The 56,541-nt window shown below is 66.3% G+C and carries 53 protein-coding genes, 1 other RNA gene and 1 pseudogene (2 of these 55 running past the window's edge); 29 read left to right on the top strand and 26 right to left on the bottom strand.

The genetic code is table 11. The annotated features are described in order from the left end of the window. From ACAM55_RS17050 to ACAM55_RS17025, 6 genes are all read left to right on the top strand, one after another. Window positions 1-16: the final stretch of a Zn-dependent hydrolase gene (locus tag ACAM55_RS17050; protein ID WP_369652677.1), read on the top strand. 1,241 nt of this gene lie to the left of the window's left edge; the window shows 16 of its 1,257 coding nt (coding positions 1,242-1,257); its start codon lies off the left edge, out of view; the stop codon is at window positions 14-16. Further along, complete coding sequence (locus ACAM55_RS17045; protein WP_369652676.1) at window positions 13-1,485, top strand: M81 family metallopeptidase; 1,473 nt, start codon at window positions 13-15, stop codon at window positions 1,483-1,485. Before ACAM55_RS17050 ends, ACAM55_RS17045 begins: the two co-directional genes overlap by 4 nt. A 95-nt stretch (window positions 1,486-1,580) precedes the next feature. After that, window positions 1,581-2,339, top strand: a complete 759-nt coding sequence (locus tag ACAM55_RS17040) for an ABC transporter permease (RefSeq protein ID WP_369652675.1) — start codon at window positions 1,581-1,583, stop codon at window positions 2,337-2,339. Then, on the top strand, window positions 2,336-3,055 hold the full coding sequence (locus ACAM55_RS17035) for a phosphate ABC transporter ATP-binding protein (protein WP_369652674.1): 720 nt from the start codon (window positions 2,336-2,338) through the stop codon (window positions 3,053-3,055). The genes ACAM55_RS17040 and ACAM55_RS17035 overlap by 4 nt, the downstream gene beginning before the upstream one ends. After that, a complete protein-coding gene (locus ACAM55_RS17030) occupies window positions 3,052-3,909 on the top strand; it encodes a substrate-binding domain-containing protein (protein ID WP_369652673.1) in 858 nt (285 codons plus the stop codon). Before ACAM55_RS17035 ends, ACAM55_RS17030 begins: the two co-directional genes overlap by 4 nt. A gap of 128 nt (window positions 3,910-4,037) precedes the next feature. Continuing rightward, window positions 4,038-4,415: a nuclear transport factor 2 family protein gene (locus ACAM55_RS17025; protein WP_369652672.1), complete on the top strand. Its 378-nt coding sequence runs from the start codon at window positions 4,038-4,040 to the stop codon at window positions 4,413-4,415. Between the two features lie 10 nt (window positions 4,416-4,425). On the opposite strand, the gene ACAM55_RS17020 is transcribed toward ACAM55_RS17025, so the two are convergent. Beyond that, complete coding sequence (locus ACAM55_RS17020) at window positions 4,426-5,571, bottom strand: helix-turn-helix domain-containing protein (protein ID WP_369652671.1); 1,146 nt, start codon at window positions 5,569-5,571, stop codon at window positions 4,426-4,428. A gap of 182 nt (window positions 5,572-5,753) precedes the next feature. On the opposite strand from ACAM55_RS17020, the gene ACAM55_RS17015 reads away from it, so the two are divergent. From ACAM55_RS17015 to ACAM55_RS16985, 7 genes are read left to right on the top strand one after another with little or no spacing between them, the layout of a single operon-like run. Continuing rightward, on the top strand, window positions 5,754-6,251 hold the full coding sequence (locus ACAM55_RS17015; protein WP_093018424.1) for a (2Fe-2S)-binding protein: 498 nt from the start codon (window positions 5,754-5,756) through the stop codon (window positions 6,249-6,251). Between the two features lie 12 nt (window positions 6,252-6,263). Further along, on the top strand, window positions 6,264-8,714 hold the full coding sequence (locus ACAM55_RS17010) for a xanthine dehydrogenase family protein molybdopterin-binding subunit (RefSeq protein ID WP_369652670.1): 2,451 nt from the start codon (window positions 6,264-6,266) through the stop codon (window positions 8,712-8,714). A 21-nt stretch (window positions 8,715-8,735) separates the two neighbouring features. Beyond that, window positions 8,736-9,527, top strand: coding sequence for a xanthine dehydrogenase family protein subunit M (locus ACAM55_RS17005; RefSeq protein ID WP_369652669.1), 792 nt, complete (start codon window positions 8,736-8,738; stop codon window positions 9,525-9,527). 58 nt (window positions 9,528-9,585) lie between these two features. Beyond that, entirely contained in the window at window positions 9,586-10,488 is a 903-nt protein-coding gene (locus ACAM55_RS17000) for an AAA family ATPase (protein WP_369652668.1), read from the top strand. 27 nt (window positions 10,489-10,515) lie between these two features. After that, window positions 10,516-11,730, top strand: coding sequence for a VWA domain-containing protein (locus ACAM55_RS16995; RefSeq protein ID WP_369652667.1), 1,215 nt, complete (start codon window positions 10,516-10,518; stop codon window positions 11,728-11,730). 30 nt (window positions 11,731-11,760) lie between these two features. After that, window positions 11,761-12,414 carry a CoxG family protein gene (locus ACAM55_RS16990; RefSeq protein WP_369652666.1) on the top strand — a complete coding sequence of 218 codons (654 nt, stop codon included), beginning with the start codon at window positions 11,761-11,763 and terminating at the stop codon, window positions 12,412-12,414. A gap of 14 nt (window positions 12,415-12,428) precedes the next feature. Next, the gene (locus ACAM55_RS16985; RefSeq protein WP_369652665.1) at window positions 12,429-13,451 is read left to right on the top strand and encodes an XdhC family protein; all 1,023 of its coding nucleotides are present in this window, start codon (window positions 12,429-12,431) and stop codon (window positions 13,449-13,451) included. Window positions 13,452-13,470: 19 nt separating this feature from the next. Here ACAM55_RS16985 and mnhG read toward each other — a convergent pair whose 3' ends face one another. The 21 genes from mnhG to gyrA all read right to left on the bottom strand — a co-directional run bounded on the left by mnhG (window position 13,471) and on the right by gyrA (window position 35,936). Beyond that, the gene (gene mnhG, locus ACAM55_RS16980) at window positions 13,471-13,830 is read right to left on the bottom strand and encodes a monovalent cation/H(+) antiporter subunit G (RefSeq protein ID WP_369652664.1); all 360 of its coding nucleotides are present in this window, start codon (window positions 13,828-13,830) and stop codon (window positions 13,471-13,473) included. Further along, window positions 13,827-14,105, bottom strand: coding sequence for a K+/H+ antiporter subunit F (locus tag ACAM55_RS16975; protein WP_021006334.1), 279 nt, complete (start codon window positions 14,103-14,105; stop codon window positions 13,827-13,829). Before ACAM55_RS16975 ends, mnhG begins: the two co-directional genes overlap by 4 nt. Next, the gene (locus ACAM55_RS16970) at window positions 14,102-14,593 is read right to left on the bottom strand and encodes a Na+/H+ antiporter subunit E (RefSeq protein ID WP_369652663.1); all 492 of its coding nucleotides are present in this window, start codon (window positions 14,591-14,593) and stop codon (window positions 14,102-14,104) included. The genes ACAM55_RS16975 and ACAM55_RS16970 overlap by 4 nt, the downstream gene beginning before the upstream one ends. Then, window positions 14,590-16,248 carry a monovalent cation/H+ antiporter subunit D gene (locus tag ACAM55_RS16965; RefSeq protein WP_369656418.1) on the bottom strand — a complete coding sequence of 553 codons (1,659 nt, stop codon included), beginning with the start codon at window positions 16,246-16,248 and terminating at the stop codon, window positions 14,590-14,592. The genes ACAM55_RS16970 and ACAM55_RS16965 overlap by 4 nt, the downstream gene beginning before the upstream one ends. 41 nt (window positions 16,249-16,289) lie before the next feature. Then, entirely contained in the window at window positions 16,290-16,640 is a 351-nt protein-coding gene (locus ACAM55_RS16960) for a Na+/H+ antiporter subunit C (RefSeq protein ID WP_369652662.1), read from the bottom strand. Further along, window positions 16,640-19,582 (bottom strand): monovalent cation/H+ antiporter subunit A, encoded by a 2,943-nt coding sequence (locus ACAM55_RS16955; RefSeq protein ID WP_369652661.1) that lies wholly within the window; start codon window positions 19,580-19,582, stop codon window positions 16,640-16,642. Before ACAM55_RS16955 ends, ACAM55_RS16960 begins: the two co-directional genes overlap by 1 nt. A gap of 74 nt (window positions 19,583-19,656) precedes the next feature. Beyond that, on the bottom strand, window positions 19,657-20,034 hold the full coding sequence (gene crcB / locus ACAM55_RS16950; protein WP_369652660.1) for a fluoride efflux transporter CrcB: 378 nt from the start codon (window positions 20,032-20,034) through the stop codon (window positions 19,657-19,659). A 31-nt stretch (window positions 20,035-20,065) separates the two neighbouring features. Continuing rightward, the gene (locus ACAM55_RS16945) at window positions 20,066-21,367 is read right to left on the bottom strand and encodes a TRAP transporter large permease (RefSeq protein ID WP_369652659.1); all 1,302 of its coding nucleotides are present in this window, start codon (window positions 21,365-21,367) and stop codon (window positions 20,066-20,068) included. Then, window positions 21,360-21,869, bottom strand: coding sequence for a TRAP transporter small permease (locus tag ACAM55_RS16940; protein WP_369652658.1), 510 nt, complete (start codon window positions 21,867-21,869; stop codon window positions 21,360-21,362). Before ACAM55_RS16940 ends, ACAM55_RS16945 begins: the two co-directional genes overlap by 8 nt. Before the next feature lie 17 nt (window positions 21,870-21,886). Next, complete coding sequence (locus tag ACAM55_RS16935; protein ID WP_369652657.1) at window positions 21,887-22,855, bottom strand: TRAP transporter substrate-binding protein; 969 nt, start codon at window positions 22,853-22,855, stop codon at window positions 21,887-21,889. A 219-nt stretch (window positions 22,856-23,074) separates the two neighbouring features. Next, a complete protein-coding gene (locus ACAM55_RS16930) occupies window positions 23,075-23,437 on the bottom strand; it encodes a ComEA family DNA-binding protein (RefSeq protein ID WP_369652656.1) in 363 nt (120 codons plus the stop codon). A gap of 147 nt (window positions 23,438-23,584) precedes the next feature. Then, complete coding sequence (lapB, locus tag ACAM55_RS16925) at window positions 23,585-24,763, bottom strand: lipopolysaccharide assembly protein LapB (RefSeq protein WP_369652655.1); 1,179 nt, start codon at window positions 24,761-24,763, stop codon at window positions 23,585-23,587. Further along, complete coding sequence (locus ACAM55_RS16920; RefSeq protein WP_369652654.1) at window positions 24,753-25,097, bottom strand: lipopolysaccharide assembly LapA domain-containing protein; 345 nt, start codon at window positions 25,095-25,097, stop codon at window positions 24,753-24,755. The genes lapB and ACAM55_RS16920 overlap by 11 nt, the downstream gene beginning before the upstream one ends. Before the next feature lie 49 nt (window positions 25,098-25,146). Beyond that, a complete protein-coding gene (locus ACAM55_RS16915; RefSeq protein ID WP_019654766.1) occupies window positions 25,147-25,473 on the bottom strand; it encodes an integration host factor subunit beta in 327 nt (108 codons plus the stop codon). A gap of 72 nt (window positions 25,474-25,545) precedes the next feature. Next, entirely contained in the window at window positions 25,546-27,234 is a 1,689-nt protein-coding gene (rpsA, locus tag ACAM55_RS16910) for a 30S ribosomal protein S1 (protein ID WP_055799200.1), read from the bottom strand. Window positions 27,235-27,428: 194 nt separating this feature from the next. Further along, complete coding sequence (locus tag ACAM55_RS16905; protein ID WP_369652653.1) at window positions 27,429-29,525, bottom strand: bifunctional 3-phosphoshikimate 1-carboxyvinyltransferase/cytidylate kinase; 2,097 nt, start codon at window positions 29,523-29,525, stop codon at window positions 27,429-27,431. 1 nt (window position 29,526) lies between these two features. Then, entirely contained in the window at window positions 29,527-30,408 is an 882-nt protein-coding gene (locus ACAM55_RS16900; protein WP_369652652.1) for a prephenate dehydrogenase, read from the bottom strand. 14 nt (window positions 30,409-30,422) lie between these two features. Then, window positions 30,423-31,544, bottom strand: coding sequence for a prephenate dehydratase (gene pheA / locus ACAM55_RS16895; RefSeq protein ID WP_145741799.1), 1,122 nt, complete (start codon window positions 31,542-31,544; stop codon window positions 30,423-30,425). Window positions 31,545-31,568: 24 nt separating this feature from the next. Next, on the bottom strand, window positions 31,569-32,636 hold the full coding sequence (gene serC / locus ACAM55_RS16890; RefSeq protein ID WP_369656417.1) for a 3-phosphoserine/phosphohydroxythreonine transaminase: 1,068 nt from the start codon (window positions 32,634-32,636) through the stop codon (window positions 31,569-31,571). A gap of 67 nt (window positions 32,637-32,703) precedes the next feature. Next, window positions 32,704-33,294, bottom strand: a complete 591-nt coding sequence (locus ACAM55_RS16885) for a DUF2059 domain-containing protein (RefSeq protein ID WP_093018375.1) — start codon at window positions 33,292-33,294, stop codon at window positions 32,704-32,706. Continuing rightward, window positions 33,291-35,936: a DNA gyrase subunit A gene (gyrA, locus tag ACAM55_RS16880; protein ID WP_369652651.1), complete on the bottom strand. Its 2,646-nt coding sequence runs from the start codon at window positions 35,934-35,936 to the stop codon at window positions 33,291-33,293. Before gyrA ends, ACAM55_RS16885 begins: the two co-directional genes overlap by 4 nt. 225 nt (window positions 35,937-36,161) lie before the next feature. Here gyrA and ompA point away from each other — a divergent pair, with 225 nt between their 5' ends. The 16 genes and pseudogenes from ompA to ntrC all read left to right on the top strand — a co-directional run bounded on the left by ompA (window position 36,162) and on the right by ntrC (window position 52,499). Further along, window positions 36,162-36,818 carry an outer membrane protein OmpA gene (ompA, locus tag ACAM55_RS16875; RefSeq protein WP_369652650.1) on the top strand — a complete coding sequence of 219 codons (657 nt, stop codon included), beginning with the start codon at window positions 36,162-36,164 and terminating at the stop codon, window positions 36,816-36,818. 126 nt (window positions 36,819-36,944) lie between these two features. Further along, window positions 36,945-37,676 (top strand): bifunctional 2-polyprenyl-6-hydroxyphenol methylase/3-demethylubiquinol 3-O-methyltransferase UbiG, encoded by a 732-nt coding sequence (ubiG, locus tag ACAM55_RS16870; RefSeq protein ID WP_369652649.1) that lies wholly within the window; start codon window positions 36,945-36,947, stop codon window positions 37,674-37,676. Next, the gene (locus ACAM55_RS16865) at window positions 37,673-38,341 is read left to right on the top strand and encodes an HAD family hydrolase (protein ID WP_369652648.1); all 669 of its coding nucleotides are present in this window, start codon (window positions 37,673-37,675) and stop codon (window positions 38,339-38,341) included. The genes ubiG and ACAM55_RS16865 overlap by 4 nt, the downstream gene beginning before the upstream one ends. A gap of 12 nt (window positions 38,342-38,353) precedes the next feature. Beyond that, window positions 38,354-38,738, top strand: a transfer-messenger RNA (tmRNA) gene (gene ssrA / locus ACAM55_RS16860). Window positions 38,739-38,779: 41 nt separating this feature from the next. Next, window positions 38,780-40,483 (top strand): methyltransferase regulatory domain-containing protein, encoded by a 1,704-nt coding sequence (locus ACAM55_RS16855; RefSeq protein WP_369652647.1) that lies wholly within the window; start codon window positions 38,780-38,782, stop codon window positions 40,481-40,483. A gap of 47 nt (window positions 40,484-40,530) precedes the next feature. Then, entirely contained in the window at window positions 40,531-42,267 is a 1,737-nt protein-coding gene (ggt, locus tag ACAM55_RS16850; RefSeq protein ID WP_369652646.1) for a gamma-glutamyltransferase, read from the top strand. A gap of 54 nt (window positions 42,268-42,321) precedes the next feature. Beyond that, window positions 42,322-43,056, top strand: coding sequence for a pseudouridine synthase (locus ACAM55_RS16845; RefSeq protein ID WP_369652645.1), 735 nt, complete (start codon window positions 42,322-42,324; stop codon window positions 43,054-43,056). A 79-nt stretch (window positions 43,057-43,135) separates the two neighbouring features. Further along, window positions 43,136-44,143 carry a YncE family protein gene (locus ACAM55_RS16840; protein ID WP_369652644.1) on the top strand — a complete coding sequence of 336 codons (1,008 nt, stop codon included), beginning with the start codon at window positions 43,136-43,138 and terminating at the stop codon, window positions 44,141-44,143. Window positions 44,144-44,222: 79 nt separating this feature from the next. Continuing rightward, the gene (locus ACAM55_RS16835; protein WP_369656416.1) at window positions 44,223-44,969 is read left to right on the top strand and encodes a polysaccharide deacetylase family protein; all 747 of its coding nucleotides are present in this window, start codon (window positions 44,223-44,225) and stop codon (window positions 44,967-44,969) included. A 10-nt stretch (window positions 44,970-44,979) separates the two neighbouring features. Further along, complete coding sequence (locus ACAM55_RS16830) at window positions 44,980-45,954, top strand: sterol desaturase family protein (RefSeq protein ID WP_369652643.1); 975 nt, start codon at window positions 44,980-44,982, stop codon at window positions 45,952-45,954. Between the two features lie 38 nt (window positions 45,955-45,992). Continuing rightward, on the top strand, window positions 45,993-46,868 hold the full coding sequence (locus ACAM55_RS16825) for an EI24 domain-containing protein (protein WP_369652642.1): 876 nt from the start codon (window positions 45,993-45,995) through the stop codon (window positions 46,866-46,868). Beyond that, entirely contained in the window at window positions 46,865-47,665 is an 801-nt protein-coding gene (locus ACAM55_RS16820) for a competence/damage-inducible protein A (protein ID WP_369652641.1), read from the top strand. Before ACAM55_RS16825 ends, ACAM55_RS16820 begins: the two co-directional genes overlap by 4 nt. Before the next feature lie 146 nt (window positions 47,666-47,811). After that, window positions 47,812-49,226: pseudogene (gene glnA, locus ACAM55_RS16815) on the top strand (type I glutamate--ammonia ligase). A gap of 133 nt (window positions 49,227-49,359) precedes the next feature. Beyond that, a complete protein-coding gene (locus ACAM55_RS16810; RefSeq protein WP_369652640.1) occupies window positions 49,360-49,863 on the top strand; it encodes a hypothetical protein in 504 nt (167 codons plus the stop codon). Between the two features lie 3 nt (window positions 49,864-49,866). Then, window positions 49,867-50,946: a nitrogen regulation protein NR(II) gene (gene glnL / locus ACAM55_RS16805; protein ID WP_028260054.1), complete on the top strand. Its 1,080-nt coding sequence runs from the start codon at window positions 49,867-49,869 to the stop codon at window positions 50,944-50,946. A gap of 23 nt (window positions 50,947-50,969) precedes the next feature. Continuing rightward, a complete protein-coding gene (gene ntrC, locus ACAM55_RS16800; protein WP_369652639.1) occupies window positions 50,970-52,499 on the top strand; it encodes a nitrogen regulation protein NR(I) in 1,530 nt (509 codons plus the stop codon). A 136-nt stretch (window positions 52,500-52,635) separates the two neighbouring features. Here ntrC and ACAM55_RS16795 read toward each other — a convergent pair whose 3' ends face one another. The 4 genes from ACAM55_RS16795 to ACAM55_RS16780 form a co-directional block, all read right to left on the bottom strand. Beyond that, entirely contained in the window at window positions 52,636-53,148 is a 513-nt protein-coding gene (locus tag ACAM55_RS16795; protein ID WP_369652638.1) for a hypothetical protein, read from the bottom strand. Continuing rightward, entirely contained in the window at window positions 53,145-53,933 is a 789-nt protein-coding gene (xth, locus tag ACAM55_RS16790; protein WP_369652637.1) for an exodeoxyribonuclease III, read from the bottom strand. The genes ACAM55_RS16795 and xth overlap by 4 nt, the downstream gene beginning before the upstream one ends. A gap of 125 nt (window positions 53,934-54,058) precedes the next feature. Beyond that, entirely contained in the window at window positions 54,059-54,988 is a 930-nt protein-coding gene (locus ACAM55_RS16785; RefSeq protein ID WP_369652636.1) for a dihydrodipicolinate synthase family protein, read from the bottom strand. Between the two features lie 23 nt (window positions 54,989-55,011). Then, on the bottom strand, window positions 55,012-56,541 hold the 3' portion of the coding sequence (locus ACAM55_RS16780; protein ID WP_369652635.1) for a UxaA family hydrolase. It continues 18 nt past the right edge of the window; 1,530 of the gene's 1,548 nt are visible here — the last part of the coding sequence; its start codon lies beyond the right edge, outside the window — the gene reads right to left on this strand; it ends in the stop codon at window positions 55,012-55,014.

Raw genomic sequence — 56,541 nt, 5'->3', positions numbered from 1 at the left:
AGTCGCGTCGTCATGAAGGTGCTGATTGCGCGTCTCAACCACGAGACCAATACCTTCTCTCCCGTGCCCACGCCGCTCGCGGCCTTCGGGCCCGACGGCCCGACCTTCGGAGAAGAGGCCTATCGCGACAACAAGGGCATGCGCACTGCCATGTCGGCCTTCATCGACCTGGCCGAGCAGGCGGGCGCGACACTGGTCACGCCGGTGTCGGCCTCGGCCAATCCGAGCGGGCCGGTCGACGCAGCGGCGTACACCACGCTCACCCGATGCATCGTCGATGCGGCGCCGGGCTGCGACGCCATCCTGCTCGACCTGCACGGCGCCATGGTGGCGCAGAACAGCGCGGACGGCGAGGGCGACCTGCTGGTGCGGCTGCGTGCGGCGGCGCCGGGCGTGCCCATTGGCGTGGCGCTCGACCTGCACGCCAACGTCACGCCCGCGATGGTCGGCAACGCGGACGTGATCGTCGGCTTCAAGACCTATCCGCACATCGACATGTACGAAACCGGCGAGCATGCCGGCCGCCTGCTGTTCGAACTGCTCGCGGGACGCAGCAAGCCCGCGATGCGCTGGCACCAGCTGCCGTTGATGGCGCACACCCTGCGCAGCGCGTCTTTCACCGGCGCGATGCGGCGGGCCATCGAGGCTGCGCGGCAAGCCGAAGCCTCGGAATCGCTCGCGGTGTCCATCTTTGCCGGCTTCTCGCTGTCCGACATCGAGGCGCCCTGCATGAGCGTGGTGGTCGTCGATGCAGAGGCGCCCGAGCGCGCGCAGGCCATCGCCGACCGCATCGCGAAGCAGATGTGGGACGAGCGCGAGGCTTTCGTCTACCGCAGCGAGCCCCTGGCCGAATCGGTGGCGCGCGCCAAGGCCATCGCTCAGGGCGCGACGCGTCCGGTGCTGCTGCTCGACCATGGCGACAACTGCATGTCTGGCGGCAGCTGCGACACCATGGACGTGCTGCAGGAAGCCCTGGCGCAGGGGCTCGACGGCATCGGCGTGGGCCCGCTGTGCGACCCCGAGGCTGTGGGCGAACTCATTGCGGCGGGCGAGGGCGCCACGGTCACGGTGGCGCTGGGCAACAAGGTGTCGCTCGAAGGCATCGGCTTGTCGAAGAGGCCCGTCATGCTGACCGGGACGGTGCGCACCGTCGGCAGCGGCGAGTACGTGATCACCGGCCCCACCTACACCGGGCAGCGCAGCAGCATGGGCCGCACGGTGCTGTTCGACATCGGCGCGGCGCGGATCGTGGTGACCGAGCGCACGCAGGAGCCGTGGGACATCGGCGTCTTCGAATGCGCGGGACTCGACCCGCGCAAGGAACGCTTCCTGCTGCTCAAGTCGCGCATGTATTGCCGGCCGGTGTTCGAGCCGATCTCGGCCGCCCTGGTGGAGTGCGACAGCCCGGGCGTGACCAGTTCGGACTACGGCCTGTTCCCGTTTTCCAAGGTGCGCCGGCCGGTATTTCCACTCGACATGGATTGATCGACGCAAGGGTATGGCGGCCTATGCAAAGAATTGCATAGGTAATTCGAGGTACCCCCCGATACTGCGGCGCTTCTACCCATGAAGCCCACCGCGTGAATACCTTTGCACAGAGCGCCGTCGCGGCCTGGGGATTGCTCGTGTCCGGTGATCCGGTGCTGCTGGCCATCGTCGGGCGTTCGCTCGCGGTCAGCGCCAGCGCCTGCGCGCTGGCCTGCGGGCTGGGCCTGCTGCTGGGGGCGTGGCTGGGCGTGGCACGCTTTCGCGGCCGGGCTGGCTTGCTCACGCTGCTGAACACCCTGTTGGCCCTGCCGTCGGTGGTGGTCGGACTGGTGGTCTACCTCCTGCTGTCGCGCTCCGGCCCGCTCGGTTTCCTGGGCTGGCTTTTTTCTTTCAAGGCCATGGTGCTGGCGCAGACGGTGCTGGTGCTGCCGGTGGTGACGGCGCTCACGCGCCAGGCCATCGAGGATGCCGAGCGTGCGCACGGCGAGCAACTGCGCTCGCTCGGCGCCGGGCCGCTGGTGCGGGCGCTGCTCCTGGTGTGGGACGAGCGCTATGCGCTGCTCACGGTGCTCATCGCCGCCTTCGGCCGCGCGGTGTCGGAAGTGGGCGCGGTGATGGTGGTGGGCGGCAACATCGACGGCTTCACGCGCGTGATGACCACGGCCATTGCGCTCGAAACCAGCAAGGGCGACCTGCCGCTGGCGCTGGCCCTGGGCATCGTATTGCTGGGCGTGGTGCTGGTGCTCAACCTTGCCATTGCCGCGGTCCGCGGCTGGCGCGAGCGGGTCGATGGCGGGGGCGGCGAAGGCGGCGGCATGGCGGCCTGGTGGCGGCCCGAGGCGCGTCCATGAACGAACACGTGCAACTGGCGAGCGCCGACACCACCGTCTTTGCGCTGTACGGCGTGGACGTCCGGCTGGGACGCGTGGCGGCCCTGCAGGGTGCGACCCTGACCATCTCGGCCGGCGAGCGCGTGGCGCTGATCGGCGCCAATGGCAGCGGCAAGACCACGCTGCTGCGGCTGCTGCATGGCCTGGTGCCGCATGCGGCGGGGAGTTTCACCAGCGCCGCGCCGGGCCGCCACCAGGCCATGCTGTTCCAGCGTCCGCACATGCTGCGCGCGTCGGTGGCGGTCAACGTGGCGATGGCGCTGTGGCTGCGCGGCATGCGCTGGCGCGATGCCCGCCGCGCCGCCATTCCGGCGCTGGCACGGGTGGGCCTGGAAGACCTGGCTGACCGCAACGCCCGTGCCTTGTCGGGCGGCCAGCAGCAGCGGGTGGCGCTGGCGCGCGCCTGGGCGCTGCATCCGGCGGTGCTGCTGCTCGACGAGCCCACGGCCAGCCTCGACCCGACCGCCAAGCGCGAGGTCGAGACGCTCATCGCCGAAGCCGCCGCGGGCCGCACGCTGGTGTTCGCGAGCCACAACCTCGGACAGGTGAAGCGGCTGGCCAGCCGCGTGGTCTACCTCGAGCACGGCCGCGTGCTTGCCGACCTGCCCGTGCACGATTTCTTTCATGGGCCGCTGCCCGAAGAGGCCCGCCTGTTCGTCAAAGGAGAGTTGGCATGAATCCGTCTTTCAAGCACCGCGGCAATGCGGGCATCCGCGCCTCGCTGGCGGTAGCGGTTTTCTTCCTGGCTGCGGGCATCGTGCGGGCCGAGACCATCACCATGGCCTCGACCACCTCCACCGAGCAATCGGGCCTGTTCTCGCACCTGCTGCCGGCCTTCAAGAAGGCCAGCGACATCGACGTCAAGGTGGTGGCGGTGGGCACCGGCCAGGCCATCGACATGGCCAAGCGCGGCGATGCCGACGTGCTGTTCGTGCACGACACCGCGGCCGAGGAGAAGTTCGTGGCTGAAGGCTTCAGCGCCAGGCGCTATCCGGTGATGTACAACGACTTCGTGCTGGTGGGGCCGAAGGCCGACCCGGTGGCGGCGAAGGGCAAGGACATCGCTGCCGCGCTGAAGAAGATCGCAACCGCCAACGCGCCTTTCGTGTCGCGCGGCGACAAGAGCGGCACCGACGCGGCCGAGCGCCGCCTCTGGACGCAGACCGGCGTGGGCGAGGCGGGGCAGCCGGTGCCCAACGACCGCAAGGGCACGGGCTACAAGGAATGCGGCTGCGGCATGGGGCCGGCGCTGAACATCGCGGCTTCGTCCGGTGCGTACGTGCTGGCAGACCGCGGCACCTGGCTCAGCTTCAAGAACCGCGCCGACCTGGCGGTGCTGGTCGAGGGCGACAAGAGGCTCTTCAACCAGTACGGCGTGATGGTCGTGAGCCCGTCGAAATTCCCCTCGCTCAACAGCAAGGGCGCGCAGAAGTTCGTCGACTGGGTGATTTCGCCGGCCGGTCAGCAAACCATCGCAGACTACAAGATCGGCGGCGAGCAGCTGTTCTTTCCCAACGCGCAGGCGAACTGATTGGGCCGCCGCAGCAGCAGCGGCCGCGCTCCATGACCTGCGAGGTCATCGACGCCGCGCGCGCCCGGCGCGACCATTCCTTCACCCCGCAATGTTGCGGGTCGAGATCTTCGAAAGGAATCGTCATCATGAACATCGCCGCACACGACGCCGCCGCCATTGCCCAACGCTACATCGCCGTCTGGAACGAAACCGATGCCGCGCGCCGCGCCGAACTGATCGAAGCCCACTGGACGGCCGACGCGCACTACGCCGATCCCATGGCGCAAGCCAGCGGCCGCGAGCAGATCAGCGCGCTGGTCGGCGCCGTGCATCAGCGCTACCCGGGTTTTCGCTTCAGCCTGCTCGGCAAGGCCGAGGCGCATGGCGACAACCTGCGCTTTTCGTGGACCCTGGGGCCGAGCGGCGCCGAAGACCTGATCCAGGGCACCGACTTCGCCCGGCTCGATGCGGGCAAGCTGCGCTCGGTGACCGGCTTTCTCGACAAGGTGCCGGTGGGCGCCTGACGTTCCGGCTTCAATCCGCCGATCCGGCCGCGCGGCCGCGCCAGAGCTTGCGGTAAACCGTGGCGCGGCTGATGCCGAGGGTGCGCGCGGCTTCGGCCACGTTGCCGCGGGCGTCGGTCACGGCCTTGCGGATGAGCGCGGTCTCGACGTCGCGCAACCGTGGCTGTTGGGCTTCGGGCGCCGCGCCCGGCGAACCCTTGCCGCCGCGCCGTGGCCGCATCTCGATGCGCAAGCCCGACCAGAGTGGCGCCTCGAGCACGGCATCGCCGCGCCGGGCGGCATCGAACAGCATGTTCAGCGGCAGCGCAAACAGGTCGTTGCAGTGCAGGGCATGCGGGCTGCGCGTTGCCAGGGGCTGGTGCAGCATTTGCCGCGCTGCAGCATTGGCACCCGTGACCTTGCCGCCCGCGTCGATGCACAGCAGGCCCTCGGTGGCGTCGTTGCCCGGGGGGCAGCCGGGCCACGAGAGATGCAGCCGCAGTTCGCATGGCGTGTTCAGCACCAGCATGTTCTCGATGCTGCGCGCCGACAGCGTGGCCAGGTGCCGCAGCTCAGGCCGTTCGACCACCTGGACGCCGGTCAGGTCGAGCATGCCGATGCAGTCGCCCTGAGGACCGAAGAGCGGCGCCCCGGCGCAGCTGTAGACGCTGGTGTCCTCGAAGAAATGCTCGCCGCGGTGCAGCCACACCGATTCCTGCTCGGTCAACGCGGTGCTGATGGCGCTGGTGCCGATTGCGCGCTCCGACAGGTCGACGCCGACCCGGGCGATGTTGCGCGCATAGCGGCTGGCGGCGTCGGTGCCGTCGGGGAGCGGGCCCACGTCGACCACGATGCCGGCGGCGTCGGTCAGTACGGCGAAATACTGCGTGTCGGCAATGGCGCGGGACAGCCGCTCGATCACCGGCCGGGCCGCCGCCACCAGCGCCCGATTGCGCTCGGCCACGTCGCGAACGGCCGACCTCGCCACGGGTTCGAAGGCCACCCTCTGCTGCGGCTGCCGTCCGGCTTCGAGGCAACGCTCCCAGGAACGGGCGATCCATGGCTCGATGCGCATGCTGCCTCGGGAGCGCGAGCCTTCACCGTGGATCAGTTCCCGGCGGGCCTGCGCAATGGCGAGCGAGCGCTCGGGCGGGGGCAGAACGGGGGAGGCAGGCATCGGGTCGGGTGGCTCGGACTGGAGGTCTTTTTATTGAAACTTGCGGGTCGGCAAGTTGTTTCATTTTGAGAATTTCGCGACGGCTGCGCAAGCGGCGAGGGTTTTGCCTAGGATAGTGCACGGGACCGGCATCCAAGATGCCATTCGCTGAACCAGCCATCACCTTCAACGGAGACAGCCAAATGCAGGTAGCTTTCACGGTCAACGGCCGACCGGCCACGGTCGACGCACCCCCCAATACTTTCCTGGTGCACGCCATCCGCGAGCATCTTCATCTCACAGGCACCCACGTGGGCTGCGACACCGCCCAGTGCGGCGCATGCACCGTTCATCTGAACGGCCGCGCGGTCAAGTCGTGCAACATACTGGTGGGGCAGGTGGCCGGTGCGCAAATCACCACCATCGAGGGCGTCGCCCAGCCCGACGGCACCATGCACCCCATGCAGGCCGCCTTCAAGGAGTGCCACGGCCTGCAGTGCGGTTTCTGCACCCCCGGCATGGTCATGAGCGCCATCGACCTGTGCACCCACCATCCCAAGTCGAGCGAAGCCGAGATTCGCGAGCTGCTCGACGGCAACCTGTGCCGCTGCACGGGCTACCAGAACATCGTCAAGGCCGTGAAGATGGGCGGCGAGGCCATGGCCTCGGGCACCCCGGTCAAGACCACGGCCACCGTCTAAGGGAGCCACATCATGGGTGCTTCCGACTTCTCGAACCTGCCCCACATCGGCGAAGCGCTGCGGCGCAAGGAAGACTACCGTTTCCTGACCGGCGCGGGCAACTACACCGACGACATCACGCTGGCCAACCAGAGCCATGCGGTCTTCGTGCGCTCGCCGCACGCCCACGCGGTCATCAAGTCGGTCGACATTGCCGAGGCGCTGAAAATGCCCGGCGTGGTCGGCATCTTCAGCGGCAAGGACATCGAGGGAAAGATGGGCGGGCTGCCTTGCGGCTGGCTCATCAACAACCCCGACGGCACCCCCATGAAGGAGCCGATGCACCCGATCCTCGCGATCAACAAGGTGCGCTACGTGGGCGACCACGTGGCCATGGTGGTGGCCGAAACGGTCGAGCAGGCCAAGAACGCGGCCGAGGCTGTGGTGGTCGATTACGACGTGCTGCCTGCCCTGGTGAGCGTGGCCGACGCGGCCAGGAAGGCGAGCGGCGTCACGCTGCACGACGAAGCGCCCGACAACCAGTGCTACAAGTGGGCGCTGGGCGACAAGGCGGCGGTCGATGCGGTGTTTGCCAATGCCGCGCACGTGACCAGGCTCGACCTGGTCAACAACCGGCTGATTCCCAACCCGATCGAGCCGCGCGTGGCCATCGGCAGCTACAGCCGGGGGACCGACGACTACACGCTTTATGTGTCCAACCAGAATCCGCACGTTGAGCGGCTGCTGATGACGGCCTTCGTGCTCGGCCTGCCCGAGCACAAGGTGCGCGTGATCGCGCCCGACGTGGGCGGCGGCTTCGGCTCCAAGATCTTCCTGTATGCCGAAGACGTGTGCCTGACCTGGGCCGCCAAGCAGCTCAACCGCAACATCAAGTGGACGGCGGAGCGCTCGGAGTGCTTCCTGTCCGATGCGCATGGCCGCGACCATGTGAGCCATGCCGAGATGGCGCTGGACAAGGATGGCAAGTTCCTCGCCATGCGGGTGCACACCGACGCCAACCTCGGCGCCTACCTGTCGACCTTTGCGACCGCGGTGCCCACCATCCTCTACGCCACGCTGCTCGCGGGCCAGTACACCACGCCGCAGATCTACGTCGAGGTCGATGCCTGGTTCACCAACACCGCGCCGGTCGACGCGTATCGCGGCGCGGGGCGGCCCGAGGCCACCTACCTGCTGGAGCGCCTGGTCTCGCGTTGCGCCTGGGAGATGAACCTGGGCCAGGACGAGATCCGCAAGCGCAACTTCATCACCACCTTTCCCTACCAGACGCCGGTGGCGCTGCAGTACGACACGGGCGACTTCCATGCCTGCATGGACAAGGCCCGGGTGCTGGCCGATGTCGGGGGCTATGCGCAGCGCAAGGCCGCCACCGAGGCCCAGGGCAAGCTGCGCGGCATCGGCTACTCGAGCTACATCGAGGCCTGCGGCATCGCGCCTTCGAACATCGCGGGGGCGCTGGGCGCGCGCGCGGGCTTGTTCGAATGCGGCGAAATCCGCGTGCACCCGACCGGCAGCGTGACGGTGTTCACCGGTTCGCACAGCCACGGCCAGGGGCACGAGACCACTTTTGCGCAGGTGGTGGCGGCGCGCCTGGGCATTCCGGTCGATAACGTCGACGTGGTCCATGGCGACACGGGCCGCGTGCCCTTCGGCATGGGCACCTACGGCTCGCGTTCGATCTCGGTCGGCGGCGCGGCCATCATGAAGGCGCTCGACAAGATCGAGACCAAGGCCAAGAAGATTGCCGCGCACCTGATGGAGGCGAGCGACGCCGACATCGAGTTTGCGAACGGCGAGTTCACGGTCAAGGGCACCGACAAGAAGATCCCGTTCGGCCAGGTGGCGCTCACGGCCTACGTGCCGCACAACTATCCGCTCGACAAGCTCGAGCCCGGCCTGAACGAAACCGCCTTCTACGACCCGACGAACTTCACCTTCCCGGGCGGCACCTACATCTGCGAGGTCGAGGTCGACAAGCAGACCGGCGAGGTCCGGGTCGACCGCTTCACCGCGGTGGACGACTTCGGCACCATCATCAACCCGATGATCGTCGAAGGCCAGGTGCACGGCGGGCTGGTGCAAGGCATCGGCCAGGCGCTGCTCGAAAACTGCGTGTACGACAACGAGACCGGCCAGCTGCTCACCGGCAGCTTCATGGACTACGCCATGCCCAGGGCCGCCGACTTTCCGCAGTTCAATCTCGACACCGTGTGCACGCCGTGCACGCACAACCCGCTCGGCACCAAGGGCTGCGGCGAGGCGGGCGCCATCGGTTCGCCGCCGGCCGTGATCAACGCCGTGCTCGACGCGCTCGCGCCGCTCGGCGTCAAGGACCTCGACATGCCCGCATCGGCCAGCCGCGTCTGGGAAGCAATGCAAAAAGGCAGCGGAAGCGCGGCGCAAGCCGCAACACCGCAAGCGCCCTCGCTCGCAGCCAGCACCCAAGGCCGTCCCGCTCCCTGAACATAGAAGGAACCACACACCATGTACGCCTTCACACTCGAACGGCCCTCCACCGTGGCCGACGCCGCCAAGCTCGTCACAGCCGGCGCCAAGCCGCTGGCCGGCGGCCAGACTCTGCTCGCCTCCATGAAGCTCAGGCTGTCTGCGCCCGAGCGGCTGGTGGACCTTGGCGGCGTCAAGGAACTCACCGGCATCAAGAAAGACGGCAGCACGATCACCATCGGCGCCATGTCGAGCCACCTGGACGTGGCCAACAACCCCGACGTGAAAGCCGCCTTCCCCGCGCTGGCCGACCTGGCCTCGCGCATCGGCGACCGGCAGGTGCGTGCGATGGGCACCATCGGCGGCTCCGTGGCCAACAACGACCCGGCCGCGTGCTATCCCAGCGCGGTGCTGGGTTCCGGTGCCACCGTCATCACCTCGAAGCGCGAGATCGCGGCCGATGATTTCTTCCTGGGCCTTTTCACCACGGCGCTGGAAGAAGACGAGCTGATCACCGCGATCCGCTTTCCGATTCCCAAGCGCGCCGTGTATGAAAAGCTGCGCCAGAAAGCGTCGAACTTTCCGCTCGTCGGCGTGTTCCTCGCGCAGTACGACAGTGGCGTGCGGGTAGCCATCACCGGCGCCGGCAACGGTGTGTTCCGCCACGCCGGGCTGGAAGACGCGCTCAACAAGAGCTTCACGGCGGCAGCCGCGGCGGCCGTGAAGATCGATGCGAGCGACCTCAACAGCGACCTGCATGCCACGGCCGCCTACCGCGCCAACCTGATCAGCGTGCTGACGCAGCGCGCAGTGACCAAGGCGCTGGGCTGAAGCAGCCGGACGCCGACCGGAAGGCGCGACATCCTCGCGTCTTCCGTTACGCTTTGCCATGATCTTTCCGACCATCGATTCCCTCTCCGAAGGCTTGATGCAGGCTGGCTACTTCGCCGACCGCCGCCTGGCCACGGCCGTGTTCCTCGCGCTCAAGCTGCAGCGCCCGCTGCTGCTTGAGGGCGAGCCCGGCGTCGGCAAGACCGAATTGGCCAAGGCGCTGTCGGCCGCGCTGAACCGCGAGCTGCTGCGCCTGCAGTGCTACGACGGGCTGGAGCAGCGCGAAGCGCTCTATGAATGGAACTACGCCGCGCAACTCTTGCACATGCGCGCGGCCGAGGCCACCGGCGCGGCGCGCGATGTGGAGGCCGAGGTCTACCAGCCGCACTACCTGATCCGCCGCCCGTTGCTGCAGGCCCTGCAGACGCCCGCGCCCGGCGCCGTGCTGCTGATCGACGAAGTGGATCGCGCCGACGAACCCTTCGAGGCCTTCCTGCTCGAATATCTCGGTGAATACCAGGTCAGCATTCCCGAGCTCGGCACGGTGCGTGCCGTGGTGCCGCCGGTCACCATCCTCACCAGCAACCGCACGCGCGAACTCAACGATGCGGTCAAGCGGCGGTGCCTCTATCACTGGCTCGACTACCCCGAGCGCGAACGCGAACTGGCGATCGTTCGCGCGCAGGTGCCGCAGGCCGGCGAGAAGCTCTCGGCCCAGGTGGCCGCTTTCGTCGCGCGGCTGCGCGATGCGCCTTTCGTCAACGCCTTCCAGCGCGCACCCGGCATCGCCGAGAGCGTCGAATGGGCGAGGGCGCTGATTGCGCTCGACACCGTCGAACTCGATCCCGAAGTGGTGGTCGACACCGCGGGCATCCTGTTCAAGCAGCGTGACGATGTGGCGGCGCTGACGCACGAACTGGCGTCCGATCTGCTGAAGCCCGAGGAGCCGGTTGCGCCCTGAGCGCGGCCGAAGGTCGAGACGGCCCGCATGACCGGCATCCAGCAACTCGGCGACGTACGCAGCGGCAAGCTGGCCGGCAATATCACGGCCTTTGGCCGCGCGCTGCGCCGCGCGGGCGTGCGCACCGATGCCATGCGGATCTCGCTCGCCGCCGAAGCGGCCACGCTGGTGGGCGTGGAGAACAGGCTCGACCTGGGCGCCGCGATGGAAGCCGTCATGGTGAGCCGCGAGCAGGACCGCATGGTGTTTCGCGAACTCTTCGATGCCTGGTTCCGCGACCCCGAACTGGCCAACAAGCTGCTAGCGCAGATGCTGCCGAGCGCCGAGGGCAAGGCCGAGCCTTCGAAGCGGCGCCCTCGCGTGCGGGAAGCTCTCACTGCGCCGCGCGATCCGTCCAAGCCCGCCGTGGCCGCCAAGCCCGACAAGGAGGTCGAGTTCGACGCCGCGATGACGTCGAGCGACCGCCATCGCCTGCAGCATGCGGACTTCAACGCGCTCGGCGCGTCCGAGTACCGCCTGGTCGAACGGCTGGCGCGCGACGTGACCTTGCCCATCCCTTCGCTGCCGTCGCGCCGGCTGCGCGTGGCGGGCGATGCGGGCCAGCAGCATGCGCGCATGCATTGGCCCGGCGTGCTGCACGAAGCCGCGCGCACGGGCGGAGAAATACTGCGCCTGCCGCGGCTGGCCCGGCGCGAGCAGCCATTGCCGCTGCTGGTGCTGGTCGACGTGTCGGGCTCGATGGAACGCTATGCGCGGCTGCTGCTCGCATTTCTGCATGCGTCCACCCGGCGGGCAGGGCGGCGCGACGTGTTCGCGTTCGGCACCCGGCTCACCGACCTGACGCCCGCATTCCGGCTGGCCGACACCGATGCCATGCTGGGCGCGGCCAGCCTGGCCATCGACGATTTTGCGGGCGGCACGCGGCTCGGCAGCTCGCTGGCCGAACTCCGCCGCACCCATGCCCGCCGTCTGACGGGCCGCCGCACGCTGGTGTTGGTGATCAGCGACGGGCTCGACACCGGTGAACCCGCGCTGCTCGAAAACGAGCTGCTCTGGCTCAAGCGCCATTCGCGCCGCCTGCTGTGGCTCAACCCGCTGCTGCGCTTCGAGGGCTACGCCCCTTTGGCGCGTGGGGCCAGCGTGCTGCACCGCCATGCAGACGCGATGCTGGCGGTCCACAATCTCGGTGCTCTCGAACAGTTGGCCACCAGCCTTGCCGCCTTGATGCGGTCCGGCCGCTAGCGCCTACAGGAAAGAAAAGGAAACTCCACCATGGAAATGCTCGGTAACCGCCGCCTCGGCATCACGCAACAACAAGCCTGGGAAGCGCTCAACGATCCCGAGACGCTCAAGAAGTGCATTCCCGGCTGCGACAAGTTCGAGCTCACGGGCGACAACCAGTACAGCGTGGCGCTCGCGGTCAAGATCGGCCCGGTGTCGGCCAAGTTCAACGGCAAGGTGGCGCTGTCGGACATCGTCGCGCCCGACGGCTACAAGCTCACCTTCGAGGGGCAGGGCGGTGTGGCGGGGTTTGCCAAGGGTTCGTCCAGCGTGACGCTCAGGCCGCTGGACGGCGCTGCAGCCGCACCGCCGGCCGTCGACGGTGCCGAAGCCGCTTCCGCCGAGGCCGCGCCTTCCCCGGCCGGCTGCGAACTCGACTACACGGTGCAGGCGCAGGTCGGCGGCAAGATCGCCCAGCTGGGCCAGCGCCTCATCGACGGCGCCGCCAAGTCGACCGCGGACGATTTCTTCAAGCGCTTCGAGGCTGAAATGCAAAGCCGCTACGGGCCGCCGCCGGCTGCCGCCGAAGAAGCAGCCGCAGCGCCCGTGGAGAAGGCGGGTGTCATGTCCGGACTCATGAAGAAGATCGGTCTCGGCAAGAAGGACGACAAGGACGCGTCCGGCGCATCGGGCGACGCCAGCTAGAGACGGGACACGCCATGGAAAATCTCGACGTCATGGTCTTGCGCACGCTGCGCGACTGGCGGCGTGCCGGCAAACGCGCATTGCTGACCACGGTGGTGCGCACCTGGGGCTCGTCGCCGCGGCCGGTCGGCTCGATCATGGCGCTGGCGGACGACGGCGCGGTGGTGGGCTCGGTCTCCGGAGGCTGCATCGAGGACGACCTGATCGCCCGCTACAGCCACGCGCACGGCAACGGCGAAGAGGTGCCGCTGGGCACACCGCCCGCACTCGTGAAATACGGCATCACGGCCGACGAGGCGCATCGCTTCGGGCTGCCCTGCGGCGGCACGCTGGAGCTGCTGCTCGAATACGACCCCGATGCAGCCTCGCTCGATACGCTGGTGGCCGAGCTCGAGCAAGGCAAGCTCATGCAGCGCACCGTCACGCTCGCGACGGGCGCCGTGCGGCTGGCCGAGGCCACCGCGCCCGACGAACTCAAGGTCAACGATACCGAACTCACCAACACCTTCGGTCCCGAGTACCGCATGCTGCTGATCGGCGCGGGGCAGTTGGCCGAATACCTCGCGACGATGGCCAAGTTCAGCGGCTTTGCCGTGACGCTGTGCGATCCGCGCGCCGAGTACCGCACCGCGTGGTCCCTGCCGGGCGTGGAAATCTCCACCGAGATGCCCGACGATGCGGTGCTGGCCTTCAAGCCCGACCGGCGCAGCTGCGTGGTCGCACTCACGCACGACCCCAAGCTCGACGACCTGGCGCTGCTCGAAGCCTTGCAGAGCGAGGCCTTCTACGTGGGCGCCATCGGCTCGCGCCGCAATGCCGAGGCGCGGCGCGGCCGCATGATCGAGCACTTCGATCAGACGGCCGAATCGCTTGTGCGCCTGCGCGGTCCCATCGGCATCTATATCGGCAGCAAGACGCCGCCGGAGATCGCGGTGAGCGTGATGGCCGAGATTCTTGCGGTGAAGAACGCGGTGACGCTGCCGCGCGAAATGGAAGTGGCGCGCGCCAAGGGCATTCAGCAGCTCGCAATGAGCTGAGTCGCCCGGCACTGCCGCCTCAGTCGGCCGACTTCGCCGCCGGCGGCACGTCGCCGCCTTTTTGCCGTTCGCGAAAAAGCGCGGCGCGCATCAGGAAAATGGTGGTGATGGGCGCCGTGAGCGCGATGAAGAGAACGATCAGCACGGCGTGCAGGAACAGGCTGAAGCCCTGCACCGAGAAATAGACGATGGTGGCGATCGTCATGCACCACACGCCCACCGTGGCACCGAGCGTCGGCGCATGGATGCGGCGGAAGAAGGTGGGCAGGCGCACGAGGCCGAAGGAGCCGATGGCCGCAAAGGCCGCGCCCAGAACGGCGAATGCGGCGGTGACGATTTCCGCCCACAGCGGCAGCGGCCCGACAATGAAGTCATTCATTCGATCACCTCCCCGCGCAAGAGAAACTTCGCCATGGCCGTCGATCCGACGAAGCCGAACAGCGCCGTGAGCATGGCGGCCTCGAAGTACACGTTGCTTGCATAGACGATGCCGAGCACGAGCATCATCAGCATGCCGTTGATGTAAAGGCAGTCCAGCGCCATCACGCGGTCTTGCGCGCTCGGGCCCACGAGCAGGCGGGCGAGTGCGCAGAGCATGGCCACGGCCAGCAGCAGCAGCGCGAGTTTCAAGGCCCAGAAAAGCACAGGCGTCATGATTCGAAGATCTCCATCAAGGGGTGCTCGTAGCGCTGCTTGATCATGGCGATGAAAGCGGCTTCGTCTTCGACGTCGAACACATGGATCAGCAGCGCACTGCTGTCGAACGAGATTTCGCCCCAGGCGGTGCCGGGCGTGAGGCACATGATCATGGCCAGCACCGCGAGCCCGTTCGGGTCGCGCAACTCGAGCGGCACGTTCACGAACTTCGATGCGATGCGCGACGTGCGGCGCGTGAGCAGCCGGCGCGCCACGAAGAGCGCGGAATGCAGCATGTCGGCCAAGGCCCGGCCCGCGAGCCGCAGCGCAACCCATGGCTTGCGCATGCGAACGGTGGCGGGCCGCAGGCCCTTGGTGAGCAGCGGAACGGCAATGGCCAGTACCAGCGCGGATGCCAGCGTGGCAGCCTCCAGCGACTGGTTGAGCAGGAGCCACACGGCGAACAGCGCGATCGACAGCGGCAGCGAAGGAATCCAGCGCTTCATGGAACTGCGCCTTTCGCCGAAGCCACCGGATTGGGCACCTGCCGCGCATTCATGACGGCATTGCGATAGGCCGCGGGCGTGTGCAGCCCCTCGGCGGTGATGAGCGCGTGGCGCATGACGGGGCCGGCACACACCGTCAGCGCCACGCAGGCCGCGAGCAGCCCGGCCACGGGCAGCACCTCGAGCGCGGGCAGGGCGGGCATGGTGGGATGCGGCTGGGTCCAGAAATGGCGCATGCCGGTGCGGCTCAGCGCAATCAGCGCCAGGAAGCCCGAGGCGATCAGCAACGCCAGGAAGATCCATGCGGCCGTGGAGGTGCCGCTGGTCACGAAGGCACCCGACAGCATCGCGAACTTGCCGACGAAGCCCGAGAGCGGTGGCAGGCCCGCGAGCAGCAAGGTGCAGCCGATGAAGCTCAGGCCCAGGAACGCCACGCCGGCCGGAATGGCGCGGCCGTAGAGCGCCTGCGCCTCGTCGTCGAGATTCACGTCGTCGAGCACGCGCAGGTCTTCCGCCAGGAAGGGCGCGTTGCCCGCCTGCTCATGTGGCGCGACGCTCAGGCCGGCGTTGCGCCAGCGCTCGATCATGTCGATCAGGAGGAAGAAGGCGCTGACTGCGAGCGTGGAACTCAGCAGGTAGTAGAGCGCGCCCGCCCACACGGCCGGTTCCCCGAGGCCGATGGCCGCGATCAGCGTGCCGGCCGACACCAGCACGCTGAAGCCGGCAAGGTTGGAGAGCCGCTGCGTGCCTACGATGCCGAGGGCTCCCGCGAACAGCGTGGCCAGTCCGATCGCGATGAGTGCCGATTGCCCGAAGGCGGCCGAGGCGCCGGCATCGGGCGCGAAGAGCAGGGTCCACAGGCGCAGCAGCGTATAGATGCCGAGCTTGGTCAGCAGCGCGAAGACGGCGCCCACGGGCGACACCGCCGCGCTGTACGCCGGCACCAGCCAGAAGTTGAGCGGCCAGGCGCCGGCCTTGGCGAAGAAGGCGGTCGCGAGAATGGCGGCGGCCGCATGCACCAGGCCGCGGTCGGCCGGCGCGAGCTCGGCGATGCGCATGCCAAGGTCGGCCATGTTGAGGGTGCCGGTCACGCCATAGAGCAGGGCCGCACCAATCAGGAAGAGAGACGAGGCGGCCAGGTTGATGGCGATGTAGTGCAGCCCGGCCTGCACGCGCAGCCGTCCCGAACCGTGCAGCAGCAGGCCATAGGATGCGGCGAGCATCACCTCGAAGAAGACGAACAGGTTGAACAGGTCGCCTGTCAGGAAGGCGCCGTTGAGGCCCATGAGTTGCAGCTGCAGCAGCGGATGGAAATGCACGCCGGCACGGTCCCATCGCGAGGTGGAATAGATCGAGGCCGCGAAGGCGACGACGCCGGTGAGCGCCACCATCATGGTCGACAGGCGGTCGGCCACCAGTACGATGCCGAAGGGTGCGCGCCAGTTGCCGGGCAGGTAGACGCCGATCGACCCGGGTCCGTCGCCGGTGTGGGGCGCATTGACCCAGCGCAGCAGCGCCAGCGCCGCCAGCAGGCCCACCAGCCCCGAGACCACGCTCAGGGCCGACTTGGTGCGGCGGCGCCTTTCGCCGAGCAGGAGCATCAGTGCGGCCGTGAGCAGCGGGACGAGGATCGGCACCGCCACGAGATGCGGCATGCTGAAGTCGAGCAGCCGGTCGAGGAGTTGGACCAATGCAGTCACTCCGCCTCCTGCCGCTCTTCGCCGTCCACGTGGTCGGTGCCGGCAAGGCCGCGCGAGGCCAGCAGCACGACGAGGAACAGCGCGGTCATCGCAAAGCCGATGACGATGGCCGTCAGCACCAGGGCTTGCGGCATCGGGTCGGCGGTGTTTGCCAGCGTGGCGGTGAAGCCCTTGACCAGCACGGGTTCGCTGTCGAGTTTCAGCCGGCCCATGCTGAAGATGAACAGGTTGACGGCGTAAGAGATGAGCGTGAGGCCCATGATCACCTGGAAGGTGCGGGGACGCAGCAGCAGGTACACACCCGAGCCGGCGAGCACGCCGATAGCGAGCGCGAGCACGATTTCCATCAGTGCACTCCCTCCACGGCCTCGGCCTGGGCCTGTGCTTCCTTTTCACGCTGCTCGTCGGCCCAGCGGTGGCTGCGAATGGATTGGTGGGCCAGCGCGGTGAGGATCAGCATGGTGGCGCCGAGCACCAGCGCGAACACGCCGATGTCGAAGAAAAGCGCGCTCGGCACGTGCAGCTCGCCCAGGATCGGAAGGTGCAGGTGCAAGGTGTGCGTGGTCATGAACGGATAGCCGAACACCACCGCGCCGCTTCCGGTGGCCAGCGCAAGCAGCAGGCCGACGGCGATCCAGCGGCGCGGGTAGATGCGCAGATGCTCCTCCACCCACTCGGTGCCCGAGACGATGAACTGCAGCAGCAGCGCCACCGACATCACCAGCCCCGCGACGAAGCCGCCGCCCGGCGCGTTGTGCCCGCGCATGAAGAAGTAGACCGACACCAGCACCGCGAGCGGCAGCAGCAGCCGCACCAGCACGGCCGGCACCATCAGGTAGCCCACGGCCGTGTCCTTGGCGAGGCGCGGGTTCAGCAGGTCGCTGCTTCCATCGTCGGCCTGTGCGCGTTGCTGCACCGGCAGCGCCATCGATTCGCGGGCCGGCCGGAAGCGGCGCAGCAGCGCATAGACCGTGAGCGCCACCACGCCGAGCACGGTGATTTCACCGAAGGTGTCGAAAGCGCGGAAGTCGACCAGCATCACGTTGACCACGTTGGTGCCGCCACCCTCGGTGAGCGCGCGCTCTAGAAAGAACGGCGAGATGCTTTGCGGGAACGGGCGCGTCATCATCATCCAGGCCAGCGCCGCCATGCCGCTGCCGGCGGCCGCTGCCACCAGCAGGTCGCGCCCGCGCCGGCCCCAGGGGCGCAGCCGGGTGCGCGCGGACTGCACGGCGTCCTTGCTGCGCATCGGCAGCCAGCGCAGGCCCAGCAGGATCAGCACCGTGGTCACGGCCTCGACCACGAGCTGCGTCAGCGCGAGGTCGGGCGCCGAGAACCAGATGTAGGTCACGCAGCACACCAGCCCCGCGCCCGCAGCGAGCATCAGCGCGGCAAGCCGGTGGAACTTGGCCTGCCACGCCGCGGCCAGTGCGCACACGGCGCCGATGAGCCAGGTCATTGCAAACATCGTCGAGAACGGCAACAGTTCGCGGGTGCCGCGCGCGGCGGGTGCGGTCCAGAGCGAAACTGCGGCGCCCAAGCCCGCCACGGCGATCAGCAGCAGCAACTGCACCTGCATGCGCCGGGTGCCCAGCACGCGGCGGCTGCGCCGGCCGGCTTCGCTGAGTTGCGCAAGCAGGTGCTCGAAGATGGCCTGGCCGTCGATGCGGTGCAGCAGCGGCGTGCGTTCGAGCCCGCCGCGCGCGCGGCGGCGGCGCTGCGACAGGTACAGCACCACGCCGCCTGCCAGCGCCACGAAGCTCATCGCCAGCGGCAGGTTGAAGCCGTGCCATACGGCCAGGCTGTATTCAGGCAGTACACCGCCCACCACGGGCATGGCGGCCGTCGCCAGCAGTGTGCCGATGGACCAGGCCGGCGCCACGCCCACCACCAGGCAGACCAGCACCAGCAGTTCGACCGGCACGCGCATCCAGTGCGGCGGCTCGTGCGGCTGCCTCGGCACGTCGGGCCCGCACGGCGGACCGAAGAACACGTCGAACACGAAACGCGCCGAATACGCCACGCTGAAGATGCCCGCGACGGTGGCGATGACCGGCAGGCTCACGTTGACCCAGGGCGTCGCCTGGATGAACACCGTCTCGGCAAAGAACATTTCCTTCGAAAGAAAGCCGTTGAGCAGCGGCACGCCGGCCATCGAGGCGCTGGCGATGATGGCCAGCGTGCCGGTGATCGGCATCAGCCGGAGCAGCCCGCTGAGCTTTCGGATGTCGCGCGTACCGCTCTCGTGGTCGATGATGCCGGCGGCCATGAAGAGCGATGCCTTGAAGGTCGCGTGGTTCATGATGTGGAACACGGCCGCCACCGCGGCCAGCGGGCTGTTGAGGCCGAGCAGCAAGGTGATGAGCCCGAGGTGGGAGATCGTCGAGTACGCCAGCAGCGCCTTGAGGTCGCGTTGGAACATGGCCACGAAGCCGCCAAGCAGCAGCGTGATCGCGCCCGCGCCGCCGACCAGCCAGAACCACTGCTCGGTGCCCGAGAGTACCGGCCACAGCCGTGCCATCAGGAACACGCCGAGCTTCACCATGGTGGCCGAATGCAAGTAGGCCGAGACGGGGGTCGGTGCCGCCATGGCGCGCGGCAGCCAGAAGTGGAACGGGAACTGCGCACTCTTGGTGAAGGCGCCCAGCAGTATCAGCACCAGCGCGGCGGGATAGAGCGCATGCGCGCGAATCGCGTCGCCCGAAGCCAGCACCACGTCGAGATCGTAGCTGCCGGCGATGCGGCCCAGCACCAGCACGCCCGCCAGCAGGCAGAGCCCGCCGGCACCGGTGACGGTGAGCGCCATGCGCGCGCCGCGCCGCGCGTCGCGCCGGTGATGCCAGTAGCCGATCAGCAGAAACGAGAACAGGCTGGTCAACTCCCAGAACAGCACCATCTGGATCAGGTTGCCCGAGAGCACCACGCCCACCATCGCGCCCATGAACGCGAGAAAGAACGAGAAGAAGCGCGGCACCGGGTCGGAGGCCGACATGTAGTAGCGCGCATACAGCACCACCAGCGCGCCGATGCCGAGCACCAGCATGCAGAACAGCCAGGCAAAGCCGTCCATGCGGAACACGAGGTTGAGGCCGAGCTCCGGCAGCCACTCGATTTCCTGGCGCAACACATTGCCGTGCGCGATCTGCGGAAAGAGCCACGTGGCCTGCACCGCGCAGCCCAGCGCGACGAGTCCCGCCAGCGTCGATTCCCGATTGCGCGCGTTCGACGGCATCAACGCGGCCAGCACGCTGGCAATGAAGGGAAGAGCGACGAGAAAGACCAGGGGCATTGCGGTCGATTCTATCGATCGGCCCCCTGAAAGAGGCCTCTCAAAGCCCGGGTCTGCTGGTGGCGGTCAGACGATCACGCGGCCAGGGCCTGCACGCTGCGTATGCCCATCCAAGTGAAGAACAGCGAACCGCCGAGATGCGCCGTTGCCGTGAGCAGGGCCACCCCCGGCCGGCCTTGGAGCAACATGGTCACGACCTCGGCCGAAAAACTCGAGAAGGTCGTGAGCCCGCCCAGGAAGCCGGTGACCAGCGCGAGCCGCCAGACCGGATCGAGGTCGGGCAGCAGATGGAAAACGGCAATGGCCACGCCGATCAGGTAGCCCCCGATCAGGTTGGCGGCCAGCGTGCCCCAGGGCATGAGGCCGTCGGCGCCGAACCAGAGCGCGAGGCCCCAGCGGGCCAGCGCGCCGACAGAGGCGCCCATGCAGACGGCAAGAATCGGAAGCAGCATGAGCCTATTGTCGGGGCACGCGCGGTACCGTTTAAGGCGCCATCTGCTGCGGCAGCCAGGTGACCAGCTGCGGCACGAAGTAGATGATGAGCACGGCCGCCACCATCAGGAAGAACATCGGCAACGTGACACGCGCGATGTAGAGCAGATCCTTCCCGGTCATGCCCTGCAGCACGAACAGGTTGAAGCCCACCGGCGGCGTGATCTGCGCCATCTCGACCACCAGCACGATGAAGATGCCGAACCAGATCGGGTCGATGCCGGCGGCGATGACCGTCGGCATGATGACGCCCATCGTGAGCACGACCATCGAGATGCCGTCGAGGAAGCAGCCCAGCACGATGTAGAACGCCGCGAGCATGATGATCAGCTGGAACTTCGAGAGCCCGAGCGAACCGATCCATTCGGCCAGGTGGCGCGGCAGGCCGATGTAGCCCATGGCAAGCGTGAGGAAGGCCGCACCCGCGAGGATCAGCGCCATCATGCAGTAGAGCCGCGTGGCGCCGAGCAGCGCTTCCTTGAAGCTGTGCCAGCTGAGCGAGCCCTGCGCGGCCGAGATGATCATGGCGCCCACCACGCCCACGGCGGCCGCCTCGGTGGCGGTGGCAATGCCCGCGTAGATGGAGCCGAGCACCGACAGGATCAGCACCGCGACCGGAATCAGCGACAGCGAGGCCCGCAGTTTTTCGACGAAGGGCAGCCTGGCATCGGCCGGCGGAATGCGGTCGGGGTGGCGCAGCGCCCAGAACACGATGTAGCCCGAGAACAGCAGCGCGAGCATGATGCCCGGGATCACGCCCGCGATGAACAGCCGCGCGATGGACACGTCGGCGCTCACTCCGTAGACGATCATGATGATCGACGGTGGGATCAGGAGACCCAGCGTGCCGGCGCCGGCCAGCGTGCCGATCACCATGTCGTCGGGGTAGCCGCGGCGCTTGAGCTCGGGCAGGCTCATCTTGCCGATGGTGGCGCAGGTGGCCGCGCTCGAACCCGACACCGCCGCGAACACCGCGCAGCCCACCACGTTGGTGTGCAGCAGCCGGCCGGGCAGGCTTTGCATCCAGGGGGCGAGCCCCTTGAACATGTCCTGCGAGAGTCGCGTGCGGAACAGGATCTCGCCCATCCAGATGAACAGCGGCAGCGCGGTGAGCGTCCAGCCCGAGGCCGAGCCCCAGATGGTCACGGCCATGGCATCGCCCGCGGGGCGGGACGAAAAAATCTGCATGGCGATCCATGCCACGCCGGAGAGCGTCAGGCCGATCCATACGCCACTGCCCAGGATCAGGAAGAGCGCGGCAATCAGCAGGCCCGCAACGGCAATGTCATTCATGGCGCAATGCCTCCGTCTCGACCGGCTTGGCCGGCCTTCCTCGCCACTCGATCACGAATTCGTCGAAGGCCGCGATGGCGAACACCAGCGCACCGACGGCCATCGAGAGCTGCGGTAGCCAAAGCGGGGTGGCGTCGTTGCCGGTGGAAATGTCGTGGAAGTCGTAGGACTGGAACACCAGCCGCGCGCTGTACCAGGCGAACAGCAACGCGAGCAGGGCGCCCGCGCCCATGGCCCAGCGTTCGAGCCAGCGTTGCGCCGCGGGCGGGAGGTTCTGCAGCACCAGGGTCACGCGGATGTGCTCGCCGCGCTTGAGCGTGTGCGCGAGCGCGAGAAAACCGGCGCCGGCCATCAGGTAGCCCGCATAGGCGTCGATGCCCGGAAGGTTGAAGTGGAGCTGCCGCCCGACGATGGAGAGCAGCACCATCACCAGCAGGCCGACCATGAAAAGCGCCGCCAGGGCGGCGGCGCTGTTGTAGAGGAAATCCAGTGTCTTGCGCATCGGTGGGCAGCGCCGCGTCACATCTTCTTGTACGCGTCGACCACGGCCTGGCCTTCGGGGCCGGACTTCTCAAGCCATTCCTTGAGCATGGTGTCCCCCACCTTCTTCATGTCGGCCTTGAGCTGGTCCGAAGGCACGTGGATGGTCATCCCGTTCTTCTTCAGCAGGTCGAGGTATTCGAGGGTCTTCTTCTTGGACAGATCCCAGCCGCGCTTCTCGGCCTCGGCGCCGGCCTTGAGCACGGCGTCCTGCGTGGGCTTGTCGAGCGCGTCGAAGGCCTTCTTGTTCATGAGCACCGCGTTCTTGGGCAGCCAGGCCTGGGTGTCGTAGAAGTTCTTGATGTATTCGTAGGTCTTGGTGTCGTAGCCGGTGGAGCCCGACGACATGTACGACTCGATCACGCCCGTGGCCATGGCCTGCGAGAGCTCGGCCTGCTGTACCGTGACCGGCTGGGCGCCGACGAGCTCGGCGACGCGCGCGGTGGCGGGGCTGTAGGCGCGCCACTTGACGCCCTTCAGGTCGGCCGCCGAAGAGATCGGCTTTTTCACGTAGATGCCCTGGGGCGGCCAAGGCACGGTGTACAGCAGCGCGAGGCCCTGCTCGGCCAGCTTCTTTTCGAGCGCCGGTTTCTGCGCCTGGTAGAGCTTCCATCCGGCGTCGTAGCTGTCAGCCAGAAAAGGGATGCCGTCCGCGCCGAACAATTGCCATTCGTTCTGGTAGTTGACCAGCAGGATTTCGCCCATCTGGGCCTGGCCGCCCTGCACGGCGCGCTTGATCTCGGGCGCCTTGAACAGGGCGGCGTTCGCATGAACGGTGATCTTGAGCTTGCCGGCAGACGCCTTTTCCACGTCGTTGGCGAACTGCATGATGTTCTCGGTGTGGTAATTGCCAGCCGGGTAGGCCGTGGGCAGATCCCACTTGGTTTGCGCGAAGGCTGCGGCGCCGAGGGTGAGGCCAGCGAGGGCAATGCCGAACTTGTGATTCATGAGCGCTCCGGAACGTATGAAAGTGAAAGCGAATGCGAGCATACGTGCAAATTCCGGGCCACTCCTGAGGCATTTCCCTGCCACGCGGCCTTGCGTTGCGGGCTGGTCTTCCAATGCGGCGCACGCAAAAAAAACCGCCCCGAGAGAGGGCGGCTTTGCTTTGGGCAGCCGTCAGTCCCCGCGCATGCGGGACTGGGCACCTGGTGTGTGAGTTTTCGATCAGGGCTTGGCTGGCTTCGTATCGGCAGCAGCGGCGGCTGCCTTGACGGGCTTTGCGGTCTTGTCTGCCTTGGCTGCTGCCGGTGCGCTGGTTTGGCCACTGAAGGCCTGGCCGTTGACCGTGAGCCCTTCGGCCGACAGCTTTTGGGCCTTCTTCTCTTTCACGCCCTTGATGCGTTGCATGAAGTCGGGCCAGTCCTTGAACTCGCCCGACTTGCGCGCATCGAGGATGCGCTTGGACATGGCCGGGCCGATGCCCTTGACGCCATCGAGATCGGCTGCGGTGCCCTTGTTGACGTCGACGGCGGCGAACGAAGCAGCCGCAAACAGCATGGCCAGCGTGGCCAGGATTTTCTTCAGCATGATTTCAAACTCCCTAGTTTGTTGATTTCTGTCTGCCGGCGCAGCCGCCGGCTCGCGTTCAACGAGTTCAGGGAAAGAGGCGTTGACGGCATCGCGCCTCGGAACGACTCCGATCACTATTGTTCCGAAACATGTTCGGAACGTTGCTCAGAGTTCTTCGACGCGGCGCGGCGGGTAGCTGTCCCAGGCCTGGCATCCGGGGCAGTGCCAGAAGTACTGGTGCGCCTCGAAGCCGCAGGCCGCACAGCGGTAGCGCATCAGCGGCCGCGTGGCCTGGTCGAGCGCGCGCTGCACTTGCGGATGGAACTGCTCGTGTTCGAAGCGCTCGCTGGCCAGCCAGCGCGAAGCGGCCACCAGCGAAGGCTGTTGCGCAAGATGCGCGATGTAGCCGTCGCGCGGGGCGAGCGGCAGGCCCTCTGCGGCGGCCGTTGCATGGGCGGGCGAGCCTCCGAGCGCCATCAGCGCCTCGAGCACGTCGATGGACGGCGATTCGGCATAGCGGCGCTGCAGCAGCTGCAGCGCCTCGCCTTCGCGGTGCGCAGCGACCGCGGCCTGCTGCAGCGCTGCCGCATACAGCGGCAACGCGAGGGGAGCGGTATTGCTCAACGCGACGAGGGTTTCGAAGGCCGTGGCGGGCTCGCCATTGCGCAACTGCAGCGTGGCCGAGTCGATGGCAGGGCGCGGCGCCTGCGGGGCCAGTGCCACGGCTTCCGAGAGCAGCCGGTTGGCCGCGGCCAGGTCGCCGGCTGCCACCTGTTCGGCCGCCTGTTCGCACAGGTGATGGGCCCGGCGCGTGCTGTAGCTCGCCTGGTCGGACTCATCGAGTTTCTGCGCCACGTCGGCGGCCTGGGTCCATTCGCGCGAACGCTCGTAGATGGCCAGCAGCGAAAGCCGCGCCTCGTTTTCGTAGCGCGTGCCCTCGAGCTTTTGCAGGGCGGCTTCGGCTCGGTCGAGCAGACCGGCGCGCAGGAAATCCTGCGCCAGCGCGTGCTGGGCGCGCTCCCGGTCGCTGCGGCTCAGATCGCCGCGGCCCAGCAGATGTTCGTGCACGCGCACTGCACGCTGGTATTCGCCGCGCCGGCGAAACAGGTTGCCGAGGGCGAAGTGCAGTTCCTGCGTGTCGGGATCGTTCTGCACGGCCTCGATGAAGGCATCGATGGCCTGGTCCTGCTGCTCGTTGAGCAAGAAGTTGAGGCCGCGGAAATAGGCCTTGGGGGCTTGCCTGTTTTCGAGCTTGAGCTGGCGGATGTCGAAGCGCGAGGCGAGCCAGCCCAGGACAAAGGCGACGGGCAGGCTGATCAGCAGCCAGCTGGGATCAAAGTCCATGTTGGCGTACGGCGGGTAGGTCGGTGGCGGAGATGGACGGTGCCGGTGCGGGCGCCGATGAGGCCGGTGATCCGGTCGTGGCCGGGACTTGTTGGTGGGGTGCGGAAGGCGCTTGGGCCGCCGCGGCGGCGCGGTGCTTCCACCATCCCGGCAGCATGCCGAGCGCACCCACGACGAGGCCGCCCGCAAAGGCTGCGAGCACCACCAGCACCAGCGGCGCGCGCCAGTGGGTGCCAAAGAAGAAATAGACGGTCGCGTCGTGCTGGTTGTTCAGCGCGAAAGCAAAAAGCGTAAAAAAAATGGCTGCCTTGAGCAGCCACAGGAGGTATTTCATAGCCGTTCCCGTTGCCGGGAGCATTCTACGTTTGCATCATCCATGCGGATCAGGCCTTGCGGCCCTTGGCTTCCTTGCCTGCGTCCAGCTCGGCGGTCTTGGCGTCGACGGCTTCGCGCAGCGCCTTGCCCGGCTTGAAGTGCGGCACCCGTTTTTCGGGAATCTGAACGCTTTCGCCCGAACGCGGATTGCGGCCGATGCGCGGCGGACGCCGGTTGACCGAGAAGCTGCCGAAACCGCGGATCTCGATGCGGTGCCCGCGCACCAGCGCGTCGCTCATCGCGTCGAGGATGGTCTTGACGGCGTATTCGGCATCGCGGTGCGTCAACTGCGCAAAGCGCGCTGCAAGTTCTTCGACGAGGTCAGAGCGGGTCATAGGCCAAACAAAAACGTGGACGAAAAAAAAAGACAGAGCGGCCCCAGGGCCTGCTCTGTCTTCGGACGCAGCTTACTTGCTGTCGTTGTTGTCCAGCTTGGCGCGCAGCAGGGCGCCCAGGCTGGTCGTGCCCGCGTTTTCGCGTGCCGACTGCTGGCTCAGGTTGGCCATGGCGCCTTGTTCGTCGACCATGTCCTTCTGCTTGATCGACAGCTGGATGTTGCGGGTCTTGCGATCCACGTTCACGACGATGGCGGTGACTTCGTCGCCTTCCTTCAGCACGTTGCGTGCATCTTCCACGCGGTCGCGGGAGATTTCGCTGGCGCGCAGGTAGCCGATGATGTCTTCGCCGAGGTCGATTTCAGCGCCGCGGGCGTCCACGGTCTTGACCTTGCCGGTCACGATCTGGCCCTTGTCGTTCACCGTGGTGAAGGTGGTGAACGGGTCGCTGTCGAGCTGCTTGATGCCGAGGCTGATGCGCTCGCGGTCGACGTCCACGGCCAGCACGATCGCTTCGACTTCCTGGCCCTTCTTGTAGTTGCGAACGGCGGTTTCGCCGGCTTCGTTCCACGAGAGGTCCGAGAGGTGCACCAGGCCGTCGATTCCGGCAGCCAGGCCCACGAACACGCCGAAGTCGGTGATCGACTTGATCGGGCCCTTGACGCGGTCGCCGCGCTTGGTGTTTTGCGCGAACTCTTGCCACGGGTTGGCCTTGCACTGCTTCATGCCCAGGCTGATGCGGCGCTTGTCTTCGTCGATTTCGAGGACCATGACTTCGACTTCATCGCCTAGCGAGACGATCTTGTTCGGAGCGATGTTCTTGTTGGTCCAGTCCATTTCGGAGACGTGCACCAGGCCTTCGATGCCGGGTTCGAGTTCGACGAACGCGCCGTAGTCGGCAATGTTCGTGACCTTGCCGAACAGGCGGGTCGATTGCGGGTAGCGGCGCGAAACGCCCATCCACGGGTCGTCGCCCATTTGCTTGAGACCCAGCGAAACACGGTTCTTTTCGGTGTCGAACTTGAGGATCTTGGCGGTGATTTCCTGGCCGGCCTGAACGACTTCGCTCGGGTGGCGGACACGGCGCCATGCCATGTCGGTGATGTGCAGCAGGCCATCGATGCCGCCGAGGTCGACGAACGCACCGTATTCGGTGATGTTCTTGACGACGCCGCGCACGACTGCGCCTTCCTTCAGGGTCTCCATCAGCTTGGCGCGCTCTTCGCCCATGCTGGCTTCGACCACGGCACGGCGCGACAACACGACGTTGTTGCGCTTGCGGTCGAGCTTGATGACCTTGAATTCCATGGTCTTGTTTTCGTACGGCGTCAGATCCTTGATCGGACGCGTATCGATCAGCGAACCCGGCAGGAACGCGCGGATGCCGTTGACGAGCACGGTGAGGCCGCCCTTGACCTTGCCGCTGGTGGTGCCGGTGACGAAGTCGCCGGATTCCAGTGCCTTCTCGAGCGCGAGCCACGAAGCCAGACGCTTGGCGGTGTCGCGCGAGAGGATGGTGTCGCCGTAGCCGTTTTCAACGCTGCCGATGGCAACGGAAACGAAGTCGCCGGCCTGGACTTCGAGTTCGCCCTTGTCGTTCTTGAACTCCTCGATCGGCACGTACGCTTCGGACTTGAGGCCGGCGTTGACGACGACGTGGTTGTGTTCGACACGCACGACTTCGGCCGTGATGACCTCGCCGGTGCGCATTTCGGAACGCTTCAGGGACTCTTCGAATAGGTCGGCAAAAGATTCAGACATTTATGGTTCCTTCCGTCAGGCAGGGTTGGCAGGCGCTCTTGCGAAATTGCGTGCGGCTGCTGTGGGTCTGGAGACGGCGGTTTTGTGGGCTGATGCCCGGTTGGTTGAACAACCAGCAAGCCAGTGCGCTGTCGCGCGAGAGGAGCCTGCTGGAGCGGTATGCGCCACCCCGGAATCCGGTGGGCGCGAGCCGTTCAAGCGGACTTGAACGGCTGCACTTCCTGCCACCAGCTCAACACCTGGTCGATCGATTGCTCGATGGACAGCTGGGAGTTGTCGAGGTGGCGGGCATCCTGCGCCGGCTTGAGGGGAGCGACGCTGCGGGACGAGTCCCTGGCGTCGCGCGCTTCCAAGTCGGAGCGAAGACTGTCAAGTGTAGTCGAAATACCCTTTGAAATCAACTGCTTATGCCGGCGTTCTGCCCTCTGGGCAGCGCTGGCCGTGAGGAAGACCTTGAGCGCCGCATCGGGGAAGATCACGGTGCCCATGTCGCGGCCGTCGGCCACCAGTCCCGGAAGCTGCCGAAAGCGCTGCTGCAGCGCCAGCAGCGCCGCGCGCACCGCGGGCAGCGTGGAGACGCGGGAGGCGTCCATGCCGGCGGCTTCGGTGCGGATATCGTCGCTCACGTCTTCACCGGCCAGCAGAACCTTGCCCTCGGTGAAGTGCAGGGGCAGGGACGCTGCCAGGGTGGCAATCTGCGCCTCGTGCTGCGGGTCGGCGCTGAGCCCGGCGCGCCTCATGGCCAAGCCGGTCACGCGGTAGAGCGACCCCGAATCGAGGTAGTGGTAACCGAGCAGGCGGGCCACTTCGGCTGCGAGCGTGCCCTTGCCCGAAGCGGTGGGGCCGTCGATGCAGATCACCGGGACTTCGACAGCCTCGGCCACCGAGAACAGGGTTTCGAAGTAGTCCGGAAAGGTCTTGGCGACGCAGTGGGGCTCGAGAATGCGCACCGGCACCCGGGCCGGATTGAATGCCGCGAGCGAAAAACACATCGCCACGCGGTGGTCGTCGTAGGTGCGGATGCTGGCCGGCCGCCAGTCGGCCACCGCGAGCGGATGCACCCGGATGAAATCGGGGCCGGACTCGACGGTGGCGCCGAGTTTTCGCAACTCGTTGGCCATGGCGTCGATGCGGTCGGTTTCCTTGACGCGCCAGCTGGCGATGTTGCGCAGTGTGCTCGCGCCGTCGGCATACAGCGCCATGACGGCCAGCGTCATCGCGGCATCGGGGATGTGGTTGGCGTCGAGGTCGATGGCCTTGAGCGGCCAGGCGCCGCGACGCACTTCGAGCCAGTTCGGCCCGCTGTCGACCCGCGCGCCCATTTGCTGCGCCGCGTCGATGAAGCGGATGTCGCCCTGGATCGAATCCGCGCCGACGCCCTCGATGCGAACGCCGTCCTGGCCGGCGATACCCGTTGCGATGGCGCCCAGCGCGATGAAATAACTCGCAGAGGAGGCGTCGGCCTCGACATGGATGTCGCCTGGCGTGCTGTAGCTGCTGCCGGCTGGAATGGTGAAGCGCTCCCAGCCATCGCGCCGCACGGTGATGCCGAAGCGTGCCAGCAGGTTCAGCGTGATCTCGATGTAGGGCTTGGAGATGAGCTCGCCGACCACCTCGATCACGATGTCGCGCCCCGCCGCGAGGCCGCCCTGGGGCGGGGCGGCCCCCTCGGGGGGCAGCCAGGACACGCCAGTGCCGAGCGTGGGGGCCGCACTCCTCGCGGCGAGCGGCAGCGCCAGCAGCAAGGCCGTCAAGAACTGGCTCGACACGTCGCCGCGCACGCGGATGGGTGCATCGAACGCCAGCGTGCCGTGATCGGCCGGGCGGATGCGCAGCGGGGGGTAGCCGGGATTGCCCAGATAGTCGATGTGGCAGCCGAGCTGGGTCAGCGCGTCGACCAGATCGCCGATCGGCCGCTCGTGCATGCGCGGCACGCCGCTCAGCTCGAATTCGCCGCCGAGCAGCGACAGGGCGGCGGTCAACGGACGCATCGCGGTGCCGGCATTGCCGAGAAACAGCGGCAGCAACGGCGCGTTGGACTTCAGTTGGCCACAGATGCCAGTGATGCGCAGGGTATTGCCCGCCGGTTCGATGCCGCAGCCGAGCGCGCGCAGCGCGTCGAGCATCACGCGGGTGTCGTCCGAATCGAGCAGATCGTGAATGGTGGTGGTGCCGCTCGCCAGCGCCGCCAGCAGCAGCACGCGGTTCGAGATGCTCTTGGAGCCGGGCAGCCGCACGGTGCCCGAAGCCGCCGCGAGAGGGGGAAGGTCCAGGAAGGCTGTCGAGAACATGTCAGGCGTCCTGCGAGGCGTCGGTGTTGGGCTGCCACGCGGCGCGGACCTTGCTGGCGGCCGCAATCGCATGCTCCAGCGCCTGCGCGTCGGTGGCGGCCATCAGGGCCTCGAGTTCCAGCAGCGCCTTGCGAAAGGCCTGCGATTGCAGCAGCACCTGCTCGCGATTGGCAAGCAGCACGTCGCGCCACATCACCGGGTCGCTGGCTGCAATGCGGGAAAAATCGCGAAAGCCTGGCCCTGCGAGGCCCAGGAAGCGGTCGCCCTGCGGCTGCGCGACAAGGGCGTTGATGTAGGCGAAGGCCAGCAGGTGCGGCAGGTGGCTCACGGCCGCGAAGGCGCTGTCGTGCTCCTCGTGCGTCATGGTGACCACGTGGGCGCCAATGCCGCTCCACACTTGCGAGGCCCGCTGCACGTTGGAGCGCAGCGTGGCCTTGACGGGCGTCAGCACGACCTTGCGGCCGGCGTAGAGCGACGCCTCGGCGTGCTCGATGCCCGACACCTCCTTGCCTGCGATCGGATGGGCCGGAACGAAGCTGGCGAACTGGTTCTGCAGGCCGTGGCGTGCGGCTTCGATCACGTCGCCCTTTGTCGAACCCACGTCCATCACCAGCGTGTCGTTCGAAATGCCGTGGCGAATGGCCTTGAAGGTGGCTTCCGAGGCCGCCACCGGAACCGCCAGCAGCACCAGATCGGAGCCCGAGACCGCCAGCAGCGCGGAAGGCGCCACCACATCGATCACGCCGAGCTGGCGCGCCCGCTCCGTGGTGGAGGGCGACTTGCTGTAGCCGACCACGCGCTTCACGAGTTTTGCGCGCTTGAGCGCAAGCGCAAAGGAGCCGCCCATGAGGCCGCAGCCGATCAATCCCAATTGCTCGAACATGGTGGTTGTCCGGCTCAGGCTTTGACGGGGTAGGCGCCAAGCACCTTGTAGAACGCGCAGAGGCCGCGGAGCTCGGCCAGGGCCGCAGCCACGTTGGGCTGCGAGGGATGGCCGTCCAGGTCGATGTAGAAGTAGTACTCCCACTGGCCGGTGCGCGCGGGCCGCGACTCGAAGCGGGTCATGGATACGTTGTTGACCTTCAGGGGCACCAGCAGGTCGTGCACGGCGCCGGGGCGATTGGGCACGGAGACGATCAGGCTCGTGCAATCGCGCCCGGATGCCGGCGGCATGGCCAGCGTCTGGGGCAGGCAGATGACCGAGAAGCGGGTGCGGTTGTAGGAGTCGTCCTGGATGGCGTGCGCAACGATGTGCAGGCCGAATCGGGTGGCGGCGCGTTCGCCGGCCAGCGCGGCCCATGCCGGGTTGGTGGCCGCGAGCCGTGCGCCTTCGGCGTTGCTGGAAACGGCGCGCCGCTCGGCGTTGGGCAGGTGCTTCGAAAGCCAGGTCTGGCACTGGGCCAGCGCCTGGGGGTGGGCCAGCACCGCCTCGATCCCCTCGAGCGTGTTGCTGCTGCGCAGCAGATGGTGGCGCACCAGCAGGCTGACTTCGCCGACCACGTGAGTGGGCGAATGCAGGAACAGGTCGAGCGAACGCGTGACCACGCCTTCGGTCGAGTTTTCGACGCCGACCACGCCGTACTGGGCGCTGCCGGCGGCCGTGGCGTGAAACACCTCGTCGAAGCTGGCGCAGTAGATCAGGTCGGCGGCGCCGCCGAAGTATTCGATGGCGGCCTGTTCGCAGAAGGTGCCCTCGGGGCCCAGCACGGCGACGCGCTGGGGCGATTCGAGCGCCAGGCAGGCGGACATGATCTCGCGCCAGATGGCCGCCACGTGCAGGTCCTTGAGCGGGCCTGCATTGCTCTTTTGCATCTTCTCGATGACTTGGGCCACGCGGTCGGGGCGGAAATACGGCGTACCTTCGCGCTTCTTGACCTCGCCGACCAGCTCCGCCACGTGGGCCCGCTCATTGAGCAGGCTGAGCAGTTGCTGGTCGAGCGAATCGATCTGCACGCGCAGACCGGCAAGGCTCTCGGAGTTGTCGGGGGAGGAGGGCGGAGTTGGAGCGGAGGCGGTCATCGGTGCGAGCAACAGGGCATGCGCCTAGGCATGCGATCGCTCGAATTCTCGCATGTAGCTCACAAGTGCCCGTACGCCTTCCATCGGCATGGCGTTGTAGATGCTCGCGCGCATGCCTCCGACCGACTTGTGGCCCTTGAGCTGCAGCAGCCCGGCCTCTCGTGCGCCGGCCAGGAAGGCGTCGTTCCGGCTCTCGTCGCAGAGGAAGAACGGCACGTTCATGCGCGAGCGGCAGCCCGGGTCGATCTTGTTGACGTAGAACGAAGAGCCATCAATGAAGTCGTACAGCAGCTTCGCCTTGGCGATGTTGCGCTGTTCCATCGCGGCCACGCCCGTGAGCGTGCCTTCGCTCTGCTGCAGCAGCCATTGGAACGTGAGCCCCGCCATGTAGATGCCCCAGGTCGGCGGGGTGTTGTACATGGACTTGTTGTCGGCAACGATCTTGTAGTTGAAAGCGCTGGGGCAGATCTCGAGCGCATGGCCGAGCAGGTCGTCGCGCACGATCACGAGCGTGAGACCGGCCGGTCCGAGGTTCTTCTGCGCCCCGCCGAATGCCAGGCCGACGCGGCGCCAATCGATGGTGCGCGAGGCCACGTGCGACGAAAAGTCGATGACCAGCGGCGCATTGCTGCCGAGAGCCGCCAGGTCGGGCAGTTGATGAAACTCGATGCCATTGATGGTCTCGTTGGTGCACAGGTGCACGTACGAGGCATCCTCGGTCAGTTGCCAGGTCGACGGGTCGGGAAGCCGGGTGTGATGGTCGCCGGCGTTGCTGGCGGCGATGTTCGCCGTGCAGTAGCGCTGCGCTTCCTTTTGCGACTTGATGCTCCAGCTGCCGGTGATGACGAAGTCGGCGGATTTGCCGCGCGACAGGTTCATCGGCACGATGGCGTTCTCGCCGAGCCCGCCACCCTGCATGAAGAGGATGTGGAAATTCTCGGGCACAGCCAGCAGCGTGCGGATATCGGCTTCGGCCTGGGTACAGATGGCGCCGAATTCCTTGCCGCGATGGCTCATTTCCATCACGCTCATTCCGCTGCCTTGCCAGTCGAGCATTTCGGAGGCGGCGCGTTGCAGCACCGCCTCCGGCATGGCGGCCGGACCAGCGGAAAAGTTGTACGGTCGCGTGCCGGCGGGCTTGGGCTGCTGCTGTGTCACGTCACTTCTTGGCGGGAGCCTTGGCCGGGGCCTTGGCGGGAGCGGCGCCTTGCTGCGAGCCGCCGGTCGGAGCGCCCAGCGCCTTGGCCACGTTTTCGTCCAGCGCGCGCATCTTGGGTTCGATGGTTCCGCGCGTTTCGGTCACGAGCTTTTCGGTCAGCGCGGTCTGCATCTTCGGATTGAGGTCCTGATACTTCTTGCTGAGCGGCGAGTTGATCCAGGCCAGCAGTTGCTTGAGCTCTTCTTCGCTGAAGTTCTGCTCGAGCAGCGGGGTGAGGGCGCCCGGTGCCAGCTGCACGGCCTTGTCGCGCACGATCGGGTAGGCCTCGTCGAAGTACTTCTTCAGTTCGGCGTCGGCGGCCTTGGCAGCTGACTCGCGCTTGGCTTCGGGCACTTGCGTTTGCAGGTACTGCGAACCGGCCTGCGCGATGGGCGCGCTCGATTGCTCGACCAGGCCGCGAGCCAGGGATTCGATGCCGGGGCGTTGCACGTCCACGAACTGCTTGATAAGCGCGGCTTTGTCCTGCGCCATGGCGGCCATCGAGCTGCCAGCCAGGGCGACAGTCAGAAGTGCGAGCTTGAATTTTTTCACTGAGGGTTCTCCGTTGAAGATGTGGAAGTATCGTCTGCGCCCGGCTCGGTCTCGCCGTTGGCGTCGTTTTCGACGATTCGTTGTAGCCCGCTGAGTTTGGCGCCTTCGTCGAGCCCGATCAGCGTGACGCCTTGCGTCGCGCGACCCAGTTCGCGAATCTCGGCAACCCGGGTGCGCACAAGCACGCCCTTGTCGGTGATGAGCATGATCTCATCGTCCGCATGCACGAGGGTGGCGGCAACGACTTTGCCGTTGCGCTCGCTCTGTTGAATCGCAATCATGCCTTTGGTTCCGCGGCCATGACGGGTGTACTCGGTAATGCTTGTGCGCTTTCCGTAACCATTTTCGGTGGCGGTGAGCACGCTTTGCTGCTCGTCCTCGGCCACCAGCATGGCGATCACGCCTTGCCCCGGGTCGAGCGACATGCCGCGCACGCCGCGCGCGTTGCGGCCCAGTGGACGCACGTCTTCTTCGTCGAAACGCACCGCCTTGCCGCCGTCGCTGAACAGCATCACATCGTGCTTGCCGTCGGTGAGGGCGGCGCCGATGAGGTAGTCGCCCTCATCGAGGTTCACCGCGATGATGCCGCCCTTGCGCGGATTGTTGAATTCGTCGAGCGTGGTCTTCTTGACCGTGCCCATGGAGGTTGCCATGAACACATACTGGTCGGCCGGAAAGTTGCGCTTCTCGCCGGTCAGGGCGAGCGCGACGTTGATCTTCTCGCCTTCCTGCAGCGGGAACATGTTGACGATCGGACGGCCGCGCGATCCGCGCGAACCCGCCGGCACTTCCCACACCTTGAGCCAGTAGAGCCGGCCGCGGTTGGAGAAGCACAGGATGTAGTCGTGCGTGTTGGCAATGAAGAGCTGGTCGATCCAGTCGTCTTCCTTGGTGACCGTGGCCTGCTTGCCGCGCCCGCCGCGTTTTTGCGCCCGGTATTCGTGGAGCGGCTGGCTCTTGATGTAGCCGCTGTGCGAGAGCGTGACCACCATGTCGGTCGGGGTGATCAGGTCTTCGGTGGAGAGATCGTAGGCGCTGTGCTCGACCAGGCTGCGGCGTGCGCCGAGCTTGCTCTGGCCGAATTCCTGCTTGATGGTGCCGAGTTCGTCGCCGATGATGACCGAGACCCGTTCGGGCTTGGCGAGGATGTCGAGCAGGTCGTCGATCTCTGCCATGACTTCCTTGTACTCGGCAACGATCTTGTCCTGCTCGAGGCCGGTCAGGCGCTGCAGGCGCATCTGCAGGATTTCCTGCGCCTGGGTTTCCGACAGGCGATAGAGGCCGTCCGAACCCATGCCGAACTCGCGTTCCAGGCCCTCGGGGCGGTAGTCGTCGGCGTTGACCACGCCGCCGTCGGCGCGTGAACGCGTGAGCATTTCGCGCACCAGCTTGCTGTCCCAGCTGCGGGTCATCAGTTCGGCCTTGGCGACCGGCGGCGTCGGGGCGTTGCGGATGATGGAGATGAATTCGTCGATGTTGGCCAGCGCCACTGCCAGGCCTTCGAGCACGTGGCCGCGTTCGCGGGCCTTGCGCAGGGTGAAGACGGTGCGGCGCGTGACCACTTCGCGGCGGTGCTGCAGGAAGACCTCGATCAGGTCCTTCAGGTTGCACAGCTTGGGCTGGCCGTCGACCAGCGCCACCATGTTGATGCCGAAGGTGTCTTGCAGCTGCGTCTGCTTGTAGAGGTTGTTGAGCACCACCTCGGGCACTTCGCCGCGCTTGAGCTCGATCACCAGGCGCATGCCCGACTTGTCGGATTCGTCCTGGATGTGGCTGATGCCTTCGATCTTCTTCTCGTGCACCAGCTCGGCCATGCGCTCCTGCAGCGTCTTCTTGTTGACCTGGTAGGGGAGCTCGTCGACGATGATCGCCTGGCGCTGGCCGCGGTCGATGTCCTCGAAGTGGCACTTGGCTCGCATCACGACCTTGCCGCGGCCGGTGCGGTAGCCGTCCCTCACGCCATTGATGCCGTAAATGATGCCGGCGGTGGGGAAGTCGGGCGCCGGCACGATTTCCATCAGTTCGTCGATGGAAGCCTGTGGATTGCGCAGCAAGTGCAGGCAGGCGTCCACCACCTCATTGAGATTGTGCGGTGGAATATTGGTCGCCATGCCAACCGCAATACCGCCGGAGCCATTCACCAGCAAATTGGGCAGTTTGCTCGGCAAAACCTTGGGTTCTTTTTCCGAGCCGTCGTAATTGTCTTGGAAATCGACAGTTTCCTTGTCGATATCGCCCAGCATTTCGTGCGCAATTTTGGCGAGCCGGATTTCCGTATACCGCATTGCGGCCGCGTTGTCCCCGTCGACCGACCCGAAGTTGCCCTGGCCGTCGACCAGCATATGGCGCATGGAAAAGTCCTGCGCGAGCCGCACGATGGTGTCGTACACGGATTGGTCGCCGTGCGGGTGGTACTTACCGATCACGTCGCCCACGATACGGGCGGACTTCTTGTACGCCCGGTTCCAGTCGTTGTTGAGCTCGTGCATGGCGTACAGCACGCGCCGGTGCACGGGCTTGAGGCCATCGCGCGCATCGGGAAGCGCCCGGCCAACGATCACGCTCATGGCGTAATCGAGATAGCTGCTGCGCATTTCCTCTTCGAGACTGATGGGCAGGGTTTCTTTGGCGAAGGAGGTCATTGAGCGAGAGGCTGGCGGCAGGAAGGCGAAATTTTACGCTGTGAGGGGTGTCGCACCGCCGCAACACAAGGCGGCTATTCCGCCTCCGTCCTACGCTTCCGGGCCGTCCAGCGGCCTGTTTGCCAAAGACCCTATGGCACAATCGCCTCAACGTTTTGGGTGGTGGTCACTTAAAGCGTCCTTGATTCGCAGCGCGGCTGCGGCTTTTTCCCCAAGAGGAGAACCATGAAGAAACTGAATAAAGTGGCGATGATGTTTGCAGTCGCTGCGCTCGCCACTGCCGCCGGCGCGCAGACCCGTGTCACCGCTGCGAATGGCGGTCCTACGATCGACAACTGGCAAAACGGCACCGGCGAACTGGTTTGGAAGAATGGCACGAACGAACTGTGCTGGCGCGATGCCAACTGGACGCCGGCTACTGCCGCCGCCGGTTGCGACGGCGCTCTGGTTGCAGCAGCTCCGCCTGCAGTGATTCCCGCTCCGGGCGCACCGGCCGCTCCCGCGCCTGCACCGCAAGTCGCCGCTTCGAAGGTGACCTTCGCTGCTGATGCATTCTTCGACTTCGACAAGTCGGTTCTGAAGCCCGAAGGTCGCGCAAAGCTGACCGACCTGGTCTCGAAGATCCGTGACGTCAACCTCGAAGTGATCATCGCCGTGGGCCACACCGACTCGATCGGTTCGGACGCCTACAACCAGCGTCTGTCGGTGCGCCGCGCCGAAGCCGTCAAGGCCTTCTTGGTCTCGAAGGGCATCGAACGCAACCGCGTCTACACCGAAGGCAAGGGCGAGAAGCAGCCTGTGGCTGACAACAAGACCAAGGAAGGCCGCGCCAAGAACCGCCGCGTGGAAATCGAAGTGGTCGGCACCCGCGCCAACAAGTGATTCGATTGAATCGCTAAAAAAAACCCCGCTTCGGCGGGGTTTTTTTATGCCTGTCGAATTGCTTCCAGGGGCGAGACGAATGCCCGAGGCCGTTCATCAGCGTATTCTCCGTTTCATAATCGTGGCATGACAGATAACGTGAATGCCGATCCGGCGGAACTGGCCAAGTTTTCGGAACTCGCCCATCGCTGGTGGGATTTGGACAGTGAATTCCGTCCGCTCCATGAAATCAATCCGCTCCGGCTGGAATGGATTGACGGTATTGCGCCCTTATCGGAGCGCAAGGTGCTCGATATCGGCTGCGGCGGAGGCATCCTCGCCGATTCGATGGCCCGAAAAGGCGCCGAGGTGCTCGGCATCGATCTGGCGAGCAAGGCGCTCAAGGTGGCGCGGTTGCACGCGCTCGAAGCCGGCACCAGCGGCGTCAAATACCGCGAAATCAGTGCCGAGGCACTCGCCGCGGAGCAGCCTCGCAGTTTCGACGTCGTGACCTGCATGGAAATGCTCGAGCACGTGCCCGAGCCCGCTTCCATCGTCCAGGCTTGTGCAACGCTGGTGAAGCCGGGGGGCTGGGTCTTCTTCTCCACCATCAACCGCAGCCTCAAGTCGTTCATGCTGGCCATCGTCGGTGCCGAATACGTTTTGGGCATGCTTCCCCGCGGCACCCACGAATACGCAAAACTGATCCGACCCAGCGAGCTGGCGGCCCACTGCCGCGCAGCGGGCCTCGACTTGCGGCACACGCGGGGGATGGAGCACAACCCGTTGACTCGCCGCTACTGGCTCAGCGCCGACACCAGCGTCAACTACATGTTCGCCACGCAGAAGCCGGCCTTGACGACGGGTTCGCAAGCGTGACGGCCGAAGCAGTAAAAGCCGTGCTGTTCGATCTGGACGGCACGCTGATCGACAGCGCACCCGATCTCGGCGCCGCAGCCGACAAGATGCGTACCGATCGCGGTCTCGAGTCGTATCCGCTGGAGCGCTATCGGTTCATGGCCGGGGCTGGCGCACGGGGCATGCTCGGCGTGGCGTTCGGCATCACGCCCGATGCACCGGAGTTCCCCGTACTGCGCGAAGAATTCTTCGTGGCCTATGAAAACCGCATGCTGCTCAATACGCACGTGTTCGACGGGGTACAGGCGCTGATCGACGCCATCTGCGCACGTGGGCTGGCCTGGGGTGTGGTCACCAACAAGTCGGCGCGCTTCACCGATCCGTTGACACGTGCCATTCCGCTTTTCAGCAGCGCGCAGGCTATCGTGAGCGGCGATACGACGCCGTATTCCAAGCCGCACCCCGAGCCCTTGCACGAAGCGGCGCGGCGGATGGGGGTGCCGTCCAGCGCGTGCATCTACGTGGGAGACGACGAACGCGACATCATCGCCGGCCGTGCCGCGGGCATGCGAACCATCGCGGCTACCTATGGCTACATGGGTCCGCAGGCCGATGTGACGCTCTGGAACGCAGATGCCTCGATCGCTACGCCCCTGGAGCTCTTGCAATTGCTAAATAAGGCCTAAAATGGTTGGCTTGGGGCTGCACTGGTTTCGACGTGGGTTCGGAATCGCAGCGGGGCATGTCGAGCTGAATGCGCTCGTAAAACAGATTCAAACAAACTAACTGCAAACGACGAACGTTTCGCACTCGCTGCTTAATTGCCAGTGAGCCTTGCAACAGTTGGCCGATGGGCTGGGCAAGGGGGTCTGGAGCAATCCCGACCTCCCGGCTGCAAGGATAATTACATGGGCTGGCTCCGATCCGGGTACCTTGGGTCGGGGCGAGAAAATAGGGTGCTGGCGTCCGGTTTAGCGTGTGACTGCGCGACTCCGGAAGCGAGACTCAAATCAGATCACTAAACATGTAGAACTGCGCGAAGAAGGCTTGCGGACGGGGGTTCAAATCCCCCCAGCTCCACCATTCATCACAAAAAAGCCAACCTGTGGCAGGTTGGCTTTTTTTTGCCCGGACGCACGGCTATAGTCAGCGGGCGCTGTCACGCCACAACCGTTGCGCCTCCTCGCAAGGCGCTTGGCGGGCCGCTTCGATCCGCCAAAAAAAAGGACGCCGTGCCCGATTCACTGACTTCGACGCTCACGAGCTACTACGACGCGGTGCCCTATGAATCGCACCCGTTCCCGCAAACGGCTGTCGAGCATCTGGAAGCCACTGCGTTCCTGTTCGGTCTCCAGACCCCGGCGCCGGCTCGGGCGAGGGTGCTGGAGCTTGGCTGTGCGGCTGGCGGCAACTTGATCCCGTTTGCCGCGCGCCACCCGGGGGCCAGCGCTTTGGGCCTCGACTTGTCGAAGGTGCAGGTGGAACAGGGCGTTGGAGCCATCTCCCGCGCGGAGCTGCCGAACGTGGAACTGCGGGTATTCGACCTCGCGGAGGTCGATGCATCGTTCGGCCGGTTCGACTACATCGTCTGCCACGGGGTCTACAGCTGGGTGCCCGGCCCGGTGCAGGATGCGATTCTCCGCATCTGCTCCGAGAACCTTGCGCCCGACGGCGTCGCCTATGTCAGCTACAACGTGTACCCGGGCTGGAAGGCGAGGGAGATCGTGCGCGACGCAATGATCCTGCGCGGCGGTCCGCGCGACACGCCGGAAGAACAGCTGTCCTATGCGCGCGGCATGCTCGAATTTCTGGAGCAGTCGGCGCGTTCCGACAGCGTTCTCAAGAAAACGCTCGAAGAAACGATGCCGATCGTGCGCGGTGCCAGCAGTTATTACCTGCTGCACGAATTCCTCGAGCCCTGCAACGCACCTTGCTATTTCAAGGAGTTTGCGGCGCGCGCCGAGGCCAAGGGCCTGGCCTACCTGGCAGATGCGGAGCCCTCGACCATGTTCGTGCAGAACTACGGCGAAAAGGTCCGCGAACCGCTGCTGCGGGAGTGCGGCGGCAGCCAGGTCCTGATGGAGCAGTATCTCGACTTTCTGGTCAATCGCACCTTTCGGCAGACGCTGCTGGTGAAGCAGGGCCGCGGCGGCGACATCCGCTACCGGCTCGACCATGCCCGCATTCACGGCCTTGAATTCGCCGGTGTGTTCACTGCGGCGGACGGTGGCGCGTTGACGCTCGATGCGCGCGAGCAGCCGTGCAAGGCGCTGCGCAATCTCACGGTGACGCTGCGCCTGCCGGTGCACAAGGCCTTGGCACAGGTGCTCGACTCCCGCTATCCGGCCAGCACGTCGGTCGCGGCGCTGGTCGCGGCGGTGGTGGCTGCCACGGGTGAGCCGCGCACTTCGGTCGAGCCGCTCGTGCTGTCGATGCTCGAAGAGCTGCTCATCCTCGGCGCCGTGCGCATCCGGCGCGCGCCGGTGCAGGTCGCCGCCGAGATATCGGCGCGGCCGCGCGCCCTGCCGTCGGTGCGAACGGCATCCGGCCTTGCGTTGTCGGCCGGAAACTCGGCCAGTGTCTGCAACCAATGGCACGATTCCGTGGGGCTCACCGCGCTCGAGCGTTGCCTGTTGCCGCTGCTCGATGGCGCGCATTCGCACGAGATGCTGGCCGACCATCTGGTGGACGAGGTGCGTGCCGATCGCTTGCGCTTCGTCCACGAGGACAAGCCGCTCGCCGAAACTTCAGCGTTGAAGGAATTCGCGCTGAAACAAGTGGCGATTGGCTTGAACGACTTGCGGCGCCGGGCATTGCTGGTCGCATGACCCGATCCATCGCCTCCCACCATCCAACTCAACGAGGGACTTTCTCCATGCAGCAACTCCACTGGACTCCAACATTGCGCGCCGCGGTGGCGGCGGCACTCGTACTGGCGGGCGCAAGCGCTTCCAACGCCGCCTCGCAGGCACCGGTTGCGGCCGAGCACGGCATGGTCGTGAGTGCGCAGCACCTGGCCACCAAGGTCGGTGTCGACGTGCTCAAGCGCGGCGGCAACGCGGTCGATGCGGCGGTGGCCGTGGGCTATGCGCTGGCAGTGGTGTACCCGGCGGCGGGCAACCTCGGCGGCGGCGGCTTCATGACCGTGCAACTGGCCGATGGCCGCAAGACTTTTCTCGACTTCCGCGAGAAGGCCCCCCTGGCCGCGACGGCCAACATGTACCTCGACAAAGACGGCAACGTCATCAAGGGCCTGAGCACCAACGGACACCTGGCCGTGGGGGTGCCCGGCTCCGTGTCGGGCATGGAATACGCGCGCGAGAAGTACGGCACCATGAAGCGCGCCGACCTCATCGCTCCCTCGATCCAGCTGGCCGAGAAGGGCTTTACGCTGGAGCAGGGCGACATCGACATGCTGCGCACCTCCACCAACGATTTCAAGAAGGATCCGGTCTCCGGCGCGATCTTCCTGAACAAGGGAGAGCCGTTCGCGGTCGGCCAGAAGCTGGTGCAGAAAGATCTCGCCAAGACGCTGCGCGCCGTCAGCGCCAAGGGTGTCGACGGCTTCTACAAGGGCTGGGTCGGGCAGGCCATCGTCGCGTCGAGCCAGGCCGGCAAGGGCATCATCACCCAGGCCGATCTCGACCAATACAAGACGCGCGAACTGGCGCCGGTCGAATGCGACTACCGCGGCTATCGCGTGGTGTCGGCGCCGCCGCCGAGTTCGGGCGGCGTGATCATCTGCGAGATGCTCAACATCCTCGAGGGCTATCCGCTCAAGGACCTGGGCTTCCGCTCGGCCGAGTCCGTGCACTACCAGATCGAGGCCATGCGCCACGCTTACGTAGACCGCAACAGCTACCTGGGCGACCCGGACTTCGTGAAGAACCCGCTCGACCGCCTCCTCGACAAGGGCTATGCCGAAAAGATCCGCGCCGCGATCGATCCCAAGAAAGCCGGCGTCTCCAAGGACATCAAGCCCGGCGTCGCGCCGCACGAAGGCAGCAACACCACCCACTACTCGATCACCGACCAACAAGGCAATGCGGTCTCGGTCACCTACACGCTCAACGACTGGTTCGGCGCCAAAGTCACGGCCGACAAGACCGGCGTGCTGCTGAACAACGAGATGGACGACTTCACCGCCAAGATCGGCGTGCCCAACATGTACGGCCTGGTGCAGGGCGAGGCCAACGCCATCGCCCCGGGCAAGCGCCCGCTGAGCTCAATGAGCCCGACCATCGTGTCGAAGGACGGCAAGCCGGTGTTCGTGGTCGGCACGCCCGGCGGCAGCCGCATCATCACGGCGGTGCTGCACACCATCCTGAACGTGGTCGACTACGGCATGAACGTGCAGGAAGCCGTCGATGCGCCGCGCTTCCACCAGCAATGGCTGCCTGATGTCACCAACGTCGAGACCTTTGCGCTGAGCCCCGACACCCGCAAGATCCTGACCGACATGGGCCACAACCTGGGTGTGCCGCAGCCGGCCAACCACCTTGCGGCAATCATCGTCGGCGCGCCGTCCTTGGGCGGCAAGCCGGTCGGCGCCAACCGCTTCTACGGCGCGAACGACCCCCGCCGCAACACCGGCCTGGCCGCCGGATACTGATCCTTCAAACTCGGGCGGTCGTGCCACTTGGGCGCGGCCGCCTTTTTCATTTCCATGCATCTGCAAGACATTCTTTATTCCCAGGGCTTCGGCACGCGGCGCGTGTGCGCGGGGCTGATCCAGCAGGGCCTCGTGACCATCGCGGGCAAGGTCGTGAACGACCCCTTTGCCGACCTCGATCCCGAAGGCCTCTTTTTCACGGTCCAGGGCACCGAGTGGGCGTACCACGAGAAGGCCTACCTGATGCTGCACAAGCCCGCGGGTACCGAGTGCTCCCAAAAGCCCTCGACCTATCCGAGCATCTACACCCTGCTGCCGTCCCCGCTGCGGCTGCGGCCCAACAAGGGTGCGGTGCAGGGCGTGCAGGCCATCGGTCGGCTCGACCAGGACACGACCGGGCTGCTGTTGCTGACCGACGACGGCCAGTTCATCCACCGGATGGGTTCCCCCAAGCACCACGTGCCCAAGGTCTACGAGGTCACGGCCAAGCATCCGGTGGACGATGCGCAGATCGCCAAGCTGCTGGCCGGCGTGGTGCTCGACGACGATCCGAAGCCGGTGCGCGCGGCCGCCTGCGAATCGGACAGCCCGCTGCACCTGCGGCTGACCCTCACCGAGGGCAAATACCACCAGGTCAAGCGCATGCTGGCCGCGGTCGGCAACCGGGTCGAGGGGTTGCACCGCTCGCGCATCGGCCAGCTGGCCCTGCCCACATACCTTGCGCCCGGCCAATGGCGCTGGCTCGACGCCGAACAAGTGGTGGCGCTGCGTGAAAAAACACCGGGATAAGACCACCGGGAACCCGGCGGTCAGCCAGCCGTAGGGTCCGGACGTTGATAATCGACAGCACTCTTCCGGAACTTCTCCCTTGCGATTCCTTGCCCGACCGAACGGCCGCTTTCCGGCCTTCCTGCTTTCCTGCCTGACGGTCTGGGTGGCACAAGCCGCCACCGCTGCACCGCCCGAAGCCCCGCCGATCTTCGTGCTCAATTCGCTGGATGCCAGCGTCAGCGTGATCAACCCCGCCGACTGGACCGAAAAGCAGCGCATCGCCACCGGCAAGGAGCCGCACCACATCTACATGACGCCGGACGAAAAGTCGGTCATCGTGGCCAATTCGGCGGGTGATTCGCTGACCTTTCTCAACCCCAAGACCGCCGAAGTGCAGCGCGTCGTCTACGGCATCATCGATCCGTACCAGCTGCAGTTCTCGCGCGACATGAAGTGGTTCGTCACGGCCGGAAACCGGCTCAACCACGTCGACGTCTATCGCTGGGACGGCAAGGACCTGAAGCTCGCCAAGCGCATTGCCACCGGCAAGACGCCCAGCCACATCTGGATCGACGCCACCAGCACCATCGCCTACGTGACCATGCAGGACAGCGACGAACTCATTGCCGTCGACCTGCCCACGCAGACCATCCGCTGGCGCATGGCCACCGGCCCCATGCCGGCCGACATTTTCGGCGTGCACGGCGACAAGACCCTGCTGGTGGGCCTGACCGGCAGCGACGGCGTGCAGGTGTTCGACGTGGCGGGCGCCGAGCCCAAGCTGGTCGGCAAGATCCCGACCGGCAAGGGCGCGCACGCCTTCCGTTCGGCCGGTGACGGCAAGAGCGTCTTCGTGAGCAACCGCGTGGCCAACACCATCAGCCGGATCGACCTGGCGACGCTGAAAGTGAGCGCAACATACCCCGTGCCGGGCGGCCCCGACTGCATGGACCTGTCCACCGATGGCAAGACCTTGTACGTCACTTCGCGCTGGGCCAAGAAGCTCAGCGTGGTCGACCTCGCGAGCCAGAAGGTCGTGCGCCAGATCAATGTCGGCCGGTCGCCGCACGGCGTCTGGACCCTGGACCATGCGAAAAGAATCTGAGCGGGTCGCATCGGCAGTCCGGCAAGACCGGCTTCACGGTGCTTCCGGCATCGCCGTCGCCATCGCCTGCGCTGCTGCCATGCCGGCCGCCTGGGCGCAAGGCGCTTCCTGCGACAAGCCGGTCTACCTGACCTTCGACACCGGCCACATGGGCGTTGCTCCGCTGGTGGCCGACGTGCTCAAGCGCCAGAACGTCCGCGTCACCTTCTTTGCCGCCGCCGAGCGCACCCAGACCGACGGCGACAGCCTCGACAGCCACTGGGCCCCGTGGTGGAAGGCGAGGGCGGCCGAAGGCCACGAGTTCGCCTCCCACACCTACGACCATGCGTACTGGCGCGGCGACCTCAAGGGGGTGGAGCCAAGCTTTCGCATCAAGCCCTCGGCGGGCGCGTTCGCGGGCCGTGAGTTCACCTGGACCGCGGCCGAGTACTGCGCGAACATCGGCAAGGCGTCCGAGCGGCTGGCCCTCATCACCGGCAAGAAGCCGCTGCCGCTGTACCGGGCACCGGGCGGCAAGACCTCGCCCCGGCTGCTCGCGGCAGCCAAGGCCTGCGGCTTCGAGCACGTGGGCTGGTCGCCCGCCGGGTTCCTGGGCGACGAGCTGCCGAGCGAGAAATTCAGCAACGAAAAGCTCCTCGCGCAGGCGCTGGAAACCATCCGCCCCGGCGACATCCTGCTCGCGCACCTGGGCATCTGGTCGCGCAAGGACCCGTGGGCGCCGGCCAACCTCGAGCCGCTGATCGTCGGGCTCAAGGCCAAGGGCTTCTGCTTCGAGACCCTGCGCCAGCACCCCGACTACCGCGCCTGGATCGCATCCCACCCCTGAGGCCCTTGCCGTGATCGATTGGTTGACGGACGCCTTTTCCGCACTGCAGGGCTGGTTTTTCGAGACCGTGGTCCAGCCCCTGGTCTATGCCGTCGGCCTCGGCGGCTGGACCGAAGACGCCTTCGACGCCACCGGCTGGCTGCTGGTCGGCCTGATCCAGATCCTGTTGCTGCTCGCGGTCATCGGTCCGCTGCAGCGCTGGCGGGCCGTCGAGCCGGTCACCGACCGCCACGCCATTCGCATCGACGTTCTCTACACCCTGATCCATCGTCTCGGCGTGTTCCGCCTGGCCATGTTCTTCACGCTCGAGCCGTTCTTCGACGAGGCCATCGGGAGCCTGCGCACCGCGGGCTGGGGCACCTTCCACCTCGACGAGGTCTGGCCCGGTGTCACCGACGTGCCGTGGGTGGCGTTTGCGATCTACCTCGTGGTGCTCGATTTCGTCGGCTACTGGATCCACCGCGGCCAGCACCAGTTCAACTGGTGGTGGGGCCTGCATTCGCTGCACCATTCGCAGCGCCAGATGACCATGTGGAGCGACGACCGCAACCATCTGCTTGACGACATCGTGCACGACACTCTGATCGTCATCGTGGCGCAGCTGATCGGCGTCGCGCCCGGCCAGTTCATTGCCTTCGTGGCCTTCACGCAGCTCAGCGAAAGCCTGCAGCATGCCAACCTGAAGCTCGGTTTCGGTGCCATCGGCGAGCGGCTGTGGATCAGCCCGCGCTTTCACAGGCTGCATCACAGCATCGGGCTGGGCCACGAATCGCACGGTGCCCACACGCTCGGCGGGCACAACTTCGGCGTGCTGCTGCCCTGGTGGGACATGCTCTTTCGGACCGCCAACTTCGAGCAGCGCTTCGACCCGACCGGCATCCGCGACCAGGTCGAGCCCGGCGCCGACGGACGGCTGCGCGACTACGGGAGCGGCTTCTGGGCGCAGCAATGGCTCGGCCTGAAGCGGATGGTCGGCCGCGGCTGAGCGCCGGCCTGAACCGAGCCGGTTATCCTTCGCACCCAATGCGCCTGCTCCTCGACTCTTTCTGGCGCGCGGTCGCCTATTGCATGCTGCCGCGCGTGATCGTGCTGTCGCTGCTGCCCCTGGGCCTCATGGTGCTGCTGGCCGCAGGGTTCGGCTATTTCTTCTGGGACGCCACCGTGGCATGGACCCGCGAGGCGCTCGATGCCTGGCCCCTGCTGTCGAGCTTCTGGGGCTGGATCGGGCGGCTTTTTTCGGGCGATGTCACGGCCGTGCTCGCGCCGCTGGTGGTCGTGGTGGCCGCCACGCCGTTGATCGTGGTGGTCTCGCTCCTGATCGTGGCCGGCCTCATGGCGCCGCCGCTCACGGCACTGGTGGCGCTGCGCCGCTTTCCCGCGCTGGAGCGCAAGAAGGGCGCCTCTTTCTTCGGCAGCGTGGCGCGCTCGCTCGGCGTGACCGTGCTGGCGCTGGTGGCGCTCGTGGTTTCCATGCCGCTTTGGCTCATTCCTCCGCTGGTGCTCGTCCTGCCGCCGCTGATCTGGGGCTGGCTCACCTACCGCGTGATGAGCTTCGATGCGCTGGCCGAACACGCGAGCCCCGAAGAGCGGGCCACCATCCTGCGCGCGCACCGGCTGCCGCTTTTGTGCGTCGGCGTGCTGTGCGGGTACCTGGGGGCCGCACCCAGCATCGTCTGGGCTTCGGGCCTGCTGTTTGCGGCCGCCTTCTTCGTGCTGGTGCCGCTCGCCATCTGGATCTACACGCTGGTATTTGCGTTTTCGGCGCTCTGGTTCGGCCACTATTGCCTCGATGCCCTGGCGCAGTTGCGCGCACAGCGCGGAGCCGCCGCCGCTTCGACCGAAAGCACCCCAGCCCTCGAAGCCGACCAGGCCGTTCTTTCTCAGTGGAAATCCCCATGACCCGCGCATTCGGACTGATCGTTGTCGGCGACGAAATTCTTTCGGGCAAGCGTGCCGACAAGCACATGCCCAAGGTCATCGAGCTGCTCGCCGCGCGCGGCCTGCAGCTTGGCTGGGCCGAATACGTGGGCGACGTGCCGGCGCGCATCACGGCGGCGCTCGGCCGGGCCTTTGCCTCGGGCGACATCGTCTTTTCGACTGGCGGCATCGGCGCCACCCCGGACGACCACACGCGGCAATGCGCCGCCCAGGCCCTGCGGTTGCCGCTCGAACTGCATCCGGAGGCCGAACTGCTGATCCGCGAGCGCATGCAGGACACCGCGCGCGAGCAGGGCATTGCCTACGAGCCGGACCGCCCGGACAACATCCACCGCCTCAACATGGGCGTGTTTCCGAAGGGCGCCACGATCATCCGCAACCCGTACAACAAGATTCCGGGCTTCAGCGTCGATCACGTCCACTTCGTGCCGGGCTTTCCCGTCATGGCGTGGCCCATGATCGAATCGGTGCTGGACAGCTGCTATTCGCACATGTTCACCAGCGGCCAGGCGGCCGAAAAGTCGGTCATCGTGTTCGGCGCCATGGAAGCAACGCTCACGCCGCTCATGCAGGCCATCGAGGCGGCCCACGCCGGCATCAAGGTGTTCAGCCTGCCCAGCGTCGATCATCCCGAATACGGCCGCCACATCGAACTCGGGGTCAAGGGTGATCCCGTTCGCCTGGAAGCCGCCTACGCGCAGTTGATCGAGGGCCTGCACGCCTATGATGCGAAGCTTGGCCCTGAATTGGTGCGCTAGTTTTGAATGCACCAAATTAGTGATTTTTCGCCTTTTTTTGGGGTTTGCGGCCCTTGCCGGAGCCTCTTGCAGAGAGGCGACAATGGCACAGAAACTGCATCCTTCGTCCCTGTATTCCTAACCACCATCCAACTCAGGAGAAACTGATGGCAAAGACCGTCGCCGATGTACTCAAGCTCGTCAAGGAAAACGAGGTCAAGTTCATCGACTTCCGCTTCACCGACACCCGCGGCAAAGAGCAGCACGTGACCGTGCCCGTCTCGGCTTTCGATGAAGACAAATTCACCTCGGGCCACGCTTTCGACGGCTCGTCCATCGCTGGCTGGAAGGGAATCGAAGCCTCGGACATGCAGCTCATGCCCGACCCCAACACCGCCAACATCGATCCCTTCTTCGAAGAAACGACGCTGATCCTGACCTGCGACGTGATCGACCCCGCCGACGGCAAGGCTACGAGCGCGATCCGCGTTCGCTTGCCAAGCGCGCAGAGGCCTACATGAAGGCTTCGGGCCTGGGCGACACCGCCTACTTCGGTCCGGAACCCGAATTCTTCGTGTTCGACGGCGTTCGCTGGAAGAACGACATGTCGGGCTGCTTCGTCAAGATCGACTCCGAAGAAGCCTCGTGGAACACCGACAAGGAATACGAGCACGGCAACACGGGTCACCGTCCCGCGGTCAAGGGCGGCTACTTCCCGGTTCCCCCGGTCGACAGCTTCCAGGACATGCGCTCGGAAATGTGCCTGGTGCTCGAATCGCTCGGCATCCCGGTCGAAGTGCATCACCATGAAGTGGCCAACGCCGGCCAGATGGAACTCGGCACCAAGTTCAGCACGCTCGTGCAGCGCGCCGACTGGGTCCAGCTGCAGAAGTACGTGATCCACAACGTGGCCCACGCCTACGGCAAGACCGCCACCTTCATGCCCAAGCCCATCGTCGGCGACAACGGTTCCGGCATGCACGTGCACCAGTCGGTCTGGAAGGACGGCAAGAACCTGTTCGCAGGCGACGGCTATGCGGGCCTGTCGGACTTCGCTCTGCACTACATCGGCGGCATCATCAAGCACGCCCGTGCCCTGAACGCCATCACGAACCCCGGCACCAACAGCTACAAGCGCCTGGTGCCCGGCTTCGAAGCCCCGGTGAAGCTGGCCTATTCGGCCAAGAACCGCTCGGCCTCGATCCGCATCCCGTTCGTGGCCAACCCGAAGGGCCGCCGCGTCGAAGCGCGCTTCCCCGATCCGCTGATGAACCCGTACCTCGGCTTCGCGGCGCTCCTGATGGCCGGCCTCGACGGCGTGGAAAACAAGATCCATCCGGGCGAAGCCGCCAGCAAGGACCTGTACCACCTGCCGCCGGAAGAAGACGCGCTGATCCCGACCGTCTGCCACAGCCTCGACCAGGCTCTGGAATACCTCGACAAGGACCGTGCGTTCCTGACCAAGGGTGGCGTGTTCACCGACGCGTACATCGACGCGTACATCGAGCTCAAGATGCAGGAAGTCACGCGCTTCCGCATGGCGACCCACCCGGTCGAATTCGACATGTACTACTCGCTGTAAGGCGAGCCCCTGAGGGGGAAACAAGACAAAAAGGACGGCTGCGGCCGTCCTTTTTTCTTGGGGTGGAACATCTTGTCACCGACAGAGTCGAATTGCAGGAAAATGGCGCTTTCTCGCGCCACCACTGACATTCATGAAGATTGCCTCACTGTTTTTTCTGGCCGCCTCGCTCGCTGCCTTGCCCGCGCTCTCCCAGGAGCGCGTGTGGCGTTGCGGCAATGAATACACCAACAATGCGACCGTGGCGCAGCAAAAAGGCTGCAAGGTCCTGGAAGGCGGCAACGTCACCGTCGTGCAGGGCACCAAGCCGTCGGGCGGTGGTTCCGCAAGCAGCGGTTCCGGGTCGGCCGCCACGCGTGCGCCGGCCGGCAGCCCGCGTGTCGAGGGCGTGGACCAGCGCGCCCGCGACGGCGAAGCACGCTCGGTCCTCGAGGCCGAACTCAAGAAGGCCGAGGCCCGCCAGGCCGAGCTGCAAAAGGAATACAACAACGGCGAGCCCGAGAAGCAGGGCAGCGAAGGCCGCAACTATCAGAAATACCTCGATCGCGTGGCTGAAATGAAAGCCGAGCTGGCGCGCAACGAGAGCGACATCGCGGGCATCCGCCGCGAACTCGGCCGTCTGCCGGCCAAGCAGTAAGTCATGGTGTTCGGGAAGAAGGCGACTGGCGCCGGCCTGCGCTTTCAGTCCTTCGACCTGCTGTCCACGCTGATTGCGGTGGTCAGCACCAACGGCTCGGTGCTGTTCGCCAACGCGGCGCTCGAAGACGCGCTGGGCACATCGCGCCGCACGCTCGAGGGTTCTCAGTTCGGTGCCTGCTTTCACGAGCCGCACGTTCTTCGCACCGCCATCGACGGTGCGCGCAGCAACGACTTCGCCACGCTGCGCTACGAGGCGTTCTTGCGCCGGGTCAACCACGAACTGATGCCGGTGCAGGTCACGCTGGCACAAGGCGACAAGACAGGCGAACTCATCATCGAGATGTCGCCGCTCGAGCAGCAGGTGCGCCAGGACCGCGAGGAACGCCTGCTCGACCAGGCGCAGGCCAACAAGGAACTCATCCGCAACCTTGCGCACGAGATCAAGAATCCGCTGGGCGGCATTCGCGGCGCGGCGCAATTGCTCCAGATGGAGGTCGAGTCACGCGACCTCATCGAGTACACGCAGGTCATCATCCACGAAGCCGATCGGCTGCAGACGCTGGTCGACCGCCTGCTGGCACCGCACCGGCGCCCGCACGTGGTGGGCGACGTGAACATCCATGAGGTGTGCGAGCGCGTGCGCTCCGTCATCCTGGCGGAGTTTCCGCGCGACCTACACATCGAGCGCGATTTCGATCCCTCGATTCCCGAATTCCGCGGCGACCGCGAGCAGCTGATCCAGGCCACGCTCAACATCGTGCACAACGCCGCCCAGGCCCTGGCCGAGCGCCGCGCCGCCGGCGATGCGCAGATCACTTTCAGGACGCGAATCGCCCGGCAGGTGATATTCAACAAGCAGTGGTATCGATTGGCACTGGAATTGCATGTCATCGACAATGGACCGGGTGTGCCGGACACGATCAAGGACCGCATCTTCTATCCGCTCGTATCGGGCCGGGAAGGCGGGACAGGGCTCGGATTGACGCTCGCACAAACCTTTGTGCAACAGCATCACGGCGTGATCGAGTGCGACAGCGTCCCGGGCCGAACCGATTTCAAGATACTGATACCGCTGCCCTAGCAGCCACGGCAACAAGGAGATGCATGAAGCCGATCTGGATAGTTGATGACGACCAATCGATCCGCTTCGTGCTCGAGAAGGCCTTGCTGCGCGAAGACTTGCCCACGCGCAGTTTCACCAACACGCGCGAGGTGCTCGCCGCCCTCGAACTCGCCGAAGACGACGAGCAGCAGGGCCCCCAGGTCCTGGTGAGCGACATCCGCATGCCCGGCGGCTCCGGGCTCGACCTGCTCGACAAGATCAAGGCCAAGCACCCCGGCCTGCCAGTCATCATCATGACGGCGTTCTCCGACCTCGACAGCGCCGTGTCGGCGTTCCAGGGCGGGGCCTTCGAATACCTGCCCAAGCCCTTCGACCTGCCGCGCGCTGTCGAGCTCATCCGCCGCGCCGTCGACGAAAGCCAGCGCGAGGAAGTGGCCGAGGAGCGCATGGTGGCCGCGCCCGAAATGCTGGGCCAGGCGCCCGCCATGCAGGACGTGTTCCGCGCCATCGGCCGGCTCTCGCAAAGCAACGTCACGGTGCTCATCACCGGCGAATCGGGCTCGGGCAAGGAGCTGGTGGCACGCGCGCTGCACAAGCATTCGCCGCGCGCCAACGGCCCCTTCGTGGCCATCAACACCGCAGCCATCCCCAAGGACCTGCTCGAGAGCGAACTCTTCGGCCACGAGCGTGGCGCCTTCACCGGCGCGCAGACCATGCGGCGCGGCCGTTTCGAACAAGCCGAGGGCGGCACGCTCTTTCTCGACGAAATCGGCGACATGCCGTTCGACCTGCAGACGCGCCTGCTGCGCGTGCTGAGCGACGGGCATTTCTACCGCGTCGGTGGCCACAACTCGGTCAAGGCCAACGTGCGCGTCATCGCGGCCACCCACCAGGACCTGGAGCAGCGCGTCAAGCTCGGCGGCTTCCGCGAAGACCTGTTCCACCGCCTCAACGTGATCCGCCTGCGGCTGCCGGCCCTGCGCGAGCGCGGCGAAGACGTGCCCGCGCTCACGCGCCACTTCCTGCAGGTGAGCGCGCGCCAGCTCGGCGTCGAGCCCAAGCGCATCTCTGACGCTGCATTGGCCAAGCTCGCCGCCTTCAGCTTCCCGGGCAACGTGCGCCAGCTGGAAAACATCTGCCATTGGCTGACCGTGATGGCCCCGGCTCAGCTCATCGAAGCCAAGGATCTGCCGCCCGAGGTCATGGCCGCGGCCGCCGGCCCGCAGGTGCAGGCCGCCGACGCAGCCCCTGCCGCAGCGCCGGCTCAAGCCGCCGCGCCGCAGTTGTCACCGAGCCCTGAACGCGAAACGGCACCGGCGAGCACCGCGCCCGAGGCCGCCGAAGGCCTGGTGGGCGCAAGCAGCTGGGAAAGCGGCCTCGAGATCGAAGCCCAGGCGCTGCTCGCGGCCGGGCGCACCGACGTCTGGGACGTGCTCTCGCGCCGCTTCGAGTCGCGCCTCATCCTCACCGCGCTGGCCAACACCCGCGGCCGCCGCATCGAAGCCGCCCAGAAGCTGGGCATCGGCCGCAACACCATCACCCGGAAGATCCAGGAACTGGGGATCGAGTAAAGCCGCCTCGACGAGAGAGCGCGGACGCCCCCTTCCAGAAACACCGCGGAACCGGCTTTGCCGGGCCGCTGGTGTTGCCCCCGGTAGGGGGTTGGCGTAGCGACACGAAGTGCGCGAAGACTGGGGGCGAGCCTATCTACCGGCTTCGTTGGCCCAGCGTCAGCGAGTCGAGCTGGAAGTTTCCGCTCTTGTCCCAGAGCCACGTATCGACGTACGTATGGCCGCCAAGGCGTCCCGGGCTCGGCAGCGGCGAGGCCGCCTTGATGAGCTCCGCGATCTTGCCCGGCACCTCGGGTGCGTGGCTCGGAACGCGGCTGAACGTCACGTTCTTCACGTTGCCGCTGGCGTCCAGGTCAGTCTCGACCACCACCACCGCATAAACCAGCGGGGGAATCTTCCCCTTGTAGATGCGCTGCGGATAGGCGTTGTAGATCTGCCGCGCCCCGGTCTTGCGATACGCCCGCACGGCGGGTGTTTGCGCGGTGATCGAGCGTGCGGTCGGTGCTTCGCTTCTCGTGCTTGCCACTTCGTCCGGTGCGGAAGTAGCCGGCTTGCCGACGTCGGCCTTGTCTGCCGGCTTGAGCGCGGAGCAGGCGGCGAGCGCCAGTGCGGCTGCAAGGGTTGCAAGAGTGCGTATGTTCGTGGTCATAAGGTGCCTTGGTCGAGTTCGAGCACCACGGGTGCATGGTCGCTTGGTTTTTCCCACTTGCGTGGCACGCGATCGATGATGCAGGCCTTTGCGCGCGGCACCAGCGGCTCGCTCACCAGGATGTGATCGATCCGCAAGCCGCGATTCTTCTGGTAGCCGAGCATCCGGTAGTCCCACCACGAGTAGCTTTTCTCGGGCTGTTCGAAGAGGCGAAAGCTGTCGGCCAGGCCCAGCTGGAGCAGCGCCTTGAAATGCTCGCGCTCCTCGGTCGTGTGATGAATCGTCTCCTTCAGGCCCACCGGATCGAAGCTGTCGCGGTCCTCCGGCGTGATGTTGAAGTCGCCCAGCAGGACCAGGTTCGGATGTGCCGCCATTTCGGCGCCAAGCCATTCGCGCAAGGCGCGCAGCCAGCCCATCTTGTATTCGAACTTCTCGGTGCCGGGCGCCTGGCCGTTGACGAAGTAGCCGTTCACCACGCGCAGCGGACCCGCCGGTGTTTCGATCGTGGCGGCAATCACGCGCGACTGGTCGTCGGTAAAGCCGCCGATGTTCCTGGCCACGTCGCGCATCGGCGCCAGGCTCAGGATGGCCACGCCGTTGTAGGTTTTCTGGCCGAACACGGCCGCCTCGTAGCCGGCCGACTTGAGCACGTCGAGAGGAAACTTGTCATCGCTCATCTTGAGCTCCTGCAGGCAGAGCACGTCCACGGGATTGGCAATCAGCCAGTCGAGCACATGCTGCAGGCGGGCAGTGAGGGAGTTGACGTTCCAGGTGGCTATTTTCATGAAGATGCGAAGTGATGGCGATCGGCCGAGGAGGGACGCCAGCTTAGCAAAAGCAGTCGAAAAACCTGGTTACATCAGCGCCAGACAGCCAGACGAAGCGTGCACTCGGTCCGCTTCACCTTTGTTCATCGCGCCCAGCGCAGCACCAGCGGGTCGAGCCGCCGCGCGGTTTCGATCAGGCCCTTGCGGGTTTCCGGGTGCATCTCGGGCCAGGGGTGTCGCGGCGCTTCGCAGGCGATCACGCCGCCTTCCTTCATCAGCGCCTTGGCCGCGAGGAAGCCCGACTGGCGGTTCTCGTGGTTGATCAGCGGCAGCCAGCGCTGGTAGAGCGCAAAGGCCTGGTCGCGGTCGCCGGCGCGGTGCGCCTCGATGATCGGGCGGATGCCGTCGGGGTAGCCGCCGCCGGTCATCGAGCCGGTGGCGCCGGCGTCGAGGTCGGGCAGCAGCGTGATGGCTTCTTCGCCGTCCCACGGGCCTTCGACCGCATCGCCGCCGAGCCGGATCAGCTCGCGCAGCTTCGATGCCGCACCGGCCGTTTCGATCTTGAAGTACGCGACATGCTCGATCTCGCGCGCCATCTTCGCTAGGAACGCGGCCGACAGCGGGGTGCCCGCAGCCGGCGCATCCTGGACCATGATGGGAATGTCCACCGTCTCCGACAGGCGCGCATAGAAATCGAAGATCTGCGGCTCCGGCACGCGGAAAGTGGCGCCATGGTAGGGCGGCATCACCATGAGCATGGCGGCTCCCATGGCCTGTGCGCGTCGGCTGCGCTCGGCGCACACCTTGGTGCTGAAGTGCGTGGTGGTCACGATCACCGGCACGCGGCCCGCGACGTGCTCGAGCACGGTGCGCGTGAGCACCTCGCGCTCGTCGTCCGACAGCAGGAACTGCTCCGAGAAATTGGCCAGGATGCACAGGCCATCGGAGCCGGCGTCGATCATGAAATCGACACAGCGCTTCTGGCTTTCGAGATCGAGCTCGCCGCTTTCGGTGAACGGCGTCGGCACGACGGGGAAGATGCCGCGAAAGCGGGCAGGGCGAGTGGGTGTCATGGTGTGATGAAAGAAGTTGCGCGTCAGGTGACCACGCTGATTTGCCAGGGCACGAACTCCTGCTGGCCGTAGCCGTGGCGTTCGCTGCGCGAGGGCTGGCCCGAGGCGGTGTCGAGCAGCATCTGGAACAGGCGGGCACCCAGTTCCTTGATGCTGCGCGTGCCGTCGAGCACCTCGCCGCAGTTGAGGTCCATGTCGTCCGATTGCCGCTCCCACAGCGCGGTGTTCGTCGCGAGCTTGAAGGAGGGCGAGGGCGCGCAGCCGTAGGCGGAGCCGCGTCCCGTGGTGAAGCAAATGAGGTTGGCGCCGCCCGCCACCTGGCCGGTGGCCGAGATCGGGTCGTAGCCCGGCGTGTCCATGAACACCAGGCCGCGGGCCCGCACCGGTTGCGCGTACTCGTACACGTCGACCAGGTTGGTCGCCCCAGCCTTTGCGATGCCGCCCAGCGACTTCTCGAGCACGGTGGTCAGGCCGCCGGCTTTGTTGCCGGCGGAGGGGTTGTTGTCCATCGCCGCGCCGTTGCGTGCGCAGTAGGCTTCCCACCAGCGGATGCGGTCGACCAGCTTGCGGCCGACCTCGGGCGTCTGCGCGCGGCGCGTCAACAAGTGTTCGGCGCCGTAGATCTCCGGCGTTTCCGACAGGATGGCCGTGCCGCCGTGCGCAACCAGCAGGTCGACCGCCGCGCCGAGCACCGGGTTGGCCGAGATGCCCGAGTAGCCGTCGGAGCCGCCGCACTGCAGGCCGACGACCAGGTGGCTTGCGGGCACGGTCTGCCGCCGCACCGCGTTGGCCTGCGGCAGCATCTCCTGGATCAGCTCGATGCCCCGCGCAATGGTGCGCGTGGTGCCGCCGGTGTCCTGGATCGTGAAGCTGTGCAGCCGGTCGCTGTCGGCCAGGCCCTGCGTGGCGAGCAGCGTCGCAACCTGGTTGGTCTCGCAGCCCAGGCCGATGACCAGCACGCTCGCAAAGTTGGGATGGCATGCGTAGCCGCCCAGTGTGCGCTGCAGGATCGCGAGGCCTTCGCCCTCCGGGTCGACCGCGCAGCCGGCGCCGTGCGTGAGCGCCACCACGCCGTCGATGTTCGGGAACGGCGCCAGCATCTCGGGATGGATGTCGCGCCTGAAGCGGTCCGCGATGGCGCGCGCCACCGTGGCCGAGCAGTTCACCGAGGTCAGGATGCCGATGTAGTTGCGCGTGGCGACGCGGCCGTCTTCCCGCACGATGCCTTCGAAGCTTGCGGGCTCGCCGGTGTGCACCGTCGGGCGCGCATCGACTGCATGCGCATGGTCGCGCGTGAAGTCGCCCATCGCAAGGTTGTGGGTGTGCACATGCTGCCCCGCGCGAATGGGCCGGCTCGCGAAGCCGATGATCTGCCCGTAGCGGCGCACCGCGGCTCCTGGCTCGACGTCGCGCGTGGCCATCTTGTGGCCCGGCGGAATCAGCCCGGCCACGGCCACGTTTTCGCTTTCGATGCGCGTGCCCGCGACCAGCTGGCCGAGCGAGATCACGACATCGTCGTCGGCATGGAGTCGGATCACGCGCGCGTTGGGGCG

Origin of the sequence: Variovorax sp. V213, from assembly GCF_041154455.1 — a bacterium.
Lineage (GTDB): Bacteria > Pseudomonadota > Gammaproteobacteria > Burkholderiales > Burkholderiaceae_C > Variovorax.
Note: the sequence above shows the minus strand (reverse complement) of the source record. Positions and strands in the feature narration are given on the sequence as shown.

Excerpts from the sequence above, each read along its gene's own strand:
- ACAM55_RS17045 (WP_369652676.1), top strand. The coding sequence starts at position 13 with ATGAAGGTGCTGATTGCGCGTCTCAACCACGAGACCAATACCTTCTCT.
- glnL (WP_028260054.1), top strand. The coding sequence starts at position 49,867 with ATGGTGTTCGGGAAGAAGGCGACTGGCGCCGGCCTGCGCTTTCAGTCC.
- ACAM55_RS17000 (WP_369652668.1), top strand. The coding sequence starts at position 9,586 with ATGATCTTTCCGACCATCGATTCCCTCTCCGAAGGCTTGATGCAGGCT.
- gyrA (WP_369652651.1), bottom strand. The coding sequence starts at position 35,936 with ATGACCTCCTTCGCCAAAGAAACCCTGCCCATCAGTCTCGAAGAGGAA.
- ACAM55_RS16965 (WP_369656418.1), bottom strand. The coding sequence starts at position 16,248 with ATGCCGCATCTCGTGGCGGTGCCGATCCTCGTCCCGCTGCTCACGGCC.
- ACAM55_RS17030 (WP_369652673.1), top strand. The coding sequence starts at position 3,052 with ATGAATCCGTCTTTCAAGCACCGCGGCAATGCGGGCATCCGCGCCTCG.
- ACAM55_RS16820 (WP_369652641.1), top strand. The coding sequence starts at position 46,865 with ATGACCCGCGCATTCGGACTGATCGTTGTCGGCGACGAAATTCTTTCG.
- lapB (WP_369652655.1), bottom strand. The coding sequence starts at position 24,763 with ATGGACTTTGATCCCAGCTGGCTGCTGATCAGCCTGCCCGTCGCCTTT.
- crcB (WP_369652660.1), bottom strand. The coding sequence starts at position 20,034 with ATGCTGCTTCCGATTCTTGCCGTCTGCATGGGCGCCTCTGTCGGCGCG.
- ACAM55_RS16785 (WP_369652636.1), bottom strand. The coding sequence starts at position 54,988 with ATGACACCCACTCGCCCTGCCCGCTTTCGCGGCATCTTCCCCGTCGTG.
- ACAM55_RS17010 (WP_369652670.1), top strand. The coding sequence starts at position 6,264 with ATGGGTGCTTCCGACTTCTCGAACCTGCCCCACATCGGCGAAGCGCTG.
- xth (WP_369652637.1), bottom strand. The coding sequence starts at position 53,933 with ATGAAAATAGCCACCTGGAACGTCAACTCCCTCACTGCCCGCCTGCAG.
- ACAM55_RS17035 (WP_369652674.1), top strand. The coding sequence starts at position 2,336 with ATGAACGAACACGTGCAACTGGCGAGCGCCGACACCACCGTCTTTGCG.
- ACAM55_RS16915 (WP_019654766.1), bottom strand. The coding sequence starts at position 25,473 with ATGACCCGCTCTGACCTCGTCGAAGAACTTGCAGCGCGCTTTGCGCAG.
- ACAM55_RS16795 (WP_369652638.1), bottom strand. The coding sequence starts at position 53,148 with ATGACCACGAACATACGCACTCTTGCAACCCTTGCAGCCGCACTGGCG.
- ACAM55_RS16900 (WP_369652652.1), bottom strand. The coding sequence starts at position 30,408 with ATGTTCGAGCAATTGGGATTGATCGGCTGCGGCCTCATGGGCGGCTCC.
- ACAM55_RS16970 (WP_369652663.1), bottom strand. The coding sequence starts at position 14,593 with ATGAAGCGCTGGATTCCTTCGCTGCCGCTGTCGATCGCGCTGTTCGCC.
- ACAM55_RS16955 (WP_369652661.1), bottom strand. The coding sequence starts at position 19,582 with ATGCCCCTGGTCTTTCTCGTCGCTCTTCCCTTCATTGCCAGCGTGCTG.
- serC (WP_369656417.1), bottom strand. The coding sequence starts at position 32,636 with ATGCCGGAGGCGGTGCTGCAACGCGCCGCCTCCGAAATGCTCGACTGG.
- ACAM55_RS16945 (WP_369652659.1), bottom strand. The coding sequence starts at position 21,367 with ATGAATGACATTGCCGTTGCGGGCCTGCTGATTGCCGCGCTCTTCCTG.
- ACAM55_RS16835 (WP_369656416.1), top strand. The coding sequence starts at position 44,223 with ATGCCGGCCGCCTGGGCGCAAGGCGCTTCCTGCGACAAGCCGGTCTAC.
- ACAM55_RS16985 (WP_369652665.1), top strand. The coding sequence starts at position 12,429 with ATGGAAAATCTCGACGTCATGGTCTTGCGCACGCTGCGCGACTGGCGG.
- rpsA (WP_055799200.1), bottom strand. The coding sequence starts at position 27,234 with ATGTCTGAATCTTTTGCCGACCTATTCGAAGAGTCCCTGAAGCGTTCC.
- ACAM55_RS16845 (WP_369652645.1), top strand. The coding sequence starts at position 42,322 with ATGCATCTGCAAGACATTCTTTATTCCCAGGGCTTCGGCACGCGGCGC.
- pheA (WP_145741799.1), bottom strand. The coding sequence starts at position 31,544 with ATGACCGCCTCCGCTCCAACTCCGCCCTCCTCCCCCGACAACTCCGAG.
- ACAM55_RS16930 (WP_369652656.1), bottom strand. The coding sequence starts at position 23,437 with ATGCTGAAGAAAATCCTGGCCACGCTGGCCATGCTGTTTGCGGCTGCT.
- ubiG (WP_369652649.1), top strand. The coding sequence starts at position 36,945 with ATGACAGATAACGTGAATGCCGATCCGGCGGAACTGGCCAAGTTTTCG.
- ACAM55_RS17025 (WP_369652672.1), top strand. The coding sequence starts at position 4,038 with ATGAACATCGCCGCACACGACGCCGCCGCCATTGCCCAACGCTACATC.
- mnhG (WP_369652664.1), bottom strand. The coding sequence starts at position 13,830 with ATGAATGACTTCATTGTCGGGCCGCTGCCGCTGTGGGCGGAAATCGTC.
- ACAM55_RS16905 (WP_369652653.1), bottom strand. The coding sequence starts at position 29,525 with ATGTTCTCGACAGCCTTCCTGGACCTTCCCCCTCTCGCGGCGGCTTCG.
- ACAM55_RS17015 (WP_093018424.1), top strand. The coding sequence starts at position 5,754 with ATGCAGGTAGCTTTCACGGTCAACGGCCGACCGGCCACGGTCGACGCA.
- ompA (WP_369652650.1), top strand. The coding sequence starts at position 36,162 with ATGAAGAAACTGAATAAAGTGGCGATGATGTTTGCAGTCGCTGCGCTC.
- ACAM55_RS16940 (WP_369652658.1), bottom strand. The coding sequence starts at position 21,869 with ATGCGCAAGACACTGGATTTCCTCTACAACAGCGCCGCCGCCCTGGCG.
- ACAM55_RS16825 (WP_369652642.1), top strand. The coding sequence starts at position 45,993 with ATGCGCCTGCTCCTCGACTCTTTCTGGCGCGCGGTCGCCTATTGCATG.
- ACAM55_RS16960 (WP_369652662.1), bottom strand. The coding sequence starts at position 16,640 with ATGGAAATCGTGCTCGCGCTCGCTATCGGCGTGCTCGCCGGCTCGGGT.
- ACAM55_RS16935 (WP_369652657.1), bottom strand. The coding sequence starts at position 22,855 with ATGAATCACAAGTTCGGCATTGCCCTCGCTGGCCTCACCCTCGGCGCC.
- ACAM55_RS16975 (WP_021006334.1), bottom strand. The coding sequence starts at position 14,105 with ATGACGCCTGTGCTTTTCTGGGCCTTGAAACTCGCGCTGCTGCTGCTG.
- ACAM55_RS17005 (WP_369652669.1), top strand. The coding sequence starts at position 8,736 with ATGTACGCCTTCACACTCGAACGGCCCTCCACCGTGGCCGACGCCGCC.
- ntrC (WP_369652639.1), top strand. The coding sequence starts at position 50,970 with ATGAAGCCGATCTGGATAGTTGATGACGACCAATCGATCCGCTTCGTG.
- ACAM55_RS17020 (WP_369652671.1), bottom strand. The coding sequence starts at position 5,571 with ATGCCTGCCTCCCCCGTTCTGCCCCCGCCCGAGCGCTCGCTCGCCATT.
- ACAM55_RS16810 (WP_369652640.1), top strand. The coding sequence starts at position 49,360 with ATGAAGATTGCCTCACTGTTTTTTCTGGCCGCCTCGCTCGCTGCCTTG.
- ggt (WP_369652646.1), top strand. The coding sequence starts at position 40,531 with ATGCAGCAACTCCACTGGACTCCAACATTGCGCGCCGCGGTGGCGGCG.
- ACAM55_RS16920 (WP_369652654.1), bottom strand. The coding sequence starts at position 25,097 with ATGAAATACCTCCTGTGGCTGCTCAAGGCAGCCATTTTTTTTACGCTT.
- ACAM55_RS16990 (WP_369652666.1), top strand. The coding sequence starts at position 11,761 with ATGGAAATGCTCGGTAACCGCCGCCTCGGCATCACGCAACAACAAGCC.
- ACAM55_RS16995 (WP_369652667.1), top strand. The coding sequence starts at position 10,516 with ATGACCGGCATCCAGCAACTCGGCGACGTACGCAGCGGCAAGCTGGCC.